Below are 56,096 nucleotides of genomic sequence, written 5' to 3' on the forward strand. Positions count from 1 at the left end.
CCGCCGCGAGCCCGGCCTGCGCCGCCCAGCCGGCCTGCGTCCGCTTGGTGGAGTTGTCCCCGCGGGACACGGATGCCAGCCCGCCGGCGTAGCTGCAGGCAATGGCGATCGCCTGCGCGAAGCGCTCCTCGTCGAGCCGCGCGACCTTGGCGGCGGCCGCGGCCGCGGCGATGGTGCCGAGGATGGCGGTCGGAAAGAAGCCGCGGTTGCGCACGGCCGTGCCGTTCCACTCCGTCGAGCAGGCGGCCCAGCCGATGCGTCCACCGACCTCGTCGCCGGCCATCACCGCCTCGAGAAAGGTGCGGCCGTCGGCATCGAAGAGCTCGCAGGCCGCCATGGCGGCGGGAATGACGATGGTCGAGAAATGCGCCACCGAAGGCAGGTGCACGTCGTCGAAGTCGTATCCGTGGCCCAGCGTGGCGTTCATGAACGCCGCGCCGGCCGGCGTCAGCCGCTCGGCCCGGCCCACGACACTGCAGACCCCGTCGCCGGTGTTGACCTGCTGGGCGCGCAACGACGCGTCGGCGAATGCCTCGGGCGACGAGGCCGCCATGCAGCCCAAGGTGTCGAGGACCGTGATGTCCAGCGCCTTGCGCGTGTCGCTGCCGATGGCATCCAGCCCGCACGCCACCGCCATGCGGGCGAGATCGTGGTGATATGCCATGTCAGCCGGCCTCTGCCATGAACGCGCTGGCCGCGAAGTTGGGGTACACCTCCGCCACCTCGCGGCGGGCGAAGCCGCGCAGCAGCGCGAGTTCCTCGGTGGTGGGTTCCGGGGTGGTGGGCACATCGGCGGGACAGTCGAACTCGAAACCCGTGTGCTGCATCACCTCCTGCACGGTGTGGCCCGGATGCACGCTCTGCAGCGTGAAGCGGGCGTGCTGCCGGTCGAAGCTGAACACGCACAGGCCGGTGACCAGCGCCACCGGCCCGCCGGGGCGGAACACGCCTTCGGGCGATACGCCGGGCGCGCTGATGAAATCGACCTTCGGCACGAACACGCGCCGCGAATGCTCCTCGCGGAACAGGATGGTGCGCAGCCCGGTGTAGTACTGCAGCGCCGAGCCGAACGAGCCCGCGAAGCGCACCCGCGTGCGTGGATAGCCGTCGACGCCTACGAGGTTGATGTTGCCCTGCCCGTCGATCTGGCCGCCGCTGAAGAACTGGACGTCCACGCGTCCCTTGGCCGAGAAGTCGTACTGCTCGCGGATGCCGCCGGTGAACAGCTTGTTGAACTTGAAGCTGCCCAGGATCGACAGCGTGAAGTCGCCCTTGCGCCGCGCATGGACCGCCAGGGCGGCCGCGGCGGGGATGGGCGAGGTGTTGCCCACCCCGATGCTCCTGGCGTCGTGGCACAGCCGCGCGAGGACGGTGGCCAGGAGTTCCTGCTGTGTGTAGCGTGAAGACATGGGTTCCTGCCCCTTCATGCCGCGGCGCGGCTCTTTTTCTCGAACACGAACTCGTCGAGGTAGGCCGCGAAGCCCTCCTCCGTGCGCGCCATGGCGGCATACCGCGTCATGTGCGGGGCATCGAACGGGTATTCGCTGCCGAAGGCCACCGGCCAGGCGCCGCGTTCCACGTGCACCGTGGCCGTGGTGTAGAGCTGCGACACGGTCGACGGCGCGAGGTGCTTGTCCTCCAGCAGGTCGCCCTCGTAGAAGTTCTCGAAGGTGGCGATCACGCGTTTCGCGGCCTGCGCCATGGCCATCACCTCGAAGGCCTTGCCGACCCAGACGTTGCCGTGGCGGTCCCCGTAGAGGCCGTGGAACAGCACGACGTCGGGCTGCAGCGCGGGCAGCAGCACGATGGGATCGCCGCCGTCCGCGTAGGGATTGGCGATGACCTGCCATTCGGGCCGGTACTTGAGGATGTCCGACCCGATCAGGCCGCGCATCGGCATGAAGGGCAATCCCTTCTGCGCCGCGGCGATGGACGAGTGGAAGGCCGGGCAGGTCGTGTCGCGCACCTCCATGCGGCCGGCCGAGGCCCAGGCGCGGAAGCGCGGCGCAAGGCCGAAGTCGCCCAGGATCACGCCGGGCATCTCGAGGTAGCTGACGCAGCCTGCGCCGATGAGCAGGTCCGCCACGTACCCGCTGGGCGGACCGCCGATGAGCCGCAGGTTGCGCGCACCCTTGCGCACCAGCGCACGCGCGGCCTCGGCCGGTGCGCCGCCGTAGTCGGCGGGAACGACGAGCGTGTCGCCGTCGCGCACGTACTCGGCGAGTTCGGCCACGTTCTGCAGCACGACGGGAGGGATTCTTTCTTCCATGTCAGGCCTTCGCTTCCTGGCCGGGCAGCACATGCACCAGCTTGGTCTTGAGGTTGGAGGTGGCGAGCGAACCCGCCGCGACGATCTGTGCCTTGAGCCGGACCTTCAGCAGCAGGTGGACCTTGGCCTCGATCTTCCGGGCCAGGTCATCCCACGACGATTCGGGCAATGCGGACGCCGCCTCGATGGTCATCCGCACCGGCGGCGTGACGCTGGGCAGCGGCCGATCGAGCACGATCTGCATCTGGCCCGAGATGTCGGGCGAGAATGTCTCGACCACTTCCTTGATCGCCGTCGGGTAGACCTTCACGCCGGCGATGTTCATGAGGTCGTCCGCGCGGCCGACGAAATGGAAGCGCGACCCGAAGCGCCCGCAGTGCGGGCACTCGCCCACGTTGAGCTTGAGGATGTCGCCCGTGGCGTAGCGCAGCGCGGGGGCGGCCTCGTACTCCAGGCCGGTATGGATCGCCTCGCCGACCTGCCCGTCCACGAGCGGCAGCGGCTTGCGCGTCTCCGGGTCGACGAGGTCATAGCGGAAGCAGTAGTCCTCTGCCATGTAGTGCAGGCCCTGGTGGTCCGGTCCGCCGCACTCCACGGTCGCGTTGGTCCAGGCGCCGGAACTGGAATCGAAGACCTTGGCGCCGGTACCTTCCTGCAGCCGCCTGCGGTAGGCCGGAATGGCCATGCCGGGCTCTCCGCCGACCAGGATCACCTCGATGCCCATGGTGTTGAGCGGCCGGCCGAGCTGCTCCGGCGCGCGGGCGATCAGGTGCGAGACCATCGACGGCGTGGCGAACAGCACGCGCGGCCGGCACGCCTCGATGTACTGCAGCGCCTTGGTCACGCCCGCTTCCGCGCCGAGCGGGATCGGGCGCGCGCCGTAGGCTTCGGCAGCCTGCACCATGGTCGTGCCGGCCACCCAGATCGACAGCCCGAACAACTGCAGGATCGAGTCGCCGCGCCGCAGCCCGATCATCTCGAAGACGCGGCCGATCGTCAGGTAGGTGAGCTCGAGATCCTTGCGCGTGAACAGATAGAAGGTGGGAAGCCCGGTGGTGCCCGAGGTGCCCGCGACGTGGATCACGTCCTCGACGGGCGCGCACAGGTGCATGCCGAAAGGATGGCCGTACTTCTCGAGCGACTGCGCCTGCGACTCCCGGTGCAGTGCCTTGGTGAGGAACGCAGGCAGCGCGCGGAACTCGTCGATGGTGCGGATGTCGCGCGGATCCGTTATGCCTGCCTCGCGCATCTTCGCGTTGTAGTACTCGTTCTTGAAGCAGTAGGCCATCTGGGGCCCGAGCTTGCGCATGCGCAGCTCGTCGAGCGCGGCCATGTAGGCAATGGGATCTTTCCTGGCGATCGCGTCGGCGTAGCCGGGCCCGAAGGGGGATGTCGTCTGCATCTGCGTTTTCTCGTTTGCGGTCAGTTGATGGCGGTCAGGTTGGTGGACTTGATGATGGCGCCGTAGCGCGCAAGGTCGTCGCGAATCCGGTCGGCGAAGTCCTGCGGGGTGCCCGGCATCGGGAATCCGCCCAGCGACTCGAGACGCTTCTTGATGTCGGGCATGGCCAGGATGCGCACGACCTCCTGGTTGAACTTGGCGACGATGTCGTCGGGCACGGCGGCAGGCGCGACGAAGCCATACCAGGTGCCGAACTCGAACTCCTTGCCCGTCGCCTCCAGGGCCGTGGGCACATCGGGTGCGAGCGGATGGCGCTGCCGGGCCGTGATGGCGAGCGCGCGCAGCTTGCCTGCCTCCACCAGCGGCTTGCCGACGAGCACCGTGTCGAGCGCGTACTGCACCTCGCCGCCGGCCACGGCCGCCACCGCAGGCGCGCTGCCCTTGTAGGGGATGTGCTTGGCATCGATCCCCATCACCTTCTTGAAAGACTCGCCGGCGATGAACGAGATGCTGCTCGATCCCGCGTAGTTGAACTTGCCCGGGTTGCGCTGTGCGAGCGCGATGAAGTCGGGCAGCGTCGTGGCCGGCACCTCGTTGTTCACGAGCACGAAGATCGGAGAGCTCGCGATGAGGGCCACCGGGCGCAGGTCCTTGATGTCGTAGTTGGCCTTCGTGTAGAGGTACTTGTTGATGGCCAGGGTGGGCGTCACGATGCCGAGGGTGTAGCCGTCGGGCGGCGCCTTGGCCACGAGTTCGGAGCCGATCTGCGTGTCCGCGCCCGGCTTGTTGTCGACGACCACGGGCTGCCCCCACGCCTCGCCGAGCTTCTGCCCCACCAGCCGCGCCATCACGTCCGCGCCGCCGCCGGGCGGGTACGGAACGATGATCCGGATGGGCTTTTCGGGGTAGCCCGCGGCGGCGGCGCCCGAGATCATCATCAGCGGCAGGGCGATCACACCCGCGAGCTTCGTCAGTGTCATGTGCATGTCTTGTCTCCTTGAGTTTTCCAAATAATAGAACGCCGTTCCTATTTATGAGATAATTTAGCGGTGGACGCGAAACGGTGTCAAGCACGCCGCGCCCGCCATCCGCACTTCAGAAGGAGAGACCCGCGTGGAAAAAACAGTCATCAAGGCCTTCAATACCCTCGAACTCCTGGCGACGAGTTCCGAGCCGCAAGGGGTCACGGCATTGAGCCAGGCGCTGGGCCTGGGCAAGAGCAACGTGCACCGCATGCTGGCCACGCTGGTCGCCGCGGGCTACGTCCGCGCCACCGGCGGCGGGCGCTACGAGGCCACGCTGCGCATGTGGGAGTACGGCACGCACGTGCTCATGCGCAACGACGTCAAGCGCGTGGCCGGTCCGCTGCTGCAGCGGCTCGTCAAGGCCACGGGCGAGACCGCCCACCTCTCGGTGCTCGACGGGCGGGAGGTGGTGTACGTGGACAAGATCGACGGCGATCACCCGGTACGGGCCTACTCGCGCATCGGCGCGCGCGCGCCTGCGCATGCGGTGGCCACGGGCAAGGCGCTGCTGGCCGGCCAGTCCGCCTCCTTCATCGAGAGCTACGCCGCGGAACTGCCGCCCGAGGGCTTCACCGGCAAGACCATCGTCACGCCCGTGGCCTTCATCAAGGCCATGGAGGAGATCCGCGAGAAGGGCGTGGCCTACAACACGGGCGAGTGGCGCGAAGGCGTCTGCGGCGTCGCCTCGCCCATCAGGGACAGCAGCGGCACCGTGGTGGCGGCGCTGGGCATCTCGGGGCCGGCCGAACGGCTCAAGCCCGCGGCGCTGCGCAAGTACTCGACCGTCGTGATCGAGGCCGCGGCCCAGGCGTCGAGGGCGCTGGGCTTCCTCCAGCACGCCGCATCGCGCTGAGGCGCATGGCCGCACGGGATTGACAGTGCCCTGATGCGACTCTAGAGTGGTTCCAAATATCGATCAGTCGTTCCAATTAATGGAACAAATTGAACAAACCACCACTGGAGACAACGCATGAAGACACTGAGCCGACGCGCCCTCGCGTCCGTGCTGATCGGCGCCGCCTCGCTCGCAGGCGCCGTCGCATCGCACGCCGCCTATCCCGAAAAGCCCATCCGGCTGGTCGTGCCGTTCCCGCCCGGCGGCGGCGTCGACGTGCTGGCCCGGCTCCTGGGAGAGAAGTTGTCGACGATGTGGGGACAGCCCGTCGTCATCGACAACAAGCCGGGCGCGGACACGCAGATCGGCACGGCGGCGGTGGCCCAGTCCCCGCCCGACGGCTACACCATCGGACTGCTGACCTCGGCCTTCTCCATCAACAAGGCGCTGTACCCCAACCTGTCGTACGACGCTGCACGCGACTTCACGCCCATCACGGGCATCGCGCAGTCGCCGTTCTATCTCGTGGCCTGGCCGGGCCTCGACGCGAAGGACGTGCCGTCGCTGATCGCGCTGGCCAAGAAGAAGCCCGGGGCACTCAACTATTCGTCATCGGGCAGCGACGGCTTCCTGGCCGGCGAGCTGATGAAGAAGGCCGCGGGCATCGACGTGGTCCACGTCCGCTACAAGGGCACGCCCCCGTCGGTCATGGCGGTGATGTCGGGAGAGATCTCGTACTCGTTCTTCACGCTGCTGGGCATCAAGGCCCACGTCGATGCGGGCAAGCTGCGCGTGCTGGGCGTATCGACCGCGACGCGGTCCAAGGACATGCCATCGGTCCCTCCCCTGGCCGAGGTCGGCGTGCCCGGCTACGACATGGCGGTGTGGTTCGGCGTCCTGGGGCCGCGCGATCTCCCGCCGGAGATCACGGCACGGCTCAACGACGCACTGCAAAAGATCCTGGCCATGCCCGACGTGCGCCAGAAGATCGAAAGCCTGGGGGCCTCGCCCATGAAGCAGACGCCGGCGCAGTTCCGCGACTTCCTCGAAGCCGAATACGGCAAGTTCGGCGCCGTGGTCCGTGAGAACAAGCTGCGGCCCGAGTGACGGCACCGCGAGCAAGAAGGCTGGCCACGGCAGAAAAAAGGGCCGCTCGCGCGGCCCTTGTCACCTCGGCTGGAACGCTCAGTTCTTGCCCGGAACCTTGCCCTCCACGCCCTTGACGTAGAAGTTGATGCCGGTGAGGAACTTGTCGTCGGCCACGGCGCCGGCGGCGACCAGTTCCTGGCCGTCCTGGCCGAGGATGGGGCCCTTCCAGATCTGGTAGGTGCCTTCCTTCAGGCCCTTCTTGACCTCTTCCACCTTGGCCTTGGTCTCGGCCGGCACGTCCTCGGCGATGGAGACCATGTCGATCGCGCCTTCCTTCACGCCCCACCAGGTCTGGCCGGTGGTCCAGGTGCCGTCCAGCACGTCCTTGGTGGCCTTGATGTAGTACGGCGCCCAGTTGATGACGGCCGAGCCCAGGTGCGCCTTGGGGCCGTAGGCGGTCATGTCGGAGTCCCAGCCGAAGGCGCGCTTGCCCTTTTCCTGCGCGGTCTTGAGCACGGCCGGCGAGTCGGTGTTCTGGAACAGCACGTCGGCGCCGCCGTTGATCAGCGCGGTGGCAGCCTCGGTCTCCTTCGGCGGGCTGAACCACTCGTTGACCCACACCACGCTGGTGGTGATCTTCGGGTTCACCGACTGCGCGCCCAGCGTGAAGCTGTTGATGTTGCGCAGCACCTCGGGGATCGGCACCGAGCCCACCACGCCCAGCTTGTTCGACTTGGTCATGGCGCCGGCGATGATGCCGGCCATGTACGCGCCCTCGTAGGTGCGGCTGTCGTAGGTGCGCATGTTCTCGGCCGTCTTGTAGCCGGTCGCATGCTCGAACTTCACTTCCTTGGCGTCGTTGGCCACCTTGAGCATCGGCTCCATGTAGCCGAAGGTGGTGCCGAACACCAGCTTCTTGCCCTGGCCCACGAAGTCGCGGAACACGCGCTCGGCATCGGCCGACTCGGGCACGCTCTCGACGAAGGTGGTCTTGATCTTGTCGCCGAACTCCTTCTCCAGCGCCTGGCGGGCCTGGTCGTGGGCGAAGGTCCAGCCGCCGTCGCCGACGGGGCCGACGTAGGCGAAGGCGATCTCCAGCGGTGCCGCCGGGGCCGGGGCTGCGGCGGTGGGGGCCGGCGCCGCGGGCGCGGCCGCGGGAGCCGCCGCTTCTTCCTTCTGGCCGCAGGCCACGAGGGCCGCCGTGGCGGCGGCCGTCATGGCGGCCATCTTGAGCAGCGAACGCTTGTTCAGGTCGGTCATGGAGATAGATCCTTGCGAGGAAGGCGTTGTGGAAAAGGGAAAAGACGCATTATGAGCCGGGGTGGAACGGCCTCCCGATGGAAGCCGGCATGTTCGCGCGGATGAAAGCCGGGTTGCGCGAGATCAGCGCCAGCACCACGATGGTGGCGACGTACGGCATCATCGACAGGAACTGGCTCGGCACGTGCACGCCCTGGCTCTGCAGGTGGAAGCCCAGTTGCGTCACGCCGCCGAAGAGGTAGGCGCCCAGCAGCACGCGCAGCGGCCGCCAGGTCGCGAAGGTGGTCAGCGCCAGCGCGATCCAGCCGCGGCCGGCCACCATGTTCTCCACCCACAGGCCCGTGTACACCACCGACAGGTAGGCCCCGGCCAGCCCGCACAGCGCCCCGCCGGCCACCACCGCCATCAGCCGGATGCGCCGCACCGGGTAGCCCAGTGCGTGCGCCGACTCGGGCGACTCGCCCACCGAGCGCAGCACCAGCCCGGCGCGCGTGCGGTAGAGGAACCAGATCAGCGCGAAGGTGAGCAGCACCGCGACGTACACCAGCGGGTGATGGCGGAACAGCGCCGGCCCGACGAAGGGGATGTCGCCCAGCACGGGGACGGACATGCCCAAGCCCCCCGGCGCCCGCGCCTGCACGTAGTTGATGCCGACGAAGGCCGAGAAGCCCACGCCGAACAGCGACAGCGCCAGCCCGGTGGCGTACTGGTTGGTGTTGAGCCAGATCGCCAGCACGCCGAACACTGCCGCCAGCGCCGCGCCGGCCGCCATGCCGGCCAGGAAGCCCAGCCAGGCGTTGTGGGTGTGGACGTAGGCCGCGAAGCCGGCGATGGCGGCGCACAGCATCATGCCCTCTGCGCCCAGGTTGACGACGCCGGCCTTCTCGTTGATCAGGAGGCCGAGCGAGGCGATCGCCAGCACGGTGCCGGCGCTGAGCATGGCGCCCAGCAGGAGTGCGTAGCTTTCCATCGTCAGGCCTCCTTCGCTGCTTGAGCGGCCACTTCGGGCGTCGAGGCCTGCAGCGAGGCCGTGCCCGCCGCGGGCGCCGCCGGCGCCGCGCCCTGCTTCAGGCGCAGCCGGTACGCCACCAGCGTGTCGCAGGCCAGCAGCGTGAACAGCAGCAGCCCCTGGAACACGGCCGTGAGCGACTTGGGCAGCCCCAGGCGCGACTGCGCCAGTTCGCCGCCGATGTAGAACATGCTCATCAGGATGGCCGAGAACACCATGCCCACCGGATGCAGCCGGCCGACGAAGGCCACGATGATGGCCGCGAAGCCATAGCCGGCCGGCACGTGCGGCGTGAGCTGGCCGAGCGGCCCCGCCACCTCGAGCGCGCCGGCCAGGCCGGCCGCCGCGCCGGAGGTCAGCAGCGCGATCCACACCGCGCGCCGGGCCGAGAAGCCGGCATAGCGCGCCGCCGCCGGCGCCAGCCCGCCCACCTGCTGCGCGAAGCCCAGCCGCGTGCGGAACAGGAACACCCACAGCGCCGCCACGCCCACCAGCGCGATGACCACGCCGATGGTCACGCGCGAGCCCTTCATCAGCCGCGGGATCTGCGTCACCGCGTCGAAGGTCTTGGTCTGCGGGAAGTTGTAGCCCATCGGGTCCTTCCAGGGCCCGCCCACCAGCCACAGCAGCAGCAGCGTGGCCACGTAGACGAGCATCAGGCTGGTGAGGATCTCGTTGGCGTTGCACGCATCGCGCAGCCAGGCCACGATGGCCGCCCACAGCATGCCGCCCAGCACGCCGGCCAGCAGGATGAGGGGCACGATCCACTGGCCCGTGCCCTTGTCCGCCAGCAGCGCGACGCCGCCGCCGGCGATGGCGCCCAGGATGAACTGGCCCTCGGCGCCGATGTTCCAGAGGTTGGAGCGGAAGCACACCGCCAGCCCGAGCGCGATGATCAGCAGGGGCGTGGCCTTGACCATCAGCTCGCCGATGGCGTAGCTGCTGCGGATCGGCTCCCAGAAGAAGACCTGCAGCCCGCGCACCGGGTCCTTGCCCAGCAGGGCGAACAGGACGACGCCGATGACGACGGTGACCAGTAGCGCCAGGATCGGCGATCCGTAGCTCCAGAAGCGCGACAGCTGCGGCCGCAGTTCAAGCCTGAGCATGGGCGCCCTCCTCCATGTTTTTCTCGTTGCGGCGCGCGGCGCCCTCCCACAGCCCGCTCATCCACTCGCCGATCTGCGGCACGGTGGCGGCGGAGCGGTCGATGGAAGGCGACAGCCGCCCCTTGGCGATGACGTGCAGCCGGTCGCTGATCTCGAACAGCTCGTCCAGCTCCTCGCTGACCACCAGCACCGCGCAGCCGGCGTCGCGCAGCGCCAGGATCTCGGCCCGGATCAGCGCCGCCGCCCCCACGTCCACGCCCCAGGTGGGCTGGGAGACGATGAACAGCTTCGGCCCGGCGTCGATCTCGCGCCCGACGATGTACTTCTGCAGGTTGCCGCCCGAGAGCGACTTGGCCGCCGCGTTCGGCCCGCCGGCCTTGACCTTGAAGCGCTCGATGATGGCCTCGGCCTGCCGCTGCATCCGGCCGGTGCGCAGCCAGCCGCCCGCGCCCACCGCGTCGTCGCGGGTGAGCAGCAGGTTGTGCGCCAGGCCCAGCGTGGGCACCGCGCCGCGGCCCAGCCGCTCCTCCGGCACGAAATGCAGGCCCAGCCGGCGCCGCGCGCGCGGCCGCAGGCGCCCGGCCGGCCGGCCGAAGACCTCCACCATGCCCGGCGCGGCCCGCACGTCCTCGCCCGACAGAGCGTAGAGCAGTTCCTTCTGGCCGTTGCCGGAGACGCCGGCCACGCCCACCACCTCGCCGGCGCGCACCTCGAAGGAGATGTCCTCCAGGTCCACGCCGAACTGGTCCTCGCGCGGCAGGGCCAGCGCCTGCACCCGCAGCGCGACCCCGCCCACGTTCGACGGCCGGTGCGTGAGCGGCGGCGGCTCGGCGCCGATCATCAGGCGCGACAGCGACTCGTTGCTCTCCTGCCGCGGGTCGCACACGCCGGTGACCTTGCCGCCGCGCAGCACCGTGCAGGCGGTGCACAGCTCGCGGATCTCGTGCAGCTTGTGGCTGATGTAGAGGATGGAGCAGCCCTCGGACGCCAGCTTCTTCAGCACCACGAACAGGCGCTGCACCGCCTGCGGCGTCAGCACCGAGGTGGGCTCGTCCAGGATCAGCAGCTTCGGCTCGGTCAGCAGCGCGCGGATGATCTCCACCCGCTGCATCTCGCCCACCGACAGCGTGTGGACGGGGCGCTGCGGGTCGATCTCCAGGCCGTACTCGCCGGCCTTGGCGACGATGCGGCGCGTCACCTCGGCCAGCGGCAGGCTCTTGTCCAGCCCCAGCCACACGTTCTCGGCCACGGTCAGGGTGTCGAACAGGCTGAAGTGCTGGAACACCATCGCGATGCCCAGCGCCCTCGCCTCCTGCGGGTTGCGCACTGTGACCGGCCGGCCGTCGAAGGCGATGCTGCCCTCGTCCGGCTTGACCGATCCGTAGATGATCTTCATCAGCGTGGACTTGCCGGCGCCGTTCTCGCCGAGCACGGCGTGGGTCTCGCCGGGCTGGACCGTGAGCGAGACACCGCTGTTCGCCACCACGGAGGGGTAGCGCTTGGTGATGCCCGCGAGCTGGAGTCTGGGGGGGGACATGGTCAGGTGGCCTTCGGTCGTCGCTCTTGTCGGTTTTCGGGAAAAGTGTCGAATCCTAGTGCCCCTGGCCGGTTCAGCCCCCGGGCAGCCAGATGAACTTGAACAGGAACACGCCGCCGATCACCCACACCATCCAGTGCACCTGGCGCACCTGGCCGGTGAACAGCTTGAGCACCGCATAGGTGATGAAGCCGAAGGCCAGGCCGTTGGCGATGGAGTAGGTGAAGGGCATGGCCAGCGCCGTGACGGCGGCCGGCACCACCTCGGTAGTCTCGTTCCAGTCCAGTTCGGTCAGTTCCCTCAGCATCAAACATGCCACGAAGAACAGCGCGGGCGCGGTGGCGTAGGCCGGCACCACGCCGGCCAGCGGCGCGATGAACAGGCACGCCAGGAACAGCACCGCCACCGTCAGCGCCGTCAGGCCCGTGCGGCCGCCGGCCTGCACGCCGGCGGCGCTCTCCACGTAGGCGGTGGTGCTGGAGGTGCCCAGCAGCGAGCCGGCGAAGATGGCGGCCGAGTCGGCCAGCAGCGACTTGTTCAGCCGGTCCATCTTGCCCGGCACCAGCAGGCCCGCGCGCTTGGCCACGCCCATCAGCGTGCCGGTGGCGTCGAACAGCTCGACCAGGAAGAACACCAGGATCACGTTCAGGATGCCGCCCGCCAGCGCCGCCTTGATGTCCAGCTGCAGGAAGGTGGGCGCGATGGACGGCGGTGCCGAGAAGATGCCCCGGAACTCGTTGCCGGCGAAGAAGAAGCTGGCGATGGTGACGGCCACGATGCCGATGAGGATGGCGCCGGGCACCTTGAGCCGGTCCAGCACCACGATCAGGAAGAAGCCCAGCACCGCCAGCACGGCCTGCGGCGTGTGCAGGTCGCCCAGCGTGACGTAGGTGGCCTTGGAGGGCGCGACGATGCCGGCGCTCTTGAGCGCGATCAGCGCCAGGAACAGCCCGATGCCCACCGTGATGGCGTAGCGCAGCGAGTGCGGGATGCCGCGGATGATCAGCTCGCGCAGCTTGAAGATGGTGACCAAGAGGAACAGGCACCCCGAGACGAAGACCGCCCCCAGCGCCGCCTGCCAGGTGAAGCCCATGTGCAGCACCACCACGTAGGCGAAGTAGGCGTTCAGCCCCATGCCCGGCGCCAGCGCGATCGGGTAGTTGGCGTAGAAGGCCATGATCATCGTGCCCAGCGCCGCGATCAGGCAGGTGGCGACGAAGACCGAGTCCTTCGGCATGCCCGCGTCGCCCAGGATCGAGGGGTTGACGAAGATGATGTAGGCCATCGTCAGGAAGGTGGTCAGGCCCGCCACCACCTCGGTGCGCACGGTGGTGCCGTGTTCCTGCAGCTTGAACACGCGTTCGGTCCAGTTCATCTGGTTGTCTCCTTGGTTTGTCGTGTTGTGTAGGGGAATCGGGGACTCAGGCCGGCGGCGGCTGCTGCAGCGAGGCCGCCACGCGCTTGACCTGTTCGCGCAGCCACTGGGCGGCGCTGGAGGAATGGGTGCGCTCGTGCCAGAGCTGGTAATAGAGCAGCCGCGGCAGCGTGGCCGGGCAGTCGAGGATGCGCAGCGGCAGCCGCTGGGCGTAGCGCTCGCAGAACTGGCGCCCGGTGGTCAGCACCAGCAGGCTGGAGGCCACCATGTCGGGCATCAGCCCGAAGTGCGCGCAGCGCACCGCGATGTTGCGCTGGCGGCCCAGCGCATCGAGCAGCTGGTCGATGATGCCGCGCGCACCCGGGTGGGTGGGCGTGGGCGCGATGTGCTCGGCCTCCAGCCAGGTGTCCAGGTCCCAGCCGCGGCGCACGGCCGGGTGCTCGGCGCTGACCATCGACACCACCTCGTCGCCGAACAGGCGCGCCATGTGCAGATCTTCCGGCGGCTTGAGCCAGTTGCCGATGACCAGGTCGATCTCGCCATTGGCCAGGTGCGCGTGGTAGTCGCCGTCGGACGACAGCGGATGGATCTCGATGCGCACCAGGGGCGCCTGCGCCTTCACCTGCGTGACCACGGCGGGCAGGAAGGTCGGGTCCAGGTAGTCGCTGGCGGCGATGCGGAAGGTGGTGCCCGCCGTCTGCGGGTCGAAGCCGCGCGCGTCGGAAAACAGCATCTCGGCCGCGCGCAGGATGCTGGCCGCCGGCTCGATCATGCGCAGGCCGGCGTCGGTGGGCACCATGCCGGAGCCCGAGCGCACCAGCAGCGGGTCGCCGGCCAGCTCGCGCAGGCGCTTGAGCGCGGCCGACACCGCCGGCTGGTACATGCCCAGGCGGATGGCGGCGCGCGAGACGCTGCGGTCGGTCAGCACGGTGTGCAGCACGCGGATGAGATGAAGATCGATCTTGTCGAACAGCGCCTGGTCTCTCATGGCCACACCCGCCTATCGTGAAAGGATGGGCACGGTTATAGCGTGCAGGCCGTCTTGCAGGCCCGCGCGAGAGGCGCCGGGGAACATCAGCCGCCCGCGTTCGCGCGCTGGACGGCGCCGATGGCGGTGAGGATGGCCTCGCTGGTCGCGGGCGCGCGCAGCGGCGGGTCGACCCGGTGGCCGCCCACGGCCGAGACGGCGTCGCGGATGGCGAAGAAGACCGAGAAGGGCAGCAGCAGCGGCGGCTCGCCCACCGCCTTGCTGCGGTGGATCGAGTCCTCGAAGTTGCGCCCCTCGAACAGCTGCACGTTGAACACCGGCGGGCAGTCGTTGGCCGTGGGGATCTTGTAGGTGCTGGGCGCGTGCGTCGTCAGCTTGCCGCTGCCCGGGTGCCACACCAGCTCCTCGGTGGTGAGCCAGCCCATGCCCTGGATGAAGGCGCCTTCCACCTGGCCGATGTCCACCGCCGGGTTGAGCGACTTGCCGGCGTCGTGCAGGATGTCGGCGCGCAGCAGCTTCCATTCGCCGGTGAGCGTGTCGACGATCACCTCGCTCACGGCCGCGCCGTAGGCGAAGTAGTAGAAGGGCCGGCCCTGCATGGTGTCCTTGTCCCACGACAGGCCGGGCGTGGCGTAGAAGCCGTCGGACCACAGCTGCACGCGGTCGAGATACGCCTCGCCCACCAGCGTGGCGAAATCGAGCGTCCTGCCGTTGACGTGCACCTTGTCGTTGGCGAAGCGCACGTCCTGCGCCTGGCCGCCGTGGCGCGCCGCGGCGCAGGCCGCCAGTCGCTCGCGGATCTGGCGCGCCGCGTCCTGCGCCGCCTTGCCGTTCAGGTCGGCGCCGGTGGAGGCGGCGGTGGCCGAGGTGTTGGCGACCTTGGTGGTGTCGGTGGCGGTGACGCGCACGCGCTCGAAGCTCACGCCCAATTCGTGCGCCACCACCTGCGCCACCTTGGTGTTCAGGCCCTGGCCCATCTCGGTGCCGCCGTGGTTCACCAGGATGGAGCCGTCGGTGTACACGTGCACCAGCGCGCCGGCCTGGTTGAAGTGCTTGACGTTGAAGCTGATGCCGAACTTCAGCGGCGTGAGCGCCAGGCCGCGCTTGAGCACCGGGCTCGTCGCGTTGAAGGCCGCGGCCGCCTCGCGCCGCTGCCGGTAGGCGCTGCCGGCCTCCAGCTGCGCCACCAGGTCGTGGATCACGTTGTCGACGATGGTCTGGCCGTAGGGCGTGACGTTGTGCTCGTCGGTGCCGTAGAAGTTGGCGCGGCGCACGTCCAGCGGGTCGCGGCCCAGGGTGCGGGCCACCGAGTCCATGATGTACTCGATGGCGATGGCGCCCTGCGGGCCGCCGAAGCCGCGGAAGGCGGTGTTGCTCTGGGTGTTGGTGCGGCCCGAATAGCCGTGCATCGAGACCTCGGGCAGCCAGTAGGCGTTGTCGAAGTGGCACAGCGCCCGCGTCATCACCGGCGCGGAGAGGTCCGCCGAGTGGCCGGCGCGCGAGACCATGGCGATCTCTGCGCCGAGGATGCGGCCCTCGTCGTCGTGGCCCACCTCGTACTCGTACCAGAAGCAGTGGCGCCGGCCGGTGATCATGAAGTCGTCGTCGCGGTCCGGCCGCAGCTTGACCGGCCGGCCCAGCCTGCAGGCCGCGATGGCGGCGACGCAGGCGAACAGCGCCGACTGCGACTCCTTGCCGCCGAAGCCGCCGCCCATGCGGCGGCACTCGACGTGCACCTCGTTCGAATGGCGGTGCAGCGCGTGGGCGATCAGGTGCTGCATCTCGCTCGGGTGCTGCGTCGAGCAGTGCACGTGCACCGCACCATCCTCCTTGGGGATGGCGTAGCTGATCTGGCCCTCCAGGTAGAACTGCTCCTGCCCGCCGACGTCGAGCTGCCCCTTCAGCCGGTGCGGCGCCGCGTCGATGGCGGCACGCGCGCCCACGCCGCCCACGCTGCGCGCCAGGTGCATCGGCGGCACCACGTAGCGCTGCTGCGCATGCGCCTGCTGCGGCGTCAGCACCAGCGGCCCGGTGGCCGCGTCGATCGCCGCGGCTTCCTTGGCGCGGGCGGCGGCGCGGCGCGCCTCGTTGCGCGTGCGGGCGATGACGGCGAACAGCGGCTGGCCCATGTAGCGGATCTCGCCGTCGCACAGGATCGGGTCGTCGTGCACGATCGAGCCGCAGTCGTTGGCGCCCGGCACGTCGGCGGCGGTGAGCACCTCCACCACGCCGGGCATGGCACGGATGGCGTCGAGGTCCAGCGCCGTGAGCCGCCCCGCCGCCACCGGCGACAGGCCGAGCGCGCAGTGCAGCGTGCCGGCCAGCTCCGGCAGGTCGTCGGTGTAGGTCGCCTCGCCGGCCACGTGCAGGTGGGCGGACTCGTGCGGGCGGCTGATGCCCACGCGCGCGCCCTGCGTCAGCGCGCGCGTCTCGGCGTCGGCGTCGATGCGCGCGGCGGTGTTGGTCAGGTAGTCTGCGAAAGCCTCCATGGGCTGCAGCACGGCGGGATCGATCGGCTTGTTCATCGTGGGCTCCTCGATGCGCTTTCAGGCCAGCGCGTCATGCGGCATCACGCTCCACACGCTGGTGGACTGCGGCGCCAACGCATCCTGCGGCCGCGTCTCCAGCCACAGGCGCTGCAGCAGGTTCTGTGCCACCAGCAGGCGGTAGTCGGCACTGGCGCGCATGTCGGTCAGCGGCTTGAAGTCCTGCGCCAGCGCGGCCTTGGCGGCGTCCACGCTGGCCTGCGTCCAGGGTCGGCCCAGCAGAGCCGCCTCGGCCAGCGCCGCGCGCTTGACCACGGCCGCCATGCCGCCGTAGGCCAGGCGGATGCTCTTCACCGTCTCGCCGTCCAGCTCCAGCGCGAAGCCGGCGCACAGGGCCGAGATGTCGCAGTCGAAGCGCTTGCTGATCTTGTAGCCGCGCAGCTGGCGGGCGAAGGCGGCCCGCGGGATGGACAGGCCCTGCACGAACTCGCCCGGCTGAAGCTGGTTCTTCATGTAGTCGAGGTAGAAGTCCGGCAGCGGCATGCGGCGCACCGCGGCGCCCTTGCGCAGCTCGATCTGCGCGTCCAGCGCCATCAGGATCGGCGGCGAGTCGCCGATGGGCGAGCCGTTGGCCACGTTGCCGCCCAGCGTGCCGGCGTTGCGGATGGGCAGCGAGGCGAAGCGCAGCCAGACGTCCTCCAGCGTGGGCGCACGCTGCACGATGGCGCGCCAGGCGTCCTCCAGCGAGGCGCCGGCGCCGATGTACAGCGCGTCGGCGCCCTCCTCGATGCGCTTCATCTCCGCCACGTCGCCCACGTAGATGATGTCGCCCAGGTCGCGGAACATCTTGTTGACCCACAGGCCGACGTCGGTGGAGCCGGCCAGGATGCGCGCCTGCGGCTTGGCCTCGCGCAGCGCGGCCAGCTCGTCGAGCGTGACGGGGGCGTGGAAGCGGTCGGTGCGCTGGCCCAGCGGCGCGGCATAGTCGAAGGTGCCGTCGCGCCGCAGGGCCTGCAGCGCGGCGACCACGGGCGCGGTGTCCAGCCGCACGGCCGGCAGGTCGAACATCTTCTGGCCGGCGTCGAGGATCGGCCGGTAGCCGGTGCAGCGGCACAGGTTGCCCGACAGCTCGTCGGCGAGCTGCTGGCGGCTCGGCCGCGTGCCCTGCTCGCTGTGGTGCTCGTAGGCGGACCACAGCGACATCACGAAGCCCGGCGTGCAGAAGCCGCACTGCGAGCCGTGGCAGTCCACCATCGCCTGCTGCACCGGGTGCAGCTGCCGCACGGCGTGCCTGCCGTGCCGCTCGCCGTCGTGCGCATGGCCGCACTGGGCCTTCAGGTCTTCCACGGTGAACAGCGCCTTGCCGTGCAGCGTCGGCAGGAACTGGATGCAGGCATTGACCGTCTGCAGCTTCAGCCCGCCCACGGCCTCGGCCGCGCCGGCTTCGGCCAGCTCCCCGATCACCACCGTGCAGGCGCCGCAGTCGCCCTCGTTGCAGCCCTCCTTGGTGCCGGTGCAGCGCGCGTCCTCGCGCAGCCAGTCGAGCACCGAGCGCGTGGGATGCACGCCCTGCACCTCGACCACCTGGCCGCGGTGGAAGAAACGGATGGGCTGGCTGCTGGAGGCTTGCGTGTCGTTCATGGGCTGTCGTGGGTTCGCCGGCGGACCTTCGCCGGCGCATGGCGGAATGTTCGCGGCTGCCGGCGCGGGGGGCATACGGAGCATTTCATAGGACTTATGCGTACGCGGGTATGAAGCATGCGGGATAACCCTCGAATGGTCGAGCAAGTCCCGGGCCACGCCCCGTTCGCCAGTCCTCTCGCAATTTAGTTGACATCTAAACAATCTATCCCTAAAGTTCACCCATGGCCGCTGTCGGCCGGGAGACAAGACCCATGAAGATCGTGTGCATTGGCGGAGGCCCCGCGGGCCTGTACTTCGCGCTGTTGATGAAGCAGATGAACCCGGCGCACGACGTGACCGTGGTGGAGCGCAACAAGCCCTACGACACCTTCGGCTGGGGCGTGGTGTTCTCCGACGCCACCATGGACAACATGCGCGCCTGGGACCGCGCCACCGCCGACGAGATCGAGCAGGCCTTCAACCACTGGGACGACATCGAGCTGCTGTTCAAGGGCCGGCGCATCCGCTCGGGCGGCCACGGCTTCGTCGGCATCGGCCGCAAGAAGCTGCTGAACATCCTGCAGGCGCGCTGCGAGGCCCTGGACGTGAAGCTGGTGTTCGAGACCGAGGTGGACTCCGACACCGACTACCCCGACGCCGACCTGATCATCGCCAGCGACGGCGTCAACTCGCGCATCCGCGGCAAGTACGCCGACGTGTTCAGGCCCGACATCGTCACCCGCCCCAACCGTTTCATCTGGCTGGGCACCGAGAAGCTCTACGACGCCTTCACCTTCGACTTCCAGCGCACCGAGCACGGCTGGTTCCAGGCGCACATCTACAAGTTCGACGACAAGACCTCGACCTTCATCGTCGAGACCACCGAAGAGACCTGGAAGGCCCACGGGCTGGACAAGGCCGGCCAGGAGGATTCCATCGCCTTCTGCGAGAAGGTCTTCGCCGACGACCTGAAGGGCGCGAAGCTGATGACCAACGCGCGCCACCTGCGCGGCTCGGCCTGGATCAACTTCCAGCGCGTGGTGTGCGAACAGTGGTCGCTGAAGAACGCGCACGGCAGCCATGTGGTGCTGATGGGCGACGCGGTGCACACCGCCCACTTCGCCATCGGCTCGGGCACCAAGCTGGCGATCGAGGACGCGATCGAGCTGGCGCGCCAGTTCAAGAAGATGGGCGACACGCGCGAGCACATCCCCGAGGTGCTGGCCGCCTACCAGGAGGCGCGCCGCGTCGAGACGCTGCGCATCCAGAACGCGGCGTGGAACGCGATGGAATGGTTCGAGGTGTGCGGCAAGCGCTACTGCGACCAGCTCGAGCCCGAGCAGTTCATGTACTCGATGCTCACCCGCAGCCAGCGCATCAGCCACGAGAACCTGCGCCTGCGCGACCGCGGCTGGCTGGAGGGCTACGAGCGCTGGTTCGCCGAACGCGATGGCGTGCAGGTGGCCGACGGCCTGGCCCCGCCGCCGCCCATGTTCACCCCCTGGACGGTGCGCGGCGTCACGCTCAAGAACCGCATCGTCGTCTCGCCGATGGCGCAGTACTCCGCCGTGGACGGCGTGGCCGGCGACTACCACCTGGTGCACCTGGGCGCCCGCGCCATGGGCGGCGCCGGCCTGGTGTTCGCCGAGATGACCTGCGTGAGCCCCGAGGGCCGCATCACCCCCGGCTGCCCCGGCCTGTACCGGCCCGATCACACCGTGGCCTTCAAGCGCATCGCCGACTGGATCCACGCCAACACCGACGCCAGGTTCGGCATCCAGATCGGCCACGCCGGCGCCAAGGCCTCCACCCGCCTGGCCTGGGACGGCATCGACCAGCCGCTGGAATCGGGCAACTGGCCGATCGTCTCCGCCTCGCCGCAGCAGTACCTGGAGGGCGTGAGCCAGGTCTCGCGCGAGATGACGCGCGCCGACATGGACGAGGTCAAGGCGCAGTTCGTCGCCTCCACCCGCGCCGCGGCCGAGGCCGGCGCCGACTGGCTGGAACTGCACTGCGCGCACGGCTACCTGCTGTCCAGCTTCATCTCGCCGCTGACCAACCAGCGCACCGACGACTACGGCGGCTCGCTCGCCAACCGCCTGCGCTACCCGCTGGAGGTGTTCGAGGCGGTGCGCGCCGCCTGGCCCAAGGACAAGCCGATGTCGGTGCGTATCTCCGCCCACGACTGGGTCGAAGGCGGCATCACGCCGGAGGACGCGGTCGAGATCGCGAAGGCCTTCAAGGCCGCCGGCGCCGACATGATCGACTGCTCCTCGGGCCAGGTGAGCAAGAAGGAGAAGCCGGTGTACGGGCGCATGTTCCAGACGCCCTTCGCCGACCGCATCCGCCAGGAGGCCGGCATCCCGACCATCGCCGTGGGCGCCATCAGCGAGGCCGACCACGCCAACAGCATCCTGGCCGCCGGCCGCGCCGACCTGTGCGCCGTGGCGCGCCCGCACCTGGCCAACCCGGCCTGGACGCTGACCGAGGCCGCCAAGATCGGCTACACGCCCGTGGCCTGGCCGAAGCAGTACCGCTCCGGCAAGCCGCAGATGGAAGCCAACTTCGCGCGCGAGAAGGCGCTCGCTGCCGGCACGCCCGCCAAGGCCTGACTCATGGCCGCCGCATCGATTGCTCAGGGAGAAAAGGCAGCGCCCGCCGGTCACCACGCGCTGGTGACCGGCGGTGGACGCGGCATCGGGGCCGCCATCGCGCGCCGGCTGGCGGCCGACGGCCTGCGCGTGACCGTGCTGGGCCGCCGGCTGGACGTGGTGCAGGCGCTGGCCGACGAGGCGCCCGACCGCCTGCATGCCGTGGCGGCCGACGTCGCCGATGCCGGACAGGTGGCCGCGGCCCTGGCCCGGGCGCGCGAGCGCTTCGGCCCGGTGGCCGTGCTGGTCAACAACGCCGGCCAGGCCGAGAGCGCGCCCTTCACGAAGATGGACGCGCAGCTCTGGCAGCGCATGCTCGACGTGAACCTCACCGGCACCATGGTGTGCATGCAGGCGGCGCTGCCCGACATGCTGGCGGCCGGCTGGGGCCGCATCGTCAACGTCGCCAGCACGGCCGGGCAGGTGGGCTACGCCTACGTCTCGGCCTACTGCGCGGCCAAGCATGGCGTGATCGGCCTGACGCGCTCGGTGGCGCTGGAACTGGCCGCCAAGGGCATCACCGTCAACGCCGTGTGCCCCGGCTACACCGAGACCGACATCGTGCGCGAGAGCATCGAGCGCGTCGTCGTCAAGACGGGGCGCAGCGCCGAGGAGGCGCGCGCCGAGTTCGTCAAGTCCAATCCGCAGGGCCGCCTGGTGCAGCCGCAGCAGGTGGCCGACGCCGTCGCCTGGCTGTGCTCCGAGGGCGCCGGCGCCGTGACCGGCCAGTCGGTGTCGGTCAGCGGCGGCGAAGTCATGTGAAGAGGAGAAACCGGACATGGCCACACAGAACCACAAGCACTTCCGCCTGGTGCAGTCGCTGGGCGACGAGCACATCGGCCTGGAGGCGCGCGCCCAGGCCGACGACCACCTGGACACCAAGATCTGGCTGCGCCTCCTGGCCTGCAGCACGCAGATCGAGCAGCAGATCCGCCAGCTGCTGCGCGCCCGCTTCGGCACCACCCTGCCCCGCTTCGACTACCTGGCGCAGCTCGACCGGCATCCCGACGGCCTGCGCATGAACGTGCTGTCACGCTACCTGATGGTCACCGGCGGCAACGTCACCGGCCTGACCGACCAGCTCGTCAAGGAGGGCCTGGTGCAGCGCGTGGACGACCCGGAGGACCGCCGCTCCTGGCGCGTCAGCCTGACGGACAAGGGCCGCGCGGAGTTCGCCCTGATGGCGGCCGAGCACGAGAAGTGGCTGACCGAGATGTTCACCGGCCTGGCGCCCGGCAGCAAGGAGGCGCTGTACGAGCACCTGGGCCGCCTGCGCGTGCACCTGGTGCAGCGCCAGGTCGAGATCGAGGCCGCCGCCCAAGAAACCCACATGACGCAACGGAGACAAGGCAAATGACCGACGACCGCATCGACCCCGCCCTGCTGGCCGGCAACCGCCGCCCGATGGCCGGCTACCGGGCCACGCACTTCCTGTGGGAAGTGAAGGACGGCGTCGCGACCATCACCCTGAACCGCCCCGAGCGCAAGAACCCGCTGACCTTCGACAGCTACGCCGAGCTGCGCGACCTGTTCCACCAGCTCAAGTGGGCCGAGGACGTGAAGGCCGTGGTGGTGGTGGGCGCCGGCGGCAACTTCTGCTCCGGCGGCGACGTGCACGAGATCATCGGCCCGCTGGTGCGGCTCAAGGCGCCCGAGCTGCTGATGTTCACCCGCATGACCGGCGAGCTGGTCAAGACCATGCGCGCCTGCCCGCAGCCCATCGTGGCGGCGGTGGACGGCGTGTGCGCCGGCGCCGGCGCCATCGTGGCGATGGCGTCGGACCTGCGCCTGGGCACGGCGCGTAGCAAGACGGCCTTCCTCTTCAACCGCGTCGGCCTGGCCGGCTGCGACATGGGCGCCTGCGCCATGCTGCCGCGCATCGTCGGCCAGGGGCGCGCCAGCGAGCTGCTCTACACCGGCCGCAGCCTGGGTGGCGAGGAAGGCGAGCGCTGGGGCTTCTTCAACCGCCTCGCCGCGCCGGAGGAACTGCTGGCCGAGGCGCAGGCCCTGGCCGCGCAGCTGGTGCAAGGCCCGAGTTTCGCCAATGGCATCACCAAGACCATGCTGCACCAGGAATGGGCGATGACCATCGAGCAGGCCATCGAGGCCGAGGCGCAGGCCCAGGCGATCTGCATGCTGACGCAGGACTTCACGCGGGCCTACGAGGCGTTCGTCGCCAAGCAGAAGCCCAGGTTCGAGGGCAACTGAGATGGCCGATACCAGCTACCTCGACTGGCCCTTCTTCGAGCCGCGCCACCGCGAGCTGGCGCAGGCGCTGGACGCCTGGGCCAGCGAACACATCCCGCAGGACCACGGCCACGACGTCGACGCCGAATGCCGCGCGCTGGTGAAGTCGCTCGGCGCCGGCGGCTGGCTGCGCCACGCCATCGCCGGCACGGCCGAAGGCGGCGCCGGCGACACCATCGACACCCGCGCCATCTGCCTGATCCGCGAGACGCTGGCCCGCCACTCCGGCCTGGCCGACTTCGCCTTCGCCATGCAGGGCCTGGGCTCGGGCGCGATCTCGCTGCACGGCACGCCCGAGCAACGCCGCACCTACCTGACGCGCGTGGCCGCCGGCGAGGCGATCAGCGCCTTCGCCCTGTCGGAGCCCGACGCCGGCTCCGACGTCGCCGCGATGGCCTGCGCGGCACGGGCCGACGGCGACCACTACGTGCTCGACGGCGAGAAGACCTGGATCTCCAACGGCGGCATCGCCGACTTCTACGTCGTCTTCGCCCGCACCGGCGAGGCGCCCGGCGCGCGCGGCATCAGCGCCTTCGTCGTCGAGGCCGGCACGCCCGGCTTCGAGATCGCCGAACGCATCGACGTGATCGCGCCGCACCCGCTGGCGCGGCTGCGCTTCGCCGGCTGCCGCATCCCGGCCGCGCAGCGCGTCGGCGCCGCCGGCGAAGGCTTCAAGGTGGCGATGCGCACGCTGGACGTGTTCCGCACCTCGGTCGCCGCCGCCGCGCTGGGCTTCGCACGCCGCGCACTCGACGAGGCGCTGCGGCGCGCCACCACCCGCCGCATGTTCAAGGGCGTGCTGGCCGACTTCCAGCTCACGCAGGCCAAGCTGGCGCAGATGGCCACCGCCATCGACAGCGCGGCCCTGCTGACCTACCGGGCCGCCTGGCAGCGCGACCAGGGCCAAACCGTCACCCGCGAGGCGGCGATGGCCAAGATGACCGCCACCGAGAACGCGCAGCAGGTCATCGACGCGGCGGTGCAGATGTTCGGCGGCCTGGGCGTGGTGAGCGAGCAGCCGGTCGAACGCCTGTACCGCGAGATCCGCGCCCTGCGCATCTACGAGGGCGCCACCGAGGTGCAGCAGCTCATCATCGCCCGCGAGCTGCTGCGCGACGCGGCCGCCTGAGCCGCCGCAGCCAGGGAACGAGGAGACGAAAGAGATGACGACCACCAGCGCCCACATCGACACCTTCGCCCGCGACCACCTGCCGCCGCCGGAGCAGCAGCCGCAGTTCATCTTCGATCTGCCGGCGCTGCAGTTTCCCGAGCGCCTGAACTGCGCCACCGAACTGCTGGACCGCCACGTCGCGGAAGGCCGCGGCGACCGCGTCTGCATCCGCGCGCCGGGAGGCCTCACCTGGACCTATGCCGACCTGCGCGAGAAGGCCAACCGCATCGCCAACGTGCTGGTGCACGACATGGGCTTGGTGCCCGGCAACCGCGTGCTGCTGCGCGCACCCAACAACCCGATGCTGGCCGCCTGCTGGTTCGCGGTGATGAAGACCGGCGGCATCGCCGTGGCGACCATGCCGTTGCTGCGCGCCAAGGAGCTGAAGGCGATCATCGAGATCGGCCAGGTCACGCACGCGCTGTGCGACGCCGCGCTGGCCGACGAGATGCACCATGCCGCGATGGAGTCGCCGCAGCTGCGGCAGCTGCGCCACTTCGACTACGAGGGGCCCGACAGCCTGGAGGCCGCGATGGAGCGCGCCTCGCCGTACTTCGACAACGTGGACACCGCCGCCGACGACACCTGCATCCTCGGCTTCACCTCGGGCACCACCGGCGTGCCCAAGGCGACCATGCACTTCCACCGCGACGTGATGGCGATCTGCCACTGCTGGCCGCCGCACATGCTCAAGGCCACCGCCGACGACGTGTTCATCGGCAGCCCGCCGCTGGCCTTCACGTTCGGGCTGGGCGGGCTGCTGCTGTTCCCGATGCACGTGGGCGCCTCGACGGTGCTGCTGGAAAAGGCCGGCCCGCCGCAGCTGCTGGACGGCATCAAGGAATTCCACGCCACGGTGCTGTTCACCGCGCCCACCTCCTACCGCACGCTGGCCGCACGCGGCGTGGAGCTGCGCCGCACGCCGCTGCGCAAGTGCGTGTCGGCCGGCGAGGCGCTGCCCGCCTCCACCCGCCAGCTCTGGAAGGAGGCCACCGGCATCGAGCTGATCGACGGCATCGGCGCCACCGAGATGCTGCACATCTTCATCTCGCACGACGAAGGCAACGCCCGCCCCGGCGCCACCGGCAAGCCGGTGCCCGGCTACCGCGCGCGGGTGATCGACGACGAGGGCCGCGAGGTGCCGCCCGGCACGGTGGGCAAGCTGGCGGTGCAGGGGCCCACCGGCTGCCGCTACCTGGCCGACGAGCGGCAGAAGAGCTACGTGAAGAACGGCTGGAACGTGACCGGCGACGCCTACGTCATGGATACCGACGGCTACTTCTTCTACCAGGCGCGCACCGACGACATGATCATCTCGGCCGGCTACAACATCGCCGCGCCCGAGGTGGAAGAGGCGCTGATGCAGCACCCCGCCGTGGCCGAGTGCGCCGTGGTCGGCGTGCCCGACGCCGAGCGCGGCCAGATCGTCAAGGCCTTCGTCGTGCTGCGGCCGGGCCAGGCGAGCGACGCGGCGATGGTCAAGACGCTGCAGGACTTCGTGAAGGCCACCGTGGCGCCCTACAAGTACCCGCGTGCCGTCGAGTTCATCGACAAGCTGCCCCGCACCCAGACGGGCAAGCTGCAGCGCTTCCGCCTGACGCAGCCGGCGGAGGGCGCGGCGTGACGCAGGCCGCGCCCGCGCGCTTCGAGCGCGAGCGGCTGATCCGCTTCTCGCACTGCGACCCGGCGGGCATCGTGTTCTTCCCCCAGTACCTGGTGATGTTCAACCAGCTGGTGGAGGACTGGTTCAACGAGGCGCTGGGCGTGCCGTACGCGGGCATGGTGGCCGGGCGCCGCATCGGCCTGCCGATCGTGCGGCTGGAGTGCGACTTCCGCGCCATCAGCCGGCTGGGCGACCGCGTGACGCTGGGCCTGGCGGTCGAGCGCGCCGGCGGGCGCTCGCTCACGCTGGCGCTGGAATGCCGCGCCGGCGACGAGCTGCGCGTGGCCTCGCGCCAGGTGCTGGTCTTCACCAGCCTGGAGACGCACCGCGCCATCGACATCCCGCCGGACGTGCGCGCCGGCCTCGCGGCCTTCACGGGCTGAGACACTTCATCATCCGATTACCGACCAGGAGACACCTCATGCAAGTCCTTCTTCCCCCCGGCTGGCCGCGACCCAAGGGCTATGCCAACGGCGTGGCGGCACGCGGCCGCATGGTGTTCGTGGCCGGCATGATCGGCTGGGACGCGCAGGGCGAGTTCCACAGCGACGACCTGGGCGACCAGGTGCGCCAGGCGCTGCTGAACGTCGCCGAGGTGCTCAAGGAGGGCGGCGCCCGGCCCGAGCACATCGTGCGCATGACCTGGTACGTGACCGACAAGCGCGAGTACGTGGCCGCCTACCCGGCCATCGGCAAGCACTTCCGCGAGATCATCGGCAGCTTCAACGCGGCGATGACGGCGGTGCAGGTGGCGGCGCTGGTGGAGGACCGCGCCAAGGTCGAGATCGAGGTCACGGCCGTCATCCCGGACTGAGAGCCTGGGAGCCTTTCGTCCATGGCCGCCGCCCTGCCCCACGGCTTCGCCAGCCAGCAAGAGATCGACGAGGCCTACGACCCGACGTACCGCGCCGTCGACCCGGCGGGCGCGAACCGGCACCTGGCCGAGCGCAGCGAGGAGGCGATGCGCACGCTGCGGCACCGGGCCGGCGTGCCCTACGGCCCCACGCCGGCCGAAACGCTCGACATCTTCCCTGCCGACCGGCCCGGCGCGCCGGTCTTCCTCTTCATCCACGGCGGCTACTGGCGCGCCCGCGCGGCGCGCGACTTCGCCTGCGTGGCCCTCGGCCCGCAGGCGCGCGGCTTCACCACCGTGCTGGTCGACTACGCGCTGTGCCCCACGGTGACGCTGGACGAGATCGTGCGCCAGGTGCGCGCCGCGGCCGCGTGGGTGGTCCGCCACATCGCGGAGCACGGCGGCGACCCGCGGCGCATCGTCGTCGGCGGCCATTCCGCCGGCGGCCAACTGGGCGCGATGCTGCTGTGCACGCCCTGGCGCGAACAGTACGGCCTGCCCGACGACCCCTTCGCCGGCGCACTGCTGGTCAGCGGCCTGTACGACATCGCGCCGCTGCGCTACAGCTACCTGCAGCCGGCGATCCAGCTCGACGAGGGGATCGTCCAGCGGAACTCGCCGGTACACCACGTGCGGCCCTGCGCCACGCCCGTGCGCCTGAGCTGGGGCGCCTTGGAGCAGCCGGCCTTCGCGCAGCAGTCGCAGGCTTTCCACACGGCATGGCAGGCGGCGGGCAACCGCAGCGAGCTGGCGCCGCAGGATGGCGCCGACCATTTCTCCGCCATCCACGGCTTCGAGGACGCGGACAGCCCGCTGTGCGAGGCGATGCAGCGGATGGCGGATGGCACGGCCGCCTGAGTCCCGTTCCGTTGGATCAATCCCCCACCGTTCGGGCTGAGCCTGTCGAAGCCGGGTGGCGGCGCTTCGACAGGCTCAGCGTGAACGGATGGTGATGGCTTGAACGCCCCGCGTCAGACCTCGCCGAACAACTCCACGATCGTCTGCCGCAGCCAGCGGTTCGCCGCATCGTCCTCGAAGCGCCGGCTCCAGTGCAGCGAGACGCCGAAGTCGCGCAGCGGGAAGTCGGGCTGCACGATGGCGAAGCCGGCCCCCTCGCCGAAGTTGCGCGCGATGTTGCGCGGCATGACCACCGCCAGGTCCGTCTCGCGCACGATGGCGGGCAGCACCATGAAGTGCTCCGTGACCAGCCGCACGCGGTCCTCCAGCCGCATGAGCTGCAGGATGCGCAGCGTGTCGGCGTGCGTGCGAACCGCCACGTAGTCCAGCGCGTGCAGCGCATCCAGCAGCGCCCTGCCGCGCGGCGGCCGGCGCGCGAAGGGATGGCCGGCGCGCAGCAGGACGATGTAGCGGTCGTTCAGCAGCAGCTGGCGGCGCGTGTCCTTCACCTTGGGCAGGAAGCCGAAGGCGAAGTCGATGCGGCCCTCGTCCAGCGCGGCGGCGATCTCCGGCGAGCGCAGCGGCAGCGTCTCCAGCCGCACGCCGGGCGCCGTCTCGCGCAAGCGCTGCATCAGCGGCGGCAGGAAGCGGCCCTCGCCGATGTCGCTCATGTGGATGCGGAAGGTCTTGCGCGAGGTGGCGGGGTCGAAGCGCTCGGGCTCGGCCAGCGCCTCGCCCAGCGTGGCGAGCGCGGACTGCACGGCCGCGGCCAACCGCTCGGCGCGCGGCGTCGGCGCCACGCCGCCCGGCGCGCGGGTGAACAGCGCGTCGCCCAGCGCCAGGCGCAGGCGCGTCAGGCCGTGGCTGGCGGCCGGCTGGGTGATGCCCAGCGCCTCGGCCGCGCGGCCGACGCTGCGGCGGCGGTAGACCGCATCGAACAGGCGCAGCAGGTTCAGGTCGAGGTTTTCCATATGCATGCCGTGCATGTCGGATAGCAGCTTCATTGTATTGAGCGCACGATCTTCCGCGCGCACACTGCGGTCCGCCGCGTCGTGACGCGGCCCCACGATCGACAGCGAAGCACACGGAGACGAAGGCTTGGAAGTTTCCTTCAGCAAGGAGGTGCGCGCCCTGCGCCTGGGCGCGGGCGACACCTTTCACGGCGAGGGCATCCTCGCCATCACCAAGGGCCTGCTGCAGGCCGGCGTGGCCTACGTCGGCGGCTACCAGGGCGCGCCGGTGTCGCACCTGCTGGACGTGATGGTCCAGGCCAAGGACTACATGGACGAGCTGGGCGTGCACGTCGAGGCCTGCTCCAACGAGGCCTCGGCGGCTGCGATGCTAGGCGCCTCGATCCACTATCCGCTGCGCGGCGCCGTGACGTGGAAGTCCATCGTCGGCACCAACGTGGCGGCGGACGCCCTCTCCAACCTCGCGTCGCCCGGCGTGCGCGGCGGCGTGCTGGTGGTGGTGGGCGAGGACTACGGCGAAGGCGCCAGCGTGATCCAGGAGCGCACGCACGCCTACGCGCTCAAGTCCAGCCTGTGCCTGCTCGACCCGCGCCCCGACCTGCCGGTGATGGTGCGCATGGTGGAGGAAGGCTTCAACCTCTCCGAAGCCTCGAACATGCCCTGCGTGATGGAGCTGCGCATCCGCACCTGCCACGTGCGCGGCAGCTTCGAATGCAGCGACAACCGGGCGCCGGCCGTCTCGACGCGCGCGCTGATGGACGAGCCGGCCCGCTTCGACTACGACCGCCTGGCGCACCCGCCCGTGACCTTCGGCCACGAGAAGCGCAAGACCGGCGAGCGCATTCCCGCGGCGCAGCGCTACATCGCCGAGCACGGGCTGAACGAGCTGATGCCCGGCCGGCACGACGACCTGGGCATCGTGGTCCAGGGCGGCCTCTACAACGCGCTCATTCGCGCCCTGCAGCAGCACGGCCTGGCCGACGCCTTCGGCGCGAGCGAGATCCCGATCCTGGTGCTGAACGTCACCTACCCCCTGGTGCCCGACCAGATCGCGGACTTCGCGGCGGGCAAGCGCGCGCTGCTGGTGGTGGAGGAAGGCCAGCCCGAGTACATCGAACAGGACATCGCCACGCTGCTGCGCCGGCGCGACCTGAACACCGCCCTGCACGGAAAGGACCTGCTGCAGATGGCCGGCGAGTACAGCACCGAGGTGCTGGCCCGCGGCATCGGCGCCTTCGCAGGGCGCTACCTGCCGGCGGCCGCGACCGAAGGGGTGGCGCAGTGGCTGGCCGCCAACGACGAACGCCGCGGCGCGGTGGCGGCGATGCTGGCGCAGCCCCTGCCGCCGCGCCCGCCGAGCTTCTGCGTCGGCTGCCCGGAGCGCCCGGTGTTCTCCGCGCTCAAGCTGGCGCAGCAGGAGGTCGGCCCGGTCCACGTCGCGGCCGACATCGGCTGCCACGCCTTCGGCACCTTCGAGCCCTTCGGCATGGGCCATTCGATCCTGGGCTACGGCATGAGCCTGGCCAGCCGCGCCGGCGTCTCGCCCATGATGCAGCGGCGGGTGCTGTCGATCATGGGCGACGGCGGCTTCTGGCACAACGGGCTGCTCACCGGCGTGCAGAGCGCCCTGTTCAACGGCGACGACGCGGTGCTGCTGATCTTCAAGAACGGCTACACCAGCGCCACCGGCACGCAGGACATCATCTCCACGCCCGACGAGGAGGTGAAGGCGCGCGCGGAGGACAAGCAGCAGAGCCTCGCGCACAAGAACCAGACCATCGAATCCACGCTCGAGGGCCTGGGCGTGCAGTGGCTGCGCGTCGTCCACACCTACGAGGTGGAGACCATGCGCGCCACGCTCACCGAGGCCTTCACCAGTGACTTCGACGGCCTGAAGGTCATCGTCGCCGAGGGCGAATGCCAGTTGGAGCGCCAGCGCCGCATCAAGCCCTGGATCGCCAGCCTGCTGAAGAAGGGCGAGCGCGTGGTACGCGTGAAGTACGGCGTGGACGAGGACGTGTGCAACGGCGACCACGCGTGCATCCGCCTGTCGGGCTGCCCCACGCTCACGCTCAAGGACAACCCCGACCCGCTGAAGGTGGACCCGGTCGCCACGGTGATCGACGGCTGCGTCGGCTGCGGCCTGTGCGGCGCCAACGCGCACGCTGCCACGCTGTGCCCCAGCTTCTACCGCGCCGAGGTGGTGAGCAACCCGAAGTGGCACGAGCGCCTGCTGTACGCCCTGCAAGGCGCCGTCGTGCGCGCCCTGCGGCCTGCCTGAGAAGCGTCCCGATGAACGAAGCGAAAGCCCCCCGCCCCATCACCCTGCTGCTGTGCGCCCTGGGCGGCGAAGGCGGCGGCGTACTCACCGAGTGGCTGATCGAGGCCGCCCGCCACGCCGGCTACGCGGCGCAGAGCACCTCCATCCCCGGCGTCGCGCAGCGCACCGGCGCGACCACCTACTACGTCGAGGTCTTCTCCGTGCCGCTGGCGCACCTGGGCGGCCGACGCCCGGTGTTCGGTCTCGCGCCCGCCGCCGGCACGCTGGACGCACTGGTCTCCTCCGAGCTGCTGGAGACGGTGCGGCAGATCGGCCACGGCATGGCGAGCGGCGAACGCACCTGCGTCATCACCTCCACCGGCCGCGCCCTCACCACGGCCGAGCGCATGGTGCCGGGCGACGGCCGCGCCGACGCCGCGCGGCTGCTGGAGGTGGTGCGCCGCTTCAGCCGCGAGCACCACCTGCTGGACATGGGCGCGCTGGCGCGCGCCGGCGGCACCGTCATCAGCAGCGTGATGCTCGGGGCCATCGCCGGCAGCGGCCTGCTGCCCTTCGGCCGCGACAGCTTCGAGGCCGCCATCCGCGGCCCCGCCGCGACGCCGGGCGCCGCCGCGGCCGCCAGCCTGCGCGGCTTCGCCGCCGCCTTCGAGGCCGTGCGCGCACCGCAGGCACAGGCGGCCTACGTGCGGCAGCTGCTGTCGCCGGCGGAGGCTGACCCGCCCGCGCTGGACGCCGCCCTGGCGCAGCGCTTCCCCCCCGCGGTGCACGAGCTGCTGCGCCTGGGCCACGGGCGGGTGCGCGACTACCAGGACGAGGCCTATGCCCGCCTGTACGCCGACCGCCTGGCACGCGTGCTGCAGGCCGAGCAGGCGGCCGACCCCGGCGCGCAGCAGGGGGGCCACGCCACCACCCGCGAGATGGCACGCTGGCTGGCCCTGTGGATGGCCTTCGACGACATCGTCCGCGTGGCCGCGCTGAAGGCGAGCGCCAGCCGCGCCGGGCGCGTGCGCGCCGAGGTGAAGGCCGGCGCCGACGACCTGCTGCGCGTGTACGACCACTTCAAGCCCGGCGTGCCCGAGTTCGCCGCGCTGCTGCCGCCGGCACTGGCGCGGCGCCTCACCGCCTGGGACCAGGCCCGCCAGCGCCGCGGCCGGCGGCCCTGGGCGCTGCCGCTGAAGGTGGGCAGCCATTCGGTGCTGGGCATGGCCGCGCTGCGCACGCTGGCATCGCTGAAGGGGCTGCGCCGGCGCGGCAGCCGCTTCGCGGAAGAGCAGGCGCTCATCGAGCAGTGGCTCGGCGCCGTCGAGGCCGGCGCGCGCGAGGACTGGACGCTGGGCCACGAGCTGGCGCTGTGCGGGCGCCTGATCAAGGGCTACGGCAGCACCAACGAGCGCGGCAAGGCCAACCTGCTGCACATCACCGAACACCTGGCGCGCCACCCCGGCCGCACGCCGCAGGAGCGGGCCGCCGCCGTCGCCGCCGCGCGCACCGCCGCCCTGGCCGACGAGGCCGGCGCCGCGCTGGACGCCGCGCTGCGCCAGCACGGCGCGCCGCCGCGGCCGGTGCGCGAGCAGCCGATCCGCTGGATGCGGCGCCCTGCCTCGACGACCTGAGAAGGTGTGAGCGAACCCGACATGCCCGCTCATCCCGCCAAAACGCACCCGCTCCGCGTTGCAAATGCTCGCCATAGCCCGAGCTATGGCTGCGCTTTGCGCCTTGATCGGGCACGTTCTGACGGCCTGCTCGGGCACGCCGGATTCATTCACACCTTCTGACCCGAGCTTCCAACGAGAAAGAAAGGAGACACACCGATGACCCCCTCCCTCCCCGCTTCGCGCCGCCGGCTGATCGCCCTGGCCGGCGCCGGCCTCGCGGCCGCCGCGCTGCTGATGCCCGCCGCCGCCTCGGCCGAGGCCTGGCCGGCCAAGCCGGTCAAGGTGATCGTCAACTTCCCGCCCGGCGGCGCGGCCGACCAGCTGGCGCGCCTGGTGGGCCAGCCGCTGTCGGAGGCGCTGGGCCAGCCGGTGGTGATCGAGAACCGCGGCGGCGCCAACGGCAACATCGGCGGCGAGGCCGTGGCGCGCTCGACGCCGGACGGCTACACGCTGCTGATGAGCAGCGGCGGCATGGTCTCGGTCAACCCGCACCTCTACCAGAAGATGTCCTTCGACCCGGCCAAGGACCTGGTTCCCGTCGCGGCGGCGGCGCGCGTGCTGGTCTACCTGGTGGTGCGGCCCGACCTGCCGCCGAAGAACGTGCAGGAGTTCACCGCCTACCTGAAGGCGCGGCCGGGCAAGCTCTCGTACGGCTCGCCGGGCGTGGGCAGCTCGCCGCACCTGGCCGGCGAGATGTTCAAGTCGCAGACCGGCACCTTCGCCACGCACGTGCCCTACCGCGGCGCGGCGCCCGCGCTGCAGGACCTGCTGGCCGGCCAGATCGACTTCTACTTCGACCCCGGCATCGCGCTGCAGCATGTCAAGGCCGGCAAGCTGCGCATGCTGGCGGTGGGCAGCCCGAAGCGCTCGCCGCTCTTCCCCGACGTGCCGACGCTGGACGAGGCGGGCTTCAAGGGCTTCGACGCCGACACGGTGTTCGGCTTCTACGCGCCGTCCGGCACGCCGCAGCCGGTGATCGCGAAGCTCAACGCGGAGATCAACAAGGTGCTGGCGATGCCTGCCGTGCAGGAGCGCATCGCGCAGCTCGGCGGCGAAGCGGCGCCGGGCACGCCCGAGGCCTTCCACGAGCGGGCGATGGCGGACTCGGTGCGTTTCGGTGCCATCATCAAGGAGCGCAACATCAGGGCGGACTGACTCCCCCAGTCTTCGCGGACTTCGTCCGCTTCGCCAACCCCCTCAAGGGGGCTGAGCCCGTACACAAAAGGTCCGGTGGACCTTTTGTGACTGGCGAAGGGCCGGGCCACTGGCCCGGCGCGGTCTGCAAGACCTCCGCCACGGCCCGGCAAAGCCGGTTCCGTGCGTGTTCCCGCATGGCCTGCTCCGCGGCCTTCGGATTTCTTCGCAGCGCGCGCTCCAGTTACCCTGCACTCATGCCCAAGACCGTCATCTACACCACCCGCGTCGAATTCGGCGACTGCGACCCGGCCGGCATCGTCTGGTTCCCCAACTTCTTCGGCTGGATCGACGCGGCCTCGCGGCACTTCTTCGCCGAATGCGGCGTGCCGCGCTGGGAGGAGACGTCGAAGACGCTGGGCGTGATCGGCACGCCGCTGGTGGACACGAAGGCGCGCTTCGTCAGCACCGCCAGCTATGGCGACACGCTGCACTTCGCCACCAGCGTGCGCGAGTGGCGCGACAAGAGCTTCGTGCAGGCCTACCGCGTCACGCGCGACGACGCGCAGGGCGAGACGCTGATCCTCGAATGCGAGGAGGTTCGCATCTTCGGCGGCAAGCGGCCCGACGGGCGGCTACGCGCGCTGCCGGTGCCGCCGGAGATCCGCTCACTGTGCGAATAGCCGCGCGATGAGGCCGTCCACGCCGCGGTCGATGAGATCGAAGGCGTGGACGAAGTCCCGCGCATCGCCGTACCAGGGATCGGGCACGTCCTGGCCTTCGTGGCCGGCGGCGAAGTCCAGCATCAGCACGATGCGCGAGCGGCAGCCCTCGGGCGCGATCCGGCGCAGCGCCGCGCAGTGGGCGCGCGTCATGCCGACAATCCAGTCGAAGCGCGTGAAGTCCTCGCGCCGCACCTGGCGCGCGCAGTGCGCATGCAGCGGCACGCCGCGGCGGCACAGTTCGGCGGCGGCGCGGTGGTCGAAGGGGTTGCCGCGCTCCTCGTCGGAGACGGCGGCGCTGTCCACGGCGACCTCGACGCCGGCCATGCGCGCCTTGTGGACGAGCAAGACGTGGGCCGTCGGGGAACGGCAAATATTTCCCGTGCAAATGAAGAGAACGGCTGGCTGGGATGCGTCGGACATGCGGCTACAGCCCCCGCTCCACCATCTCCAGCAGCCGCTGGCCCAGCGCCTCGATCTCGGCGCCGGCCAGGCCGCGCAGCGGGCCGGCGATGGTCAGCATCGCCAGGCCGTGCACGGTGGACCAGGCGAGGTACTCCGCCCCCGGCCGCCGCTCGGGCGGCATCACGCCGGCCTGCACCAGTTGGTCGAGCGCCGCGCCGAGCAACTGGAAAGGATTGAGGCCGCTGCCGCCGGCCTTGGCCGGGTCGGCGTCGCCTTCCACCGGCGCGAGGTCGGCGAAGGCGGTCCGGAACAGGCCCGTCTCCTCGCGCGCGAAGCGCAGGTAGCCGGCGCCGACGGCGCGCACCGCCGCGCGCGCGGCGGCCACCGCATCGCCCTTGCCTCTGCTTTTGGCCGGCGCATCTACCGCCAGCTCGGCCTCCATCGCCCGCGCCATGCGGGCCACCGCCTCGGCGCGCACCGCCTCCAGCAGCGCGCCGCGGCTGGCGAAGTGGCGATAGGCTGCGTTGGGCACCACGCCGGCGCGGCGCGTGGCCTCGCGCAGCACCACCGCGTCGGGACCACCGTGCCGCGCCAGCTCCACGCCGGCTTCCAGCAGCGCCCGGCGCAGGTCGCCATGGCGGTAGGTGGCGCGGGGCGGCGGCAGGGAGGCGTCGGCAGGAGGCGCTTTCACGGCAGGCGGGGATCAATGTGGACAGCGTCCATTGTGCCTGCCCACGCGCCGGTCCTGCACGTTTCGCTACAGGATCAGGAGCGCACGGCGGTCACGCCTTGCCCTCCCAGGCGTTGCGCCGCGACATGTCCGCCGCGAAGTCGCGGACCAGCCGGTAGATGGCGCGCGCCGCGGCCGAGGCCGGGTGCGCCTGGGTCGCCGCGATGACCAGCGACCGCGTCAGCACCGGCGCCACGATCGGGCTGGCCGACACGCGCCCTGCGCGGACCTCGTCGACCACCGCATAGAACGGCAGCACGGTGAACAGGTCGCCCTCCGCCACCAGGTCGCGCTGGATGGCGATGGAGTCCACCTCCATGGCCACGTGAAGCTGCAGCCGGTGGCGGCGCGCCGCGTCCTCGAGCATGACCCGCAGGCCGTTCGGATGCCCCGGCAGCACCAGCGGCAGGCGCGCCAGCGTGGACAGCCGCACGGACGACTGCCGCGCCACGGCGGCCTGGCGGGAGCCGATCAGCCACAGCCTGACGTCCGCGATCGCGTCGCCGCGGCGCCGGGCCCCGCCATAGCTGTTCACGATGCCCAGGTCGGCCTGCCCGCTCGCGACCCACTGCTGGATGTGGGCGTTGTAGCCCTCCATGACGCGCACCCGGATGCCCGGATGGAGTTGCAGCGCCTTGCGCAGCAGCGCGCTCCCGATCAGCCGCGCCAGCGACGACTGGATCGCGAGCGTGACCACGCCCGTCGGCTCCGCTGCCATGTCGCGGGTGGCGGTCAGCAGCGAATCGGCCTCCCCGAGCAGATGCCGTGCGCGCGGGAGCAGCGCCTGCCCGAGCTCCGTCAGCGTCAGCCCCCGGCCGGTGCGATGGAACAGCCTGCCGCCGACGTCGGTCTCGAGTGCGGCGATCTGCTTGCTGACCGTCGCGTGCACCAGGCCGTGGCGCACCGCAGCGCGGGACAGGCCGCCGGCGTCGGCGGCGTCCACGAACATGCGCAGATGCTTGAGGTCCATGGGGTGTGGATCGTGATGTTCCGAAATGGAACATCAGGATTATCGGCTCGTATGAATCATGGCAATGGCGCATCCATAGACTGCTGCCGTTTCATGAACCGAACGAAAGAAGAACGTTGAGAGTCGTCTCCTTCACGGACATCGCCTCGGGCCGGCCCGGCCTCGGGGTCCGCACGCCTGCCGGGCTGCTGAACCTGGAGCCGGCCGGCCGGATACTCGGGACGCCGGTCCCCTCTTCCCTGAAGGCCGCCCTGGCCGAAGGTGCGCTGCCGCTGGTGCGCGAATTGCATGCCGCCGCCAGCGCCAGTCCCGGCCGCTTCGCGGGCCACCTGCTGCAGGAAGGCCAGTTCCGCTACCTGCCCCTGGTGCCGGACGCCGACAAGTTCCTGTGCGTCGGGAAGAACTACGCCTCGCACCTGGAGGAGCTTCGCCGCAACGACCTCATCCGCGAGACCCCGCAGGAAGTCACCGGCTTCGTGAAACTCAACAGCGCGCTGGCCGGGCATGCCGAGGCGGTGCGCCGCCCCGAAGGCGTGACGACGCTGGACTACGAGCCCGAACTGGTGTTCGTCGTCGGCCGGCGCTGCACAGGCTTTGCCCGCGGCGACGACCCGCTGCCCTACCTGGCCGGCGTGACGGTGCTGAACGACCTCACGGACCGCGACACCCAGAAGCGCGAGGTGGCCTCGGGCACGCGCTTCTGGACGGCCAAGAACGCGCCGGGCTTCGGCCCGCTGGGGCCGGAGCTGGTGACCATGGACGAGATCGCGGATCCCTACGACCTGTGGATGACCTGCCACGTCAACGGCGAGCTGCGCATGCGGGTGAACACCGCGGACCAGATCTGGCGGATCGCCGACATCCTGCACCACTTCTCGCGGCTGCTGCCCATCGAGCCCGGCGACCTTTTCTCCACCGGAGCGCCCGGCGGCGTCGCCGTGGGCAAGCCGGAGGCCGAGTCTCTCTATCTCAAGCCCGGCGACGTGGTCGAGTGCGCCATCGAAGGGGTGACCACGCTGCGGACCCGCATCGTGTAGGCGCCCCGCCAATCCCTCCCTGCCTGTATCCCTGAAGGAAACGCCCATGACATCCAGAAGATCCCGCGCGATCGCCGCGCTGAAGCTCGTGGCGGCCTCGACGCTCGCCCTGGCCCTTTTCTCCGTCGCGGGAGCGCAGCAGGCGTTTCCGTCCAGGCCCGTGAACGTGGTGGTGCCCTTCCCGCCCGGCGGCGGCGCCGACGCGCTCATGCGGATCCTCCAGGCGCCGCTGAGCCAGGCATGGGGGCAGTCGGTCGTGATCGAGAACCGCCCCGGCGCGGCAGGGCTGCTCGGCGCCGACGTCGTGGCGCGGGCCGCCGCCGACGGCCACACGCTGCTGATGACGGCGACCGGCGGCGTGATCGCGAAGAACGCGGCGCAGTTCTCCCCCGTGGCGCTGGTCTCTGCCGCACCTTACGTCGTGGTCGTCAACCCCACACTGCCGGTCAACAGCGTCCGCGAACTGGTCGCCTACGCCCGGAAGAACCCGGGCAAGGTGACGTTCGGCTCATCCGGCGCCGGCGCCGCGTCCCATCTTGCGGGGGAACTGTTCCAGTCCGTCGCCGGCGTCGAGATGCTGCACGTGCCCTACAAGGGCACCGGCCAGGCGGTGGCCGACCTCATCGGCGGGCAGATCGACCTGATGTTCGCCCCTGCGCAGGCGGCCATGCCGAACGTGCGCGCCGGCAAGCTCAGGGCCATCGCGGTCACCAGCCTGAAGCGCTCCGCCTCCTTGCCGGACCTGCCCACGGTGGCGGAATCGGGCGTCGAGGGCTACGACGCGGTGGGATGGTTCGGCGCGTTCGCCCCGGCAGGCACGCCGCCCGCGACGGTGAACAGGATCGCCGGCGACGTCGACAAGGCGCTGGCGGACCCGGACATCAAGCAGAAGATCATGGCCCTCGGCACCGATGCCGCAGGCGGCACGTCGGAGGCCTTCGCCGCCTTCCTGAAAGCCGACAACGCCAAGTGGGAGCGCCTCATCAAGGAACGCGGCATCGTCGTTCCCAACTGAAGTCCCCACGCCTCGAAGACAACCAGCACAGGAGTCGCCTTGACCAAGATCACCCGGGGAGATCCCCCCGCCCTGCAGAACGTCCGCAAGTCCATCTACCACCACTACGTGCGGGTCGATCAGCCCGGCTCGCTGATCTTCCTGTCGGGCCAACTGGCCCGGGACGCCGACGGCAAGCTCGTCGGCGCCGGCGACATGGCCGAGCAGACGCGCCAGTGCATCCGGAACATGCAGACGGTGCTGGAGGAAGCCGGCGGCAGCCTGAGCGACATCGTGTCGATCGTCGTCTACACGACCGACATCCGCCAGTTCAAGGAGATCGTCGCCGCCCGCACGGAGTTCTTCGTCCGGGACCTTCCGACCAGCACCATCGTCGAGGTGAACCACCTGGCGGACCCTGGGCTGCTGATCGAGTTTCAGGCCACCGCCGTGCTGTAGCAACCGGCGGCTACAGGATCAGCAGCGCCCGGAAGTCGTTGACGTTGGTGTTCGTCGGCCCGGTGATCAGCAGGTCGCCCAGCGCCTCGAAATAGCCGTAGGCGTCGTTGCGGTCCAGGAAGTCCGCCAGCTTGCGGCCCCGGGCCTGCGCGCGCGCCAGGGTGTCGGGCACCACGAAGGCGCCGGCGTTGTCTTCCACGCCATCGATGCCGTCGGTGTCGGCGGCCAGGGCCCATACGTCCGGCTGGCCCATCAGTGCGCCGGCCAGGCCCATGCAGAACTCGCCGGCGCGCCCGCCGCGGCCCTTGGGGGTGCCCGGCGGGCGCTGGCGCACGGTCACCGTCGTCTCGCCGCCCGAGAGGACGACACAGGGCCGCGCGAAGGGCTGGCCGCGCAGGGCCACCGCACGCGCCAGCGCACCGTGCACCTTGCCGACCTCGCGCGATTCGCCCTCGATCTCGTCGCTGAGGATGTGCGCCTCGATGCCGGCGGCACGCGCCGCCGCGGCCGCCGCTTCCAGCGACTGCTGCGGGGTGGCGATCAGGTGCGTGGCGTGGCCGGCGAAGACGGCGTCGCCCGGCTTGGGCGTCTCCAGTTCGCCGCTTTCGAGCCGCGCGCGCACGGCGGCAGGCACCTCGATGCCGTAGCGGTCGAGGATGGCCAGCGCGTCGGCACACGTCGTGGCGTCGGGCACCGTCGGGCCGCTGGCGATGACGGCCGGGTCGTCGCCCGGCACGTCGCTGATGGTGAGCGTGACCACCTGCGCCGGCGCGCAGGCCGCCGCCAGCCGGCCGCCCTTGATGCGCGAGAGGTGCTTGCGCACGCAGTTCATCTCGCCGATGTGGGCGCCGGATTCGAGCAGTTGTCTGTTGATGCGCTGCTTGTCCGCCAGCGTGAGGCCCTCGGCCGGCAGCGTGAGCAGCGAGGAGCCGCCGCCCGAGATCAGGCACAGCACCAGATCGTCGGCCGTCAGGCCCCCGGTCAGCGCCAGCATGCGCTCGGCCGCCTTCAGGCCGGCCTCGTCGGGCACCGGGTGGGCCGCCTCCACGATCTCGATGCGCTGGGGCAGGCCCTCCGGGCGCGGCGGGATGTGGTGGTAGCGGGTGACGACCAGGCCGCCGAGCGGCGCGTCCTTCGGCCACAGCGCCTCCAGCGCATGGGCCATCGAGCCGGCCGCCTTGCCCGCGCCAAGCACCAGCGTGCGGCCCTTGGGCGGCGCGGGCAGGAAGGCGCCCATGTTCGCGAGCGGCAGCGCGCGGTGCACGGCGGCGCGGTAGAGGTGTTCGAGGAAGGCGCGCGGTTCGCGCCGCGGGTCGGGCGCCGCGCTGGGCTTCGGTGCGATCATGTGCTGGGTCTCCAATGCATCACGGGAGCGAGTGTCCGATGAAAAGCCTCTTGATCCGAAACGCCGACTGCGTGGCCACCTTCGACGACGCGCGGCGCGAGCTGCGCGGCGCCTCGGTGCTGGTGCACGGCCACCGCATCGAGGCGATCGGCCCGGCAGCCGAGCTGCCGCAGCGGGCCGACGAGGTGATCGACGCGCGCGGCCACCTGGTGCTGCCGGGACTGGTCAACACGCACCACCATATGTACCAGTCCCTGACGCGCGCCTTGCCGGCGACGCAGGACGCGGAACTCTTCGGCTGGCTGCGCGGCCTGTACCCGGTGTGGGCGGGCCTGACGCCCGAGATGGTGCGCGTCTCCACGCAGGTGGCGATGGCGGAGCTGCTGCTCGCGGGTTGCACCACCAGCAGCGACCACCTCTACATCTACCCCAACGGCGTGCGGCTGGACGACAGCATCGAGGCGGCGCAGCAGATCGGCATGCGCTTCGTCGCCACGCGCGGGGCGATGAGCCTGGGCGTCTCGCAGGGCGGCCTGCCGCCCGACAGCCTGGTCGAGCGCGAGGACGCCATCCTGGCCGACGCGCAGCGCCTCATCGAGCGCTGGCACGACGCCGCGCACGGCGCGATGGTGAACGTGGCGGTGGCGCCCTGCTCGCCCTTCTCCGTCAGCCGCGACCTGATGCGCGAGGCGGCGGCGCTGGCGCGCCACCACAAGGTGCGGCTGCACACCCACCTGGCCGAGAACGACCACGACGTCGCCTTCAGCCGCGAGAAGTTCAACTGCACGCCTGCCGAATACGCGCAGGACCTGGGCTGGCTGGGCGAGGACGTGTGGCACGCCCACTGCGTCAAGCTGGACGAGGCGGGCATCGGCCTGTTCGCGCGCACCCGCACCGGCGTGGCGCACTGCCCGTGCAGCAACATGCGGCTGGCCTCGGGCATAGCGCCGGTGCGGCGCCTGCTCGACGCCGGCGTGCCGGTGGGCCTGGGCGTGGACGGCAGCGCCAGCAACGACGGCGCCCAGATGGTGGCCGAAGCGCGCCAGGCGCTGCTGCTGGCGCGCGTGCGGCGCTCGCTCGATCCCTTCGGCTGCGATCACGGCCCCGCCGAGATGACGGCCCGCGACGCGCTGGCCATCGCCACCCGCGGCGGCGCCGAGGTGCTGGGCCGCGCCGACATCGGCCACCTGGCGCCCGGCATGTGCGCCGACCTGGCGCTGTTCGACCTGCGCGCGCCGGGCTTCGCCGGCGGGGCGGTGCACGACCCGGTGGCCAGCCTGCTGCTGTGCGCCAGCGCGCAGGCGGCGTACACGGTGGTCAATGGCCGGGTGGTGGTACGGGAGGGGCGGCTGGCGACGCTGGAACTGGAACCGCTGCTCGAGACGCACAACCGGCTGGCGGTGGCGCTGGCGAACGGCGTTCGCTGAACACGCAGTGGGTTGACGCCCGGCGCCGCGCGCCGTGGCCGGGAGCATGGGGCGAATGGGCGTTCGAGCCACAGCCCCCGTTCGGGCCGAGCCTGTCGAAGCCGGGCAGCGCGCTTCGACAGGCTCAGCGTGAACGGTGGTGGATGGCTCAGCGGCTTGCGTTGAACCGCTCCAGGAGCAGGCCCAGGCCCAAAGCACACGATGCCTGCCCCGCCGGCCCCAAGAACCGTCAGTTCGTCTTCGCACCGCCGTTGAACCAGCGCCCGATCAGCGCCCGCTCGGCATCGGTCATCTGCGTCGCGTTGTTCAGCGGCATGGTCTTGGCCGCCACCACCTGCTGGTAGATGCCCTGGGCGTGCAGCGCCACCTGGTCGGGCGTGTCGACGCGCACGTTCTTCTGCTGCACCGCCGCGCCGTGGCACATGTAGCAGCGCTGCTCCAGCACCTTCTGCACGTCGGCGTAGTTCACCTGCGCCGCCTTGGCCGCCGCCGGCACGGGCGCGACCGGCTCGGGCTGCATCCACACGATGGTCAGGCCCAGCACCGCGATGCCGAACAGCGCATAGCCCAGCGGGTTCTTCGCGTTGCCCAGCTTCCAGCGGTGGCGCACCACGAAGAACTGCCGGATCGCCGCGCCGCCGAGCATGATCAGCAGCAGCACGATCCAGTTGTACTTGTGCGTGTAGGTGAAGCTGTAGTGGTTGGACAGCATCGCGAACAGCACCGGCAGCGTGAAGTAGGTGTTGTGCACGCTGCGCTGCTTGCCGCGCTGGCCGTGGATCGGGTCGACCGGCTTGCCCTCGCGCAGCGCCGCCACGCTCTTGCGCTGGCCGGGGATGATCCAGAAGAACACGTTGGCGCTCATGGTCGTGGCCATCATCGCGCCCACCAGCAGGAAGGCGGCGCGGCCGGCGAACCACTGGCAGGCCAGCCAGGTGGCGAAGGCGATGAAGACCGCGATCAGCACGCCGACGATGGTGTCGCCGTTCTTGCGGCGGCCGAAGACCTGGCAGATGCCGTCGTACACCATCCAGAACACGACGAAGAAAGCCAGCGCCACGCCGATGGCGGCGCCGGGCTGCCAGTCCATCTTGCTCTTGTCGATGAGGTAGGTGCTGGCATTCCACAGGTAGGACATCGTGAACAGCGCGAAGCCCGAGATCCACGTGGAGTAGCTTTCCCAGAAGGACCAGTGCAGGTGGTCGGGGATCTTCTTGGGCGCCACCGCGTACTTCTGCATGTTGTAGAAGCCGCCGCCGTGCACGGCCCACTGCTCGCCGCCCACGCCCTTGTCGATCGACTCCTCGTCCTTCGGCTTCTCCAGGCTGTTGTCCAGCATCACGAAGTAGAAGGAGGCGCCGATCCAGGCGATCGCGGTGATGACGTGGACCCAGCGCAGCAGGAGGTTGGCCCAGTCGAGGTAGTAGCTTTCCATCGCTCAACCCTTTTGTGGTTGTTCTCGTCTGCTCACCACCGCGGGCGCTGTGAGCAGAAGGGGCCGCGAACGATGGGCATCGTGGGGGATGCTTCCCGCTCCGCTGCGGCACGACTGTTTGTGTGCTGAAGTGTATACAGTTTACCTGGCGACTCCAAGGAGAAGAAGCGCGCCGCGCGCATCGGGTTAACCCTTGGCCGAATGGCGCGATACCGCCTCCCTGCGCCCCTGGGACTCCAGTTCGTCCAGGAACACCCTCACCTTCGACGGCACGAGGCGCCTGCCCGGCAGCAGCGCGTAGATGCGAAGGGGCGCGCACTCCCACTCGGGCAGGAGCCGGACCAACTGGCCCTGCGCCACCGCCGCCGCGCAGAAGGTGGCCGTGACGCGGATGACGCCCAGGCCCGCCTTGGCCGCCTCCAGCCGTACACCCGCATTGCCGCTGCGCATGCGGGGGTTGCGCACCTCGATCTCCACGCTGCCCTCGGGCCCCTTGAAGTCCCAGTGGGCGTCGCTGCTGCCCGCCAGCAGCGGCAGGGCGTGCAGGTCGGCGGGCGTCGAGAAGCCCGGGTGCCGGGCCACCAGTTCGGGCGCGGCGAAGACGCCGCGCTCCAGGGAATAGACCCGCCGCGTGACCACGGTGGCCGGCGCGAAGCTGTGTTCGAGCGCCGAGAAGACGACGTCGTACTGGCGCTCGAAGATGGGGACGAGCGCATGCTCGACCTCCAGTTCGATCTTGAGCTTGGGATGCCGCCGCATCACCGCGCAGGCGACGCTCGCCAGGTGGTGCATGCCGAACTCGTAGGGCGCGGCGATGCGCAGCGCGCCCTGCACCTGGCCGCTCTTGGTGACCGCGTCCGCCGCGAATTCGCGCAGTTGCGCGATGGGCTTGGACACCTCGCGGTAGAGCGACTCGCCCGCCTCGGTCAGGCGCAGGCGGCGGGTGGTGCGCTCCAGCAGGCGCGCACCGATCAGGCCTTCGAGCCGCGACACGGAGGCGCTCAGGCTGGATTTCGGCCGGTCCGTGGCGCGCGCGGCGGCGGTGAAGCCGCCATGGTCCACGACCTGGCAGAAAGCGTCGAAATCGTCCCAGTGCACCGTGCGGCCCTCTCGTTCCCCTCGCCCGCTGCGGATGATGAAGCAGCCGCGGCGACGGGATTGTCCAGAAATCGGAACACAGTAACCAGTGCCGGCCGTATATCCGCCTGCCTCGAAATCCTAGGATTTTCGGACCCGAACAACAGGCCGTGCGAAGGCACGCGGAGAGAGCGACGTGTTTCTGAAGAACTGCTGGTATGTGGCCGCCTGGAGCCACGAACTGATCGACGGCAAGCTGCTGGCGCGCACCCTGCTGGAGGAGGCCGTGCTGCTCTACAAGTCCGATGAGGGCAAGGTCGTGGCGCTGCACGACCGCTGCTGCCATCGGGGCGTCCCGCTGCACCTGGGGCGGCGCGAGGGCGACTGCGTGCGCTGCATGTACCACGGCCTCAAGTTTGACGCGAGCGGCAGGTGCATCCAGATTCCCGGCCAGGAGGTGATCCCGCCGAAACTGGGCGTGAGGAGCTACCCGGTGGTCGAGCGCGACGGGCTGATCTGGATCTGGATGGGCGACCCTGCCCTCGCCGACCCGGCCGGGATCATCGACTTCCCGTACCTGCGCGATCCGCAGTGGAAGGGCATCCCCGATTACATGCACTACGACGCCAACTGGCTGCTGATCGTCGACAACCTCAGCGACTTCGCCCACCTGGCCTTCGTGCATACCAAGACGCTGGGCGGCTCGGAGGAGTACGCCTACGTCACGAAGCCCGTCTCGGTCGAGCGCCTGCAGCGCGGCTTCCGGGTGGAGCGATGGCACATGGACGCGGCGCCGCCGCCCTTCCACCGCAAGGTGCTGCCGCCGGACGAGAAAGACCGCCACGTCGACCGCCGCAACATCGGCCACATGCACATCCCGGGCATCTTCTTCCTGGAGTCGATGTTCTCGCCGGCGGGCAGCGGGTCGGAGAAGGGCAACCGGGAGGGCAGCCGCGAGTACCGCAACTGCCAGTTCATGACGCCCGAGACGCGCCGCACGACGCACTTCTTCTGGACCTACCTGAACAACTTCGAGGGCGAGGACGGGAACATCTCGCGCTCGCTACACCAGAGCCTGATCGAAGGCTTCCTGGAAGACAAGCACCTGATCGAGGCGCAGCAGAAGGTGCTCGACGCCGACCCGACCTTCAGGATGCTGGCCGTGGCGGCCGACGCGGCGCTCTCGCATTTCCGCTGGACCTTCGACAAGCTCGTCGCGCAGGAGCGCGCCGCGGAATCGGCCGCGCAGAACGCGGCAGCCAGGCCGGCACCTGCCAGCCCGCACACCGCCGCTGCCGACGCATGAGCGCGCTGCGTCTTCGCGTGATCGGCACGCGCGCCGAGGCCCGGGACGTGATGCGCGTGGAACTGGCGGATGCCGCCGGCCGGCCGCTGCCGGCCTTCGAGCCGGGCGCCCACGTGGTGCTGCGGCTTCCCGACGGCATGGCGCGCAGCTATTCGCTCCTCAACGACTGGCGCGAACGGCACCGCTACGTCCTCGGCGTGGGCCGTTCCGAGACGAGCCAGGGAGGCTCGGAATACATCCACGCGGCGCTGAGGGCCGGCGACGAGATCGACTGCGGCGCGCCGGCCAACAACTTTCCCCTCCAGGCCGATGCCTCGCACTATCTCCTGATCGCCGGCGGCATCGGCATCACGCCCATCCTCTCGATGGTCCGCTGGTGCGTCGCCATGGGCCGCCCGTGGCGGCTCGTCTACGCCGTGCGCAACCGCTCCCGCCTGGCCTTCTACGAGGAGCTGGCACCGTACCGGGACCAGGTGCACTTCCATTTCGACGACGAGCAGGGCGGCCCCCTGCCCGTGGCGCAACACCTGCGGGACCTGCCCGCCGGGGCGCAGGTCTACTGCTGCGGTCCCTCGCCGCTGATGACGGCCGCGCGGGAATGCGCCAGCGGCCTTCCCGCGCAGTCCCTGCACTTCGAGTGGTTCGCCGCGCCCCGCGAGGCCGCGCAGGCGCCGGCCTCCTCCACGCAGCCCGCGCCATCGGGGTTCTGGATCGACCTGCAGCGAAGCGGCGCGAGCTTCTTCGTCGCGGAAGCGGAAAGCATCCTCGACGTTCTCGAACGCCACGGATACGAGGTGCCCCACTCGTGCCGCGAGGGCGTCTGCGGCACCTGCGAAACCGCCGTCTGCGCCGGCGAGCCCGATCATCGGGACTACATCTATCCCGAATCGCAGCGCCCGGCGCTTCGCTCGATGCTGATCTGCGTCTCGCGCGCCCGGTCCGAGCGGTTGACGCTCGATCTCTGAAGCGCTTTCTCCCCCTCGACAGCCCCACACAACAAGGAGACCCACGTGAATACATCATCCCGCCGCCAGTTCATCCAGCATTCCGCCGCCGGCCTGGCGATGGCCGCCTTCAGCCCCCACGGCCAGGCACAGTCCCAGCCGCTGGAGGTGGCGAAGATCGTGGTGGGCTTCGCCCCGGGCGGGACGATCGACCTCGCCGCCCGGCGGGTGGCCGACAAGTTGCACCCCGGCTATGCCAGGACGGTGGTGGTCGAGAACAGGACCGGCGCCGGCGGCCAGATCGCGGTGCAGGCCATCCGGACCTCGGCGCCCGACGGCTCGGCCATCCTGATCACGCCCACGTCGCCCCTGAGCCTGCACCGCTTCACCTACCGGACGCTGCCCTACGATCCCGCGACCGACGTCGTCCCGGTCTCGGGCGCGGCGATGTTCGACTACGCGCTGGCCGTGGGGCCGCAGGTGCCGGCGCAGGTGAGGACGGCGGCGGACTTCCTGCGCTGGGCCAAGGCCAACCCGGCGAACGCCAACTTCGGCTCGGCGGGCGCGGGCTCCGCGGCCAACCTGATCGGGTCGGCGCTCGGCAAGCTCGGCGGCGCCGATCTCCGCCATGTCGGCTTCCGCGGCTCGCAGCCTGCCATCCTGGACATGATCGGCGGCCAGATCGCCGCCGTGGTCGGCCCCACCGGCGAGTTCATGCCCAACGTGAAGGCCGGCAAGTGCCGCCTGCTGGCCACCAGCGGCCCGGCGCGCGGCCGGTTCACGCCCGACACCCCCACGCTGGTGGAACAGGGCTTCCAGGCGCTGAGCCACGTCGGGTGGTTCGGCTTCTACGTGCCCGCCCGGACGCCCCAGGCCGTGGTGGCCCGTCTGCACGACGGCATCGGTACGGCGCTGGCCGCGCCCGACGTGATCGAGAGCCTGGCGAGCGTGTACATGGAGCCGATGCCGGCCTCGGCGGCACGGCTGGAAGAGATGCTGGCCGGCGAGACCCGGTTCTGGGAGGGCCTCGTCAAATCCGTGGGCTACACGGCCGAGGGCTGACGACGTGAGAGACGTCTTCGAGCGGCAGCGGCCCGCTTCATGCCCGGCCGACGAGTGGCTGGTGCGCTGCGAACTCGCAGGTGCCTACCGTCTCTTCGCCCGATTGGGATGGCACGAACTCATCTACAACCACATCACCGCCCGGGTGCCCGGCACGGAGCACTTCCTGATCAACCCGTTCGGGTTGATGTACCGGGAGGTCACCGCCGGCAACCTGCTGAAGATCGACCTCGACGGCCACAAGGTCGAGCCCAGCCCCCATGGCGCAAACCCCGCGGGCTTCGTCGTCCACAGCGCGGTGCACGGCGCACGGCCGGACGTGGCCTGCGTCATGCACACGCACACCACCGCCGGCCAGGTCGTATCGTGCCAGCGCGACGGCCTGCTGCCGCTGAGCTTCACGTCCGTCTTCTACACGGGCAGGGTCGCGTACCACGACTTCGAGGGCATCACCCTGGAGCGGGAAGAGTCGCTCCGGCTGGCCCGGGACCTGGGCGACCGCAACATGATGATTCTGCGGAACCACGGCCTGCTCGTGTGCGGAGCGTCGATCGCCGATGCATTCGCGGACCATTACATGCTGCAGCGCGCCTGCGAGGTCCAGGTCGCGGCGCAGGCCACGGGTGCGGCGCTGGTCCGGCCCGGTAACGACATCGCCCTGCATGCGGCGCGGCAGTTCGACCTGTCCGCGCGCCAGGGCACCCAGAACAGGATGCTGTTCGACGCCATGCTGCGGTGGATGTGGGAGTTGGACGCGGGCTTCTGCCGCTAGGAGCGAGGCGGCCTGCCCCGCCAAGGACGACTCAGCGGCGCTGTAGAAGCTGGGCCGCCACCGCCACGGCGATCACCTCCGGCTCCTTGCCGGTGATGCCCGGCACGCCGATAGGGCAGGTGATGCGCGCCATCTCCTCCTCGGTGAAGCCGCGCGCCGCCAGCCGGTGGCGGAAGGTCGCCCACTTGGTCTTGCTGCCGATCAGGCCGACGTAGGGCAGGTCGCCGTGCTCGCGCAGGCGCTTCAGGCAGGCGATGACGATGTCCAGGTCCTCGGCATGGCTGAAGCTCATGATGAGCACCTGGGAGCCGGGGGCGAGGTCGGCCACCGCCGAGTGCACCGGATCGCTGTGCTCGGCCTGCACCTGGGCGGGGGTGCTCTCGGGGAAGATGGTGTCGCGGCTGTCGATCCAGCGCACGCGATAGGGCAGCGCGGCCAGCAATCGCACGATGGCGGCGCCCACGTGGCCGCCGCCGAACAGCGCCACGGGCGCCAGGTGGTCCGTCAGTTCAGCGCGCAGCGCGGGCGCATCGGCCGCGCCGACGACGCGGAAGCCGAGGAACACCACGCCGCCGCAGCACTGGCCCAGCGTGGGGCCGAGCGGGTAGCGCACGGGCGAGCCGTCCGCCGGCACGGCGCCGCCCTGCCCCGCCAGCAGCGCCCGCGCCTGCGCCACGGCCTGGAATTCGAGCTGCCCGCCGCCGATGGTGCCGGTGATCGCGTCGGGCCACACGGCCATCCAGGTGCCGGCCTCGCGCGGCGCGGAGCCCTGGGTGGAGAGCACGCGCACCAGCACGCCCTGCCCGGCGGCCAGGCGCGCCAGCAGGTCGTCCAGGGCACCGGCGGCGGCCGTCACGGACGACACCTCCGGTTGCGGGCGCCGCCGGCGCCGCAGGTATAACCGGCGGCATGACCGACCGCCGCGCCCCCGCATCCCTTCGCCCCGCCCTGACGACCGCCGCGCTGGGCTGCGCCCTCCTGCTGGCAAGTTGCGGCGGCCTGGGCGGCAAGGTGCCGGGGCAACTCTCCGACGCGGCGGCGCCGCGCACGGCCTCCGGCACACCGTCCGCCTCGCGCGCGGCCAGCGCCCTGGCCTACCGGCAGGACGCGGCGCGGCACGTCTATGCCCTGAACGCCGGCCGCATCTACGCCGGCCCGCTGCCGCCGCTGCTGTACGCCGTCGGCACGCTGCAGGTGCACATCGACCCGCGCGGGCAGGTCACGTCGCTGCACTGGCTGCGCGCGCCCACGCATGCGCCCGACGCCATCGCCGGCATCGAGCAGGCGGTGCTGGCCGCCGCGCCCTACCCCATCTCGGCGCGCCTGGGCGCGGTGGTGTGGACCGACACCTGGCTGTGGGACAAGAGCGGCCGCTTCCAGATCGACACGCTGAGCGAGGGCCAGCTGCAGCAATAGGCAGCCGCAGCCGGGCCGGCTTTCAAGAAAACGCCGGGCCGCCCCAAGTTTTCTTGCCCCCCTCGGGGGGCGGGCCGGGCGCAGCCCGGCCCTGGGGGCGCTCATTGGATAGCCTCCGTGCTTCGCACTGCGGTGCGAGCCCCCTTCGGAGCGGCCGGGCGGGGGCTCATGACCCGCGGTAGGTCGAATAGCTCCACGGGCTCACCAGCAGCGGCACGTGGTAGTGCTGGTCGGTGTGCGCCACCCCGAAGTCCAGCGCCACGCGGTTGAGGAAGTTCGGCTGCGGCAGCTGCACGCCGCGCGCCTTGAAGTAGCCCGCCACGTCGAAGACCAGGCGGTAGGTGCCTGCCTTGAGACTCGCGTTGTCGTACAGCGGGCCGTCGCTGCGGCCGTCGTCGTTGAGCGTGAAGCGCTTCACCAGCGTGGCGTGCTCGCCCTCGGTGGTGTAGAGCGCGACTTCCATGCCGGCGGCCGGGGTGCCGTGCATCGTGTCCAGGACGTGGGTGCTCAGGCCCATGGGGCGACTCCTTGATAGGGGGTTGAAGCGATCATCCGATACGGTCCACAAAAGTGTATACAGATTTGCCGCGGGGGGCTATCATGAATTGCACCGCAGTTTCCGGCCGCGGTGCATCCCCTTTTTTCCGCTCCGGTTCAATCCACGCAACCCAGCCCAGGATGGAAACGACCACCACGCGCGCCATCGTCGAGGCCCTGACCCGGGCCATCGTCGAGCATCGCCTGCAGCCGGGCACCAAGCTCGCCGAGCAGAAGCTGGCCGATCACTTCGGCGTCTCGCGCACGCTGGTCCGGCAGGCCCTCTTCCAGCTCTCGCAGAACCGGCTGATCCGGCTGGAGCCGGCGCGCGGCGCCTTCGTGGCCGCGCCCTCGGTGGAAGAGGCGCGCCAGGTCTTCGCGGTGCGCCGCATGCTGGAGGCTGAGATGGCGCGCGAGTTCGCGCACCAGGTCACGCCGGCCAAGCTCAAGGCGCTGCGCGAGCACGTGGCGCAGGAGAAGACCGCCGTGGAAGGCCAGGACGTGGAGGGCCGCACCGAGCTGTTGGGCGACTTCCACGTGCGCATGGCCGAGCTGATGGGCAACGCGGTGCTGGCGCAACTGCTCGGCGAGCTGATCTCGCGCTGCGCGCTGATCACGCTGATGTACCAGAGCGCCAGCGCTGCCGAGCACTCGAACGACGAGCACGCCGACATCGTCAAGGCCCTGGCGGCCCGCGACGGCGACCGCGCCGCCCGCCTCATGACCGAGCACCTCCTGCACGTGGAGGCCAACCTCACCTTCGACCGCCAGGTGCCCACGAGCGACATCACGCTCGCGCTGTCATGAGCGGCCGCCCATCCGACAACACCGAGACACCATGCCTGCCGTCTACGACGCCACCCTCCCCTATCCGCGCGACCTGATCGGCTACGGCCGCGACGTGCCCCACGCCCGCTGGCCGGGCGGCGCGCGCATCGCGGTGCAGTTCGTCCTCAACTACGAGGAAGGCGGCGAGAACTGCGTGCTGCACGGCGATCCGGGCTCGGAGCAGTTCCTGTCGGAGATGTTCAACCCGGCGAGCTACCCGGACCGCCACATGAGCATGGACGGCATCTACGAGTACGGCTCGCGCGCCGGCGTGTGGCGCATCCTGCGCGAGTTCGAGCAGCGCGGCCTGCCGCTCACCGTCTTCGGCGTGGGCATGGCGCTGCAGCGCTACCCCGAGCTGGCCGTGGCCTTCAGGGAACTGGGCCACGAGATCGCCTGCCACGGCTGGCGCTGGATCCACTACCAGAACGTGGACGAGGCGGTCGAGCGCGAGCACATGCGCCTGGGCATGGAGGCGATCGAGCAGATCACCGGCGCACGGCCGCTGGGCTGGTACACCGGCCGCGACAGCCCGCGCACCCACCGCCTGGTGGCCGACCACGGCGGCTTCGAGTACGACAGCGACTACTACGGCGACGACCTGCCCTTCTGGATGAAGGTGCGCAAGACCGACGGCAGCGTCGCGCAGCAGCTCATCGTGCCCTACACGCTGGACGTCAACGACATGCGCTTCGCGCTGCCGCAGGGCTACTCGCACGCCGACCCGTTCTTCCAGTACATGAAGGACAGCTTCGACGCCCTCTACGCCGAGGGCGACCCGGCCGGCCTGGACCGGCCCCGGATGATGAGCATCGGCATGCACTGCCGCCTGCTCGGCCGCCCGGGCCGCATCACGGCGCTGCAGCGCTTCCTCGACCACGTGGCGAAGCACGACCACGTGTGGGTCTGCCGCCGCATCGACATCGCGCGCCACTGGAAACAGACCCATCCCTGCCCGGCCAACGCCTGAACGCACGCACACAAGGAGACACACCATGGCCCTCACCCTGGAGGCACTGAACGCCGCCCCGCCCGACGAGGCCGTCCGGCTGCTGGACGGCATCTACGAGCACTCGCCCTGGGTGGCCGAGCGCGCGCTGGCCGCGCGGCCCTTCCGCTCGCTCGCGCACCTGAAGTACGCGATGGCCCAGGCCGTGGCCACCGCGCCGCCCGAGCTGCCGCTGGCGCTGATCCGCGCCCACCCCGAACTGGCCGGCAAGGCGATGGAGGCGAAGACGCTCACCGCCGAGTCCACCCAGGAGCAGGGCAAGGCCGGGCTGACGAACTGCACGCCCGAGGAGCTGGAGCGCATTCGCGCGCTGAACAAGGCCTACGGCGAGAAGTTCGGCTTCCCCTTCATCCTGGCGGTGCGCGGGCCGCGCGGCGACGGGCTGTCGAAGGGCGAGATCATCGCGACCTTCGAGCGGCGCCTGCACCACCACCCGGACTTCGAGCGCGCCGAGGCGCTGCGCAACATCCACCGCATCGCCGAGATCCGCCTGGACGACCGCTTCGGCGTCGTGCCCGCGCTCGGCAACGACGTGTGGGACTGGCAGGAGAAGCTGGCCGCGCACACCGACCCGGGCTACGCCGAGCTGGGCCAGCTCACCGTGACCTACCTCACCGACGCGCACCGCGCCTGCGCTGCGCAGATCGCCGGCTGGATGCGCGAGGCGGGCTTCGACTCGGTCGGGATCGACGCGGTGGGCAACGTGGTCGGCCGCTACGAAGCGGCCACGCCCGGCGCGAAGACGCTGCTCACCGGCTCGCACTACGACACCGTGCGCAACGGCGGCAAGTACGACGGGCGCCTGGGCATCTTCGTGCCGATGGCCTGCGTGCGCGAGCTGAAGCGGCAGAACCGCCGCCTGCCCTTCGCCTTCGAGGTGGTGGGCTTCGCGGAAGAGGAAGGCCAGCGCTACAAGGCGACCTTCCTCGGCTCGGGCGCGCTGATCGGCCACTTCGACCGGAACTGGCTGGACCAGCAGGACGCCGACGGCGTGACCCTGCGCGACGCCATGAAGCACGCCGGGCTGAACATCGACGACATCCCGAAGATCCAGCGCGACCCGGCCAAGTACCTCGGCTTCGTCGAGGTGCACATCGAGCAGGGCCCGGTGCTCAACGAGCTGGACATCCCGCTGGGCATCGTCACCTCCATCAACGGCGGCGTGCGCTTCGTCGGCGAGGTGTTCGGCATGGCCAGCCACGCCGGCACCACGCCGATGGACCGCCGCCGCGACGCCGCCTGCGCGGTGGCCGAGCTGATCCTCTTTGCCGAGCAGCGCGCCGCGAAGGACGGGGACTCGGTGGCCACCGTCGGCATGCTGCAGGTGCCCAACGGCTCGATCAACGTGGTGCCGGGCAACTGCAGGTTCAGCCTCGACATCCGCGCGCCCAACGACCCGCAGCGCGACGCCGTGGTGGCCGACGTGCTGGCCGAACTCAAGGCCATCTGCGAGCGCCGTGGCGTGCGCTACACGCTGGAGGAAGCCATGCGCGCCGCCGCCGCGCCCAGCGCGCCGGCCTGGCAGGCCCGCTGGGAGAAGGCCGTCGATGCACTCGGCGTGCCCCTGTTCCGCATGCCCAGCGGCGCCGGCCACGACGCGATGAAGCTGCACGAGGTGATGCCGCAGGCCATGCTCTTCGTGCGCGGCATCAACTCCGGCATCAGCCACAACCCGCTCGAATCGAGCACCAACGACGACATGCAGCTGGCGGTCGAAGCCTTCCAACTGCTCCTGGACAACCTCGCCAAAGAAGACGCCCCATGACCGACTACGCCAAGCTCGACGCCTGGATCGACGCCCACTTCGACGAGGAGGTGAAGTTCCTCCAGGCGCTGGTGCGCGTGCCCACCGACACGCCGCCCGGCAACAACGCGCCGCACGCCGAGCGCACGGCCGAACTGATCGCCGCCTGGGGCTTCGACGCCGAGAAGCACGCCGTACCTGCGCAGGAGGTGAAGGACTACGGCCTCGAATCGATCACCAACCTGATCGTGCGCCGCCCGTACGGCGACGGCGGCCGCACCATCGCCCTGAACGCCCACGGCGACGTGGTGCCGCCCGGCGAGGGCTGGACGCACGACCCCTACGGCGGCGAGATCGAGGACGGAAAACTCTTCGGCCGCGCCGCCGCGGTGAGCAAGAGCGACTTCGCCACCTTCACCTTCGCCGTGCGCGCGCTGGAGGCCGTGGCGAAGCCGAAGCAGGGCCGCGTCGAGCTGCACTTCACCTACGACGAAGAGTTCGGCGGCCTCCTGGGCCCCGGCTGGCTGCTGAAGAACAAGCTGACGAAGCCCGACCTGATGATCGCCGCGGGCTTCAGCTACGAGGTGGTCACCGCCCACAACGGCTGCCTGCAGATGGAGGTGACAGTGCAGGGGAAGATGGCGCACGCCGCCGTGCCCAGCACCGGCGTGGACGCGCTGCAGGGCGCCGTGCACATCCTGAACGCGCTGTACGCGCAGAACACGCTCTACCAGCAGGTCACGTCGAAGGTCGAGGGCATCAGCCACCCGTATCTCAACGTGGGCCGCATCGAGGGCGGCACCAACACCAACGTGGTGCCCGGGAAGGTGGTGTTCAAGCTCGACCGCCGCATGATCCCCGAGGAGAACCCGGCCGAGGTGGAGGCGACGATCCGCGAGGTGATCGCCAAGGCGGCGGCGGAATTCAAGACGCCGGCCGGCGGCATCGAGGTGGATGTCCGGCGCATCCTGCTGGCCCACGCGATGAAGCCGCTGCCCGGCAACAAGCCGCTGGTCGATGCGATCCAGAAGCACGGCGGCGAACTGTTCGGCCAGCTCATTCCGGCGATGGGCACGCCCCTTTACACCGATGTGCGCCTGTACGGCGAGGCTGGCATCCCGGGCGTGATCTACGGCGCCGGCCCGCGCACCGTGCTGGAATCGCACGCCAAGCGCAACGACGAGCGCATCGACCTGGAGGACCTGCGCCGCGCCACCAAGGTGATCGCGCGCGCGCTGGCCGATCTGATGGGCGAGGGCTGACCGGCGCCCGGCGTCACTCCACCCGGTACATCACGTCCGTCTTCTTGAGGGGGAACATCTTCGGGTACCAGGTGGCGAGGCGCCCGGCGTCGCCGCAGCGGTCGTAGAGCGGGTCGCAGACGACGGCCTGGTAGCTCCACTTCGCGAAGTCGGAGATCGGGATGGACGGGTCGCGGTTGAGGACGACGAAGGCATGGTCCCACCGCCCGCGGTACACGCCGAAGTAGTCGATGGGAAGGACCTTGGCCGCCTCCAGGTGCTTGAAGGCCACCGCCGACAGTTCGGAGCAGTTACCGGTCTGCGTCTCCAGGCCGAGCTTCGCCAGCTCGTCGATGAAGAGCCTTCCGTCGAACGCGCCTCCGTAGGCCTCGCTGCGGCTGGCGCCGAGCTGCAGGCTCTTGATCCGGGCCGCGAACTTCTGCGGCACGTCGATCGGGTTGCGGATCCATCCGCCTGCGGTGTTCAGACCGCGATAGCGGACGTTGGCCTTGACGTGCGCAATCGCCGCCTGGGCGGCCTTCGTGTATTCGGAATGCAGCATGTGTCGATTCGGCTGAGGGGCGAACGGCCCTCCGGCAAAAAAAGGGCGGATCATTCCGGCGCGCCGGATCAGCGTCAATCGGCCGAAGTTCATAGCCCGCGCGTCCATGTTCGGCCGCCCGGCATACACGGGCAGCCTGGCGCGCCGCGCTCCTAGCGCCGAACCGGCGGGGCGGCGGCGGGCGCCGCCGCCGGGTCCTTCCAGTTGTATTCGACGAAGCGCCGGATCACCAGGCAGCCCGGCGGCGAATCGATGAGGGAGACGGAGGAGCCGGGCTCCTTCGGGTCGGTATAGACGGCGTAGACCGGCAGCAGCCGCGTCATCCGGTAACCGGCCAGTTCCGATTCGGCAATGCTTGCGCAGGTGAAGGGCGCCACCGTGATGCGCTCGGCCGCCACGGTACAGGTGCCGGCGGCCGCATCGGGCACGGCGGTGATGGACGCCGCCATGCCGGCATTCGGGTACTCCAGCCCGATCAGCGAGAACACCGGGCCGGCGTCGGGGCGCTGGCGATCCCAGTCGAGCAGCACGTCGTGCGCCCGGCTGC

Annotated in this window: 52 protein-coding genes (2 of these 52 cut by a window edge); 28 read left to right on the forward strand and 24 right to left on the reverse strand. The window is 70.4% G+C overall.

Annotated features, from left to right (window positions below):
- The 5 genes in view from Q392_RS30235 to Q392_RS30255 are tightly spaced (at most 20 nt apart) and all read right to left on the reverse strand, a layout consistent with a single transcriptional unit that may run on beyond the window.
- Positions 1–664, reverse strand: the 5' end (the start) of a protein-coding gene (locus Q392_RS30235; protein ID WP_051954110.1) for an MmgE/PrpD family protein. It extends 737 nt beyond the left edge of the window; 664 of the gene's 1,401 nt are visible here — the first part of the coding sequence; it begins with the start codon at positions 662–664; its stop codon lies beyond the left edge, outside the window.
- 1 nt (position 665) lies between these two features.
- The gene (locus Q392_RS30240) at positions 666–1,409 is read right to left on the reverse strand and encodes a CoA-transferase (RefSeq protein ID WP_038218239.1); all 744 of its coding nucleotides are present in this window, start codon (positions 1,407–1,409) and stop codon (positions 666–668) included.
- A 14-nt stretch (positions 1,410–1,423) separates the two neighbouring features.
- On the reverse strand, positions 1,424–2,269 hold the full coding sequence (locus Q392_RS30245) for a CoA transferase subunit A (protein WP_051954111.1): 846 nt from the start codon (positions 2,267–2,269) through the stop codon (positions 1,424–1,426).
- Between the two features lies 1 nt (position 2,270).
- The gene (locus Q392_RS30250; RefSeq protein ID WP_038218240.1) at positions 2,271–3,671 is read right to left on the reverse strand and encodes a phenylacetate--CoA ligase family protein; all 1,401 of its coding nucleotides are present in this window, start codon (positions 3,669–3,671) and stop codon (positions 2,271–2,273) included.
- Positions 3,672–3,691: 20 nt separating this feature from the next.
- Positions 3,692–4,657, reverse strand: a complete 966-nt coding sequence (locus Q392_RS30255) for a Bug family tripartite tricarboxylate transporter substrate binding protein (protein WP_051954112.1) — start codon at positions 4,655–4,657, stop codon at positions 3,692–3,694.
- 127 nt (positions 4,658–4,784) lie between these two features.
- Here Q392_RS30255 and Q392_RS30260 point away from each other — a divergent pair, with 127 nt between their 5' ends.
- On the forward strand, positions 4,785–5,549 hold the full coding sequence (locus tag Q392_RS30260) for an IclR family transcriptional regulator (RefSeq protein ID WP_038218242.1): 765 nt from the start codon (positions 4,785–4,787) through the stop codon (positions 5,547–5,549).
- A 117-nt stretch (positions 5,550–5,666) separates the two neighbouring features.
- Complete coding sequence (locus Q392_RS30265) at positions 5,667–6,638, forward strand: Bug family tripartite tricarboxylate transporter substrate binding protein (RefSeq protein WP_038218244.1); 972 nt, start codon at positions 5,667–5,669, stop codon at positions 6,636–6,638.
- Positions 6,639–6,716: 78 nt separating this feature from the next.
- On the opposite strand, the gene Q392_RS30270 is transcribed toward Q392_RS30265, so the two are convergent.
- The 8 genes from Q392_RS30270 to xdhA all read right to left on the reverse strand — a co-directional run bounded on the left by Q392_RS30270 (position 6,717) and on the right by xdhA (position 18,022).
- A complete protein-coding gene (locus Q392_RS30270; RefSeq protein WP_038218246.1) occupies positions 6,717–7,880 on the reverse strand; it encodes a BMP family ABC transporter substrate-binding protein in 1,164 nt (387 codons plus the stop codon).
- 49 nt (positions 7,881–7,929) lie between these two features.
- Positions 7,930–8,850: an ABC transporter permease gene (locus tag Q392_RS30275; RefSeq protein ID WP_038218248.1), complete on the reverse strand. Its 921-nt coding sequence runs from the start codon at positions 8,848–8,850 to the stop codon at positions 7,930–7,932.
- A 2-nt stretch (positions 8,851–8,852) separates the two neighbouring features.
- Entirely contained in the window at positions 8,853–9,995 is a 1,143-nt protein-coding gene (locus Q392_RS30280; protein ID WP_038218250.1) for an ABC transporter permease, read from the reverse strand.
- Positions 9,982–11,532 (reverse strand): ABC transporter ATP-binding protein, encoded by a 1,551-nt coding sequence (locus Q392_RS30285; RefSeq protein WP_038218252.1) that lies wholly within the window; start codon positions 11,530–11,532, stop codon positions 9,982–9,984. Before Q392_RS30285 ends, Q392_RS30280 begins: the two co-directional genes overlap by 14 nt.
- A 73-nt stretch (positions 11,533–11,605) precedes the next feature.
- Complete coding sequence (locus Q392_RS30290) at positions 11,606–12,907, reverse strand: NCS2 family permease (RefSeq protein WP_038218254.1); 1,302 nt, start codon at positions 12,905–12,907, stop codon at positions 11,606–11,608.
- A gap of 46 nt (positions 12,908–12,953) precedes the next feature.
- Positions 12,954–13,895, reverse strand: a complete 942-nt coding sequence (locus tag Q392_RS30295; RefSeq protein WP_038218256.1) for a LysR family transcriptional regulator — start codon at positions 13,893–13,895, stop codon at positions 12,954–12,956.
- A gap of 86 nt (positions 13,896–13,981) precedes the next feature.
- Positions 13,982–16,420 carry a xanthine dehydrogenase molybdopterin binding subunit gene (gene xdhB / locus Q392_RS30300; RefSeq protein WP_038218258.1) on the reverse strand — a complete coding sequence of 813 codons (2,439 nt, stop codon included), beginning with the start codon at positions 16,418–16,420 and terminating at the stop codon, positions 13,982–13,984.
- A gap of 21 nt (positions 16,421–16,441) precedes the next feature.
- The gene (xdhA, locus tag Q392_RS30305; protein ID WP_038218260.1) at positions 16,442–18,022 is read right to left on the reverse strand and encodes a xanthine dehydrogenase small subunit; all 1,581 of its coding nucleotides are present in this window, start codon (positions 18,020–18,022) and stop codon (positions 16,442–16,444) included.
- A 254-nt stretch (positions 18,023–18,276) separates the two neighbouring features.
- On the opposite strand from xdhA, the gene Q392_RS30310 reads away from it, so the two are divergent.
- The 9 genes from Q392_RS30310 to Q392_RS30350 are packed head-to-tail and all read left to right on the forward strand — an operon-like array spanning position 18,277 to position 27,447.
- Positions 18,277–20,616, forward strand: a complete 2,340-nt coding sequence (locus Q392_RS30310) for a bifunctional salicylyl-CoA 5-hydroxylase/oxidoreductase (protein WP_038218262.1) — start codon at positions 18,277–18,279, stop codon at positions 20,614–20,616.
- Between the two features lie 3 nt (positions 20,617–20,619).
- Positions 20,620–21,417 carry an SDR family NAD(P)-dependent oxidoreductase gene (locus Q392_RS30315; RefSeq protein WP_038218264.1) on the forward strand — a complete coding sequence of 266 codons (798 nt, stop codon included), beginning with the start codon at positions 20,620–20,622 and terminating at the stop codon, positions 21,415–21,417.
- A 16-nt stretch (positions 21,418–21,433) separates the two neighbouring features.
- Positions 21,434–22,012: a MarR family winged helix-turn-helix transcriptional regulator gene (locus Q392_RS30320; RefSeq protein WP_051954113.1), complete on the forward strand. Its 579-nt coding sequence runs from the start codon at positions 21,434–21,436 to the stop codon at positions 22,010–22,012.
- Positions 22,009–22,863: an enoyl-CoA hydratase family protein gene (locus tag Q392_RS30325; RefSeq protein ID WP_038218266.1), complete on the forward strand. Its 855-nt coding sequence runs from the start codon at positions 22,009–22,011 to the stop codon at positions 22,861–22,863. The genes Q392_RS30320 and Q392_RS30325 overlap by 4 nt, the downstream gene beginning before the upstream one ends.
- 1 nt (position 22,864) lies before the next feature.
- Entirely contained in the window at positions 22,865–24,031 is a 1,167-nt protein-coding gene (locus Q392_RS30330) for an acyl-CoA dehydrogenase family protein (RefSeq protein ID WP_038218268.1), read from the forward strand.
- 34 nt (positions 24,032–24,065) lie between these two features.
- Positions 24,066–25,697 (forward strand): AMP-binding protein, encoded by a 1,632-nt coding sequence (locus Q392_RS30335; RefSeq protein WP_038218270.1) that lies wholly within the window; start codon positions 24,066–24,068, stop codon positions 25,695–25,697.
- On the forward strand, positions 25,694–26,119 hold the full coding sequence (locus Q392_RS30340; protein WP_038218272.1) for an acyl-CoA thioesterase: 426 nt from the start codon (positions 25,694–25,696) through the stop codon (positions 26,117–26,119). The genes Q392_RS30335 and Q392_RS30340 overlap by 4 nt, the downstream gene beginning before the upstream one ends.
- 38 nt (positions 26,120–26,157) lie before the next feature.
- The gene (locus Q392_RS30345; RefSeq protein WP_038218274.1) at positions 26,158–26,550 is read left to right on the forward strand and encodes a RidA family protein; all 393 of its coding nucleotides are present in this window, start codon (positions 26,158–26,160) and stop codon (positions 26,548–26,550) included.
- Between the two features lie 21 nt (positions 26,551–26,571).
- The gene (locus Q392_RS30350) at positions 26,572–27,447 is read left to right on the forward strand and encodes an alpha/beta hydrolase (RefSeq protein ID WP_038218276.1); all 876 of its coding nucleotides are present in this window, start codon (positions 26,572–26,574) and stop codon (positions 27,445–27,447) included.
- Between the two features lie 113 nt (positions 27,448–27,560).
- Here Q392_RS30350 and Q392_RS30355 read toward each other — a convergent pair whose 3' ends face one another.
- Positions 27,561–28,472 (reverse strand): LysR family transcriptional regulator, encoded by a 912-nt coding sequence (locus Q392_RS30355; RefSeq protein WP_038218394.1) that lies wholly within the window; start codon positions 28,470–28,472, stop codon positions 27,561–27,563.
- A 112-nt stretch (positions 28,473–28,584) separates the two neighbouring features.
- Here Q392_RS30355 and Q392_RS30360 point away from each other — a divergent pair, with 112 nt between their 5' ends.
- The 4 genes from Q392_RS30360 to Q392_RS30375 all read left to right on the forward strand — a co-directional run bounded on the left by Q392_RS30360 (position 28,585) and on the right by Q392_RS30375 (position 34,210).
- Complete coding sequence (locus tag Q392_RS30360; protein WP_038218279.1) at positions 28,585–30,738, forward strand: thiamine pyrophosphate-dependent enzyme; 2,154 nt, start codon at positions 28,585–28,587, stop codon at positions 30,736–30,738.
- Positions 30,739–30,749: 11 nt separating this feature from the next.
- A complete protein-coding gene (locus Q392_RS30365) occupies positions 30,750–32,351 on the forward strand; it encodes an indolepyruvate oxidoreductase subunit beta family protein (protein ID WP_038218280.1) in 1,602 nt (533 codons plus the stop codon).
- Positions 32,352–32,549: 198 nt separating this feature from the next.
- The gene (locus Q392_RS30370; protein ID WP_038218282.1) at positions 32,550–33,548 is read left to right on the forward strand and encodes a Bug family tripartite tricarboxylate transporter substrate binding protein; all 999 of its coding nucleotides are present in this window, start codon (positions 32,550–32,552) and stop codon (positions 33,546–33,548) included.
- A gap of 236 nt (positions 33,549–33,784) precedes the next feature.
- Complete coding sequence (locus Q392_RS30375; RefSeq protein ID WP_038218284.1) at positions 33,785–34,210, forward strand: acyl-CoA thioesterase; 426 nt, start codon at positions 33,785–33,787, stop codon at positions 34,208–34,210.
- Here Q392_RS30375 and Q392_RS30380 read toward each other — a convergent pair.
- The 3 genes from Q392_RS30380 to Q392_RS30390 form a co-directional block, all read right to left on the reverse strand.
- On the reverse strand, positions 34,196–34,672 hold the full coding sequence (locus tag Q392_RS30380) for a low molecular weight protein-tyrosine-phosphatase (protein WP_038218286.1): 477 nt from the start codon (positions 34,670–34,672) through the stop codon (positions 34,196–34,198). The genes Q392_RS30375 and Q392_RS30380 overlap by 15 nt on opposite strands.
- Positions 34,673–34,676: 4 nt before the next feature.
- Entirely contained in the window at positions 34,677–35,345 is a 669-nt protein-coding gene (locus Q392_RS30385; RefSeq protein WP_038218288.1) for a TetR/AcrR family transcriptional regulator, read from the reverse strand.
- Positions 35,346–35,436: 91 nt separating this feature from the next.
- Positions 35,437–36,354 carry a LysR family transcriptional regulator gene (locus tag Q392_RS30390; protein WP_051954114.1) on the reverse strand — a complete coding sequence of 306 codons (918 nt, stop codon included), beginning with the start codon at positions 36,352–36,354 and terminating at the stop codon, positions 35,437–35,439.
- A 116-nt stretch (positions 36,355–36,470) separates the two neighbouring features.
- On the opposite strand from Q392_RS30390, the gene Q392_RS30395 reads away from it, so the two are divergent.
- From Q392_RS30395 to Q392_RS30405, 3 genes are read left to right on the forward strand one after another with little or no spacing between them, the layout of a single operon-like run.
- Positions 36,471–37,391, forward strand: a complete 921-nt coding sequence (locus tag Q392_RS30395; RefSeq protein ID WP_051954115.1) for a fumarylacetoacetate hydrolase family protein — start codon at positions 36,471–36,473, stop codon at positions 37,389–37,391.
- 46 nt (positions 37,392–37,437) lie between these two features.
- Positions 37,438–38,406, forward strand: coding sequence for a Bug family tripartite tricarboxylate transporter substrate binding protein (locus tag Q392_RS30400; protein WP_038218294.1), 969 nt, complete (start codon positions 37,438–37,440; stop codon positions 38,404–38,406).
- Positions 38,407–38,445: 39 nt separating this feature from the next.
- On the forward strand, positions 38,446–38,844 hold the full coding sequence (locus Q392_RS30405) for a RidA family protein (protein WP_084217500.1): 399 nt from the start codon (positions 38,446–38,448) through the stop codon (positions 38,842–38,844).
- 10 nt (positions 38,845–38,854) lie between these two features.
- Here Q392_RS30405 and Q392_RS30410 read toward each other — a convergent pair whose 3' ends face one another.
- Positions 38,855–40,189: a glycerate kinase type-2 family protein gene (locus tag Q392_RS30410; RefSeq protein ID WP_038218302.1), complete on the reverse strand. Its 1,335-nt coding sequence runs from the start codon at positions 40,187–40,189 to the stop codon at positions 38,855–38,857.
- A 14-nt stretch (positions 40,190–40,203) separates the two neighbouring features.
- Here Q392_RS30410 and Q392_RS30415 point away from each other — a divergent pair, with 14 nt between their 5' ends.
- Positions 40,204–41,616 carry an 8-oxoguanine deaminase gene (locus Q392_RS30415; RefSeq protein ID WP_038218304.1) on the forward strand — a complete coding sequence of 471 codons (1,413 nt, stop codon included), beginning with the start codon at positions 40,204–40,206 and terminating at the stop codon, positions 41,614–41,616.
- Between the two features lie 229 nt (positions 41,617–41,845).
- Here the strand turns inward: Q392_RS30415 and Q392_RS30420 are convergent, their stop codons facing one another.
- Together Q392_RS30420 and Q392_RS30425 are read right to left on the reverse strand one after the other, a co-directional pair.
- Positions 41,846–43,051, reverse strand: coding sequence for a urate hydroxylase PuuD (locus tag Q392_RS30420; RefSeq protein WP_038218306.1), 1,206 nt, complete (start codon positions 43,049–43,051; stop codon positions 41,846–41,848).
- Between the two features lie 186 nt (positions 43,052–43,237).
- Positions 43,238–44,149, reverse strand: coding sequence for a LysR family transcriptional regulator (locus tag Q392_RS30425; protein ID WP_038218307.1), 912 nt, complete (start codon positions 44,147–44,149; stop codon positions 43,238–43,240).
- 175 nt (positions 44,150–44,324) lie between these two features.
- Between Q392_RS30425 and Q392_RS30430 the strand changes: the two genes are divergently transcribed.
- From Q392_RS30430 to Q392_RS30445, 4 genes are read left to right on the forward strand one after another with little or no spacing between them, the layout of a single operon-like run.
- Positions 44,325–45,434, forward strand: a complete 1,110-nt coding sequence (locus tag Q392_RS30430; RefSeq protein WP_038218309.1) for an aromatic ring-hydroxylating dioxygenase subunit alpha — start codon at positions 44,325–44,327, stop codon at positions 45,432–45,434.
- Positions 45,431–46,399 carry a PDR/VanB family oxidoreductase gene (locus Q392_RS30435; protein ID WP_038218311.1) on the forward strand — a complete coding sequence of 323 codons (969 nt, stop codon included), beginning with the start codon at positions 45,431–45,433 and terminating at the stop codon, positions 46,397–46,399. The genes Q392_RS30430 and Q392_RS30435 overlap by 4 nt, the downstream gene beginning before the upstream one ends.
- A 45-nt stretch (positions 46,400–46,444) precedes the next feature.
- Positions 46,445–47,440 carry a Bug family tripartite tricarboxylate transporter substrate binding protein gene (locus Q392_RS30440; protein WP_038218312.1) on the forward strand — a complete coding sequence of 332 codons (996 nt, stop codon included), beginning with the start codon at positions 46,445–46,447 and terminating at the stop codon, positions 47,438–47,440.
- Positions 47,441–47,444: 4 nt separating this feature from the next.
- Positions 47,445–48,212: a class II aldolase/adducin family protein gene (locus Q392_RS30445; RefSeq protein WP_038218314.1), complete on the forward strand. Its 768-nt coding sequence runs from the start codon at positions 47,445–47,447 to the stop codon at positions 48,210–48,212.
- 31 nt (positions 48,213–48,243) lie between these two features.
- On the opposite strand, the gene xdhC is transcribed toward Q392_RS30445, so the two are convergent.
- The gene (xdhC, locus tag Q392_RS30450) at positions 48,244–49,068 is read right to left on the reverse strand and encodes a xanthine dehydrogenase accessory protein XdhC (RefSeq protein WP_038218316.1); all 825 of its coding nucleotides are present in this window, start codon (positions 49,066–49,068) and stop codon (positions 48,244–48,246) included.
- 53 nt (positions 49,069–49,121) lie between these two features.
- On the opposite strand from xdhC, the gene Q392_RS30455 reads away from it, so the two are divergent.
- Positions 49,122–49,628 (forward strand): hypothetical protein, encoded by a 507-nt coding sequence (locus Q392_RS30455; RefSeq protein ID WP_038218317.1) that lies wholly within the window; start codon positions 49,122–49,124, stop codon positions 49,626–49,628.
- 166 nt (positions 49,629–49,794) lie between these two features.
- Here Q392_RS30455 and uraH read toward each other — a convergent pair whose 3' ends face one another.
- On the reverse strand, positions 49,795–50,145 hold the full coding sequence (gene uraH / locus Q392_RS30460) for a hydroxyisourate hydrolase (RefSeq protein WP_038218319.1): 351 nt from the start codon (positions 50,143–50,145) through the stop codon (positions 49,795–49,797).
- Between the two features lie 161 nt (positions 50,146–50,306).
- Between uraH and Q392_RS30465 the strand changes: the two genes are divergently transcribed.
- The 4 genes from Q392_RS30465 to Q392_RS30480 are packed head-to-tail and all read left to right on the forward strand — an operon-like array spanning position 50,307 to position 55,008.
- The gene (locus tag Q392_RS30465; RefSeq protein WP_038218321.1) at positions 50,307–50,972 is read left to right on the forward strand and encodes a GntR family transcriptional regulator; all 666 of its coding nucleotides are present in this window, start codon (positions 50,307–50,309) and stop codon (positions 50,970–50,972) included.
- A 31-nt stretch (positions 50,973–51,003) separates the two neighbouring features.
- Positions 51,004–51,963 (forward strand): allantoinase PuuE, encoded by a 960-nt coding sequence (gene puuE / locus Q392_RS30470; RefSeq protein ID WP_038218323.1) that lies wholly within the window; start codon positions 51,004–51,006, stop codon positions 51,961–51,963.
- Positions 51,964–51,988: 25 nt separating this feature from the next.
- A complete protein-coding gene (gene uraD / locus Q392_RS30475; protein WP_038218326.1) occupies positions 51,989–53,767 on the forward strand; it encodes a 2-oxo-4-hydroxy-4-carboxy-5-ureidoimidazoline decarboxylase in 1,779 nt (592 codons plus the stop codon).
- A complete protein-coding gene (locus Q392_RS30480; protein WP_038218328.1) occupies positions 53,764–55,008 on the forward strand; it encodes a M20 family metallopeptidase in 1,245 nt (414 codons plus the stop codon). Before uraD ends, Q392_RS30480 begins: the two co-directional genes overlap by 4 nt.
- Positions 55,009–55,021: 13 nt before the next feature.
- On the opposite strand, the gene Q392_RS30485 is transcribed toward Q392_RS30480, so the two are convergent.
- Entirely contained in the window at positions 55,022–55,549 is a 528-nt protein-coding gene (locus tag Q392_RS30485; protein ID WP_038218330.1) for a hypothetical protein, read from the reverse strand.
- Between the two features lie 152 nt (positions 55,550–55,701).
- Positions 55,702–56,096, reverse strand: the 3' portion of a protein-coding gene (locus Q392_RS30490) for a hypothetical protein (protein WP_038218332.1). The gene runs 190 nt beyond the window's last position; only the last 395 of its 585 coding nucleotides appear in the window; the start codon falls outside the window, past its right edge; it ends in the stop codon at positions 55,702–55,704.

Source organism: Xenophilus azovorans DSM 13620, assembly GCF_000745855.1.
Taxonomy (GTDB): Bacteria; Pseudomonadota; Gammaproteobacteria; order Burkholderiales; family Burkholderiaceae_C; genus Xenophilus; species Xenophilus azovorans.

Excerpts from the sequence above, each read along its gene's own strand:
- uraH (WP_038218319.1), bottom strand. The coding sequence starts at position 50,145 with ATGGGCCTGAGCACCCACGTCCTGGACACGATGCACGGCACCCCGGCC.
- Q392_RS30255 (WP_051954112.1), bottom strand. The coding sequence starts at position 4,657 with ATGCACATGACACTGACGAAGCTCGCGGGTGTGATCGCCCTGCCGCTG.
- Q392_RS30315 (WP_038218264.1), top strand. The coding sequence starts at position 20,620 with ATGGCCGCCGCATCGATTGCTCAGGGAGAAAAGGCAGCGCCCGCCGGT.
- Q392_RS30375 (WP_038218284.1), top strand. The coding sequence starts at position 33,785 with ATGCCCAAGACCGTCATCTACACCACCCGCGTCGAATTCGGCGACTGC.
- Q392_RS30240 (WP_038218239.1), bottom strand. The coding sequence starts at position 1,409 with ATGTCTTCACGCTACACACAGCAGGAACTCCTGGCCACCGTCCTCGCG.
- Q392_RS30270 (WP_038218246.1), bottom strand. The coding sequence starts at position 7,880 with ATGACCGACCTGAACAAGCGTTCGCTGCTCAAGATGGCCGCCATGACG.
- puuE (WP_038218323.1), top strand. The coding sequence starts at position 51,004 with ATGCCTGCCGTCTACGACGCCACCCTCCCCTATCCGCGCGACCTGATC.
- Q392_RS30345 (WP_038218274.1), top strand. The coding sequence starts at position 26,158 with ATGCAAGTCCTTCTTCCCCCCGGCTGGCCGCGACCCAAGGGCTATGCC.
- Q392_RS30370 (WP_038218282.1), top strand. The coding sequence starts at position 32,550 with ATGACCCCCTCCCTCCCCGCTTCGCGCCGCCGGCTGATCGCCCTGGCC.
- uraD (WP_038218326.1), top strand. The coding sequence starts at position 51,989 with ATGGCCCTCACCCTGGAGGCACTGAACGCCGCCCCGCCCGACGAGGCC.
- Q392_RS30280 (WP_038218250.1), bottom strand. The coding sequence starts at position 9,995 with ATGCTCAGGCTTGAACTGCGGCCGCAGCTGTCGCGCTTCTGGAGCTAC.
- Q392_RS30380 (WP_038218286.1), bottom strand. The coding sequence starts at position 34,672 with ATGTCCGACGCATCCCAGCCAGCCGTTCTCTTCATTTGCACGGGAAAT.
- xdhB (WP_038218258.1), bottom strand. The coding sequence starts at position 16,420 with ATGAACAAGCCGATCGATCCCGCCGTGCTGCAGCCCATGGAGGCTTTC.
- Q392_RS30410 (WP_038218302.1), bottom strand. The coding sequence starts at position 40,189 with ATGATCGCACCGAAGCCCAGCGCGGCGCCCGACCCGCGGCGCGAACCG.
- Q392_RS30355 (WP_038218394.1), bottom strand. The coding sequence starts at position 28,472 with ATGCACGGCATGCATATGGAAAACCTCGACCTGAACCTGCTGCGCCTG.
- Q392_RS30415 (WP_038218304.1), top strand. The coding sequence starts at position 40,204 with ATGCATCACGGGAGCGAGTGTCCGATGAAAAGCCTCTTGATCCGAAAC.
- Q392_RS30290 (WP_038218254.1), bottom strand. The coding sequence starts at position 12,907 with ATGAACTGGACCGAACGCGTGTTCAAGCTGCAGGAACACGGCACCACC.
- Q392_RS30350 (WP_038218276.1), top strand. The coding sequence starts at position 26,572 with ATGGCCGCCGCCCTGCCCCACGGCTTCGCCAGCCAGCAAGAGATCGAC.
- Q392_RS30435 (WP_038218311.1), top strand. The coding sequence starts at position 45,431 with ATGAGCGCGCTGCGTCTTCGCGTGATCGGCACGCGCGCCGAGGCCCGG.
- Q392_RS30245 (WP_051954111.1), bottom strand. The coding sequence starts at position 2,269 with ATGGAAGAAAGAATCCCTCCCGTCGTGCTGCAGAACGTGGCCGAACTC.
- Q392_RS30420 (WP_038218306.1), bottom strand. The coding sequence starts at position 43,051 with ATGGAAAGCTACTACCTCGACTGGGCCAACCTCCTGCTGCGCTGGGTC.
- Q392_RS30455 (WP_038218317.1), top strand. The coding sequence starts at position 49,122 with ATGACCGACCGCCGCGCCCCCGCATCCCTTCGCCCCGCCCTGACGACC.
- Q392_RS30480 (WP_038218328.1), top strand. The coding sequence starts at position 53,764 with ATGACCGACTACGCCAAGCTCGACGCCTGGATCGACGCCCACTTCGAC.
- Q392_RS30335 (WP_038218270.1), top strand. The coding sequence starts at position 24,066 with ATGACGACCACCAGCGCCCACATCGACACCTTCGCCCGCGACCACCTG.
- xdhA (WP_038218260.1), bottom strand. The coding sequence starts at position 18,022 with ATGAACGACACGCAAGCCTCCAGCAGCCAGCCCATCCGTTTCTTCCAC.
- Q392_RS30400 (WP_038218294.1), top strand. The coding sequence starts at position 37,438 with ATGACATCCAGAAGATCCCGCGCGATCGCCGCGCTGAAGCTCGTGGCG.
- Q392_RS30330 (WP_038218268.1), top strand. The coding sequence starts at position 22,865 with ATGGCCGATACCAGCTACCTCGACTGGCCCTTCTTCGAGCCGCGCCAC.
- Q392_RS30275 (WP_038218248.1), bottom strand. The coding sequence starts at position 8,850 with ATGGAAAGCTACGCACTCCTGCTGGGCGCCATGCTCAGCGCCGGCACC.
- Q392_RS30390 (WP_051954114.1), bottom strand. The coding sequence starts at position 36,354 with ATGGACCTCAAGCATCTGCGCATGTTCGTGGACGCCGCCGACGCCGGC.
- Q392_RS30285 (WP_038218252.1), bottom strand. The coding sequence starts at position 11,532 with ATGTCCCCCCCCAGACTCCAGCTCGCGGGCATCACCAAGCGCTACCCC.
- Q392_RS30465 (WP_038218321.1), top strand. The coding sequence starts at position 50,307 with ATGGAAACGACCACCACGCGCGCCATCGTCGAGGCCCTGACCCGGGCC.
- Q392_RS30310 (WP_038218262.1), top strand. The coding sequence starts at position 18,277 with ATGAAGATCGTGTGCATTGGCGGAGGCCCCGCGGGCCTGTACTTCGCG.
- Q392_RS30265 (WP_038218244.1), top strand. The coding sequence starts at position 5,667 with ATGAAGACACTGAGCCGACGCGCCCTCGCGTCCGTGCTGATCGGCGCC.
- Q392_RS30320 (WP_051954113.1), top strand. The coding sequence starts at position 21,434 with ATGGCCACACAGAACCACAAGCACTTCCGCCTGGTGCAGTCGCTGGGC.
- Q392_RS30295 (WP_038218256.1), bottom strand. The coding sequence starts at position 13,895 with ATGAGAGACCAGGCGCTGTTCGACAAGATCGATCTTCATCTCATCCGC.
- Q392_RS30365 (WP_038218280.1), top strand. The coding sequence starts at position 30,750 with ATGAACGAAGCGAAAGCCCCCCGCCCCATCACCCTGCTGCTGTGCGCC.
- Q392_RS30325 (WP_038218266.1), top strand. The coding sequence starts at position 22,009 with ATGACCGACGACCGCATCGACCCCGCCCTGCTGGCCGGCAACCGCCGC.
- Q392_RS30485 (WP_038218330.1), bottom strand. The coding sequence starts at position 55,549 with ATGCTGCATTCCGAATACACGAAGGCCGCCCAGGCGGCGATTGCGCAC.
- Q392_RS30250 (WP_038218240.1), bottom strand. The coding sequence starts at position 3,671 with ATGCAGACGACATCCCCCTTCGGGCCCGGCTACGCCGACGCGATCGCC.